59 protein-coding genes and 1 pseudogene (2 of these 60 cut by a window edge) are annotated in these 57,671 nt (G+C 37.6%); 35 read left to right on the top strand and 25 right to left on the bottom strand.

The window, feature by feature from the left end; genetic code table 11:
* The 3 genes and pseudogenes from trmA to putA form a co-directional block, all read right to left on the bottom strand.
* On the bottom strand, positions 1-237 hold the beginning of the coding sequence (gene trmA, locus SOI76_RS10130; RefSeq protein ID WP_104079524.1) for a tRNA (uridine(54)-C5)-methyltransferase TrmA. 849 nt of this gene lie to the left of the window's left edge; only the first 237 of its 1,086 coding nucleotides appear in the window; it begins with the start codon at positions 235-237; its stop codon lies beyond the left edge, outside the window.
* Between the two features lie 113 nt (positions 238-350).
* Positions 351-820: pseudogene (locus SOI76_RS10125) on the bottom strand (GrpB family protein).
* A gap of 104 nt (positions 821-924) precedes the next feature.
* Positions 925-4,677, bottom strand: coding sequence for a trifunctional transcriptional regulator/proline dehydrogenase/L-glutamate gamma-semialdehyde dehydrogenase (putA, locus tag SOI76_RS10120; RefSeq protein ID WP_205668406.1), 3,753 nt, complete (start codon positions 4,675-4,677; stop codon positions 925-927).
* A gap of 124 nt (positions 4,678-4,801) precedes the next feature.
* Between putA and SOI76_RS10115 the strand changes: the two genes are divergently transcribed.
* The gene (locus SOI76_RS10115) at positions 4,802-5,290 is read left to right on the top strand and encodes an Lrp/AsnC ligand binding domain-containing protein (protein ID WP_104079526.1); all 489 of its coding nucleotides are present in this window, start codon (positions 4,802-4,804) and stop codon (positions 5,288-5,290) included.
* A 33-nt stretch (positions 5,291-5,323) separates the two neighbouring features.
* Here SOI76_RS10115 and putP read toward each other — a convergent pair whose 3' ends face one another.
* From putP to SOI76_RS10045, 14 genes are all read right to left on the bottom strand, one after another.
* Positions 5,324-6,814, bottom strand: a complete 1,491-nt coding sequence (gene putP, locus SOI76_RS10110; RefSeq protein WP_032003506.1) for a sodium/proline symporter PutP — start codon at positions 6,812-6,814, stop codon at positions 5,324-5,326.
* A 410-nt stretch (positions 6,815-7,224) separates the two neighbouring features.
* A complete protein-coding gene (npdA, locus tag SOI76_RS10105; protein ID WP_104079527.1) occupies positions 7,225-7,932 on the bottom strand; it encodes an SIR2 family NAD-dependent protein deacylase in 708 nt (235 codons plus the stop codon).
* A gap of 90 nt (positions 7,933-8,022) precedes the next feature.
* Positions 8,023-8,397 (bottom strand): glycine cleavage system protein GcvH, encoded by a 375-nt coding sequence (gcvH, locus tag SOI76_RS10100; RefSeq protein WP_016145072.1) that lies wholly within the window; start codon positions 8,395-8,397, stop codon positions 8,023-8,025.
* Positions 8,398-8,434: 37 nt separating this feature from the next.
* Entirely contained in the window at positions 8,435-9,460 is a 1,026-nt protein-coding gene (locus SOI76_RS10095) for an AraC family transcriptional regulator (protein WP_016141223.1), read from the bottom strand.
* A 108-nt stretch (positions 9,461-9,568) separates the two neighbouring features.
* Positions 9,569-10,009 (bottom strand): MaoC family dehydratase, encoded by a 441-nt coding sequence (locus tag SOI76_RS10090; protein WP_002121358.1) that lies wholly within the window; start codon positions 10,007-10,009, stop codon positions 9,569-9,571.
* Complete coding sequence (locus SOI76_RS10085) at positions 10,009-11,856, bottom strand: ABC transporter ATP-binding protein (protein WP_104079528.1); 1,848 nt, start codon at positions 11,854-11,856, stop codon at positions 10,009-10,011. The genes SOI76_RS10090 and SOI76_RS10085 overlap by 1 nt, the downstream gene beginning before the upstream one ends.
* Positions 11,857-12,214: 358 nt before the next feature.
* On the bottom strand, positions 12,215-12,751 hold the full coding sequence (gene yaiL / locus SOI76_RS10080; RefSeq protein ID WP_016141220.1) for a DUF2058 domain-containing protein: 537 nt from the start codon (positions 12,749-12,751) through the stop codon (positions 12,215-12,217).
* Between the two features lie 3 nt (positions 12,752-12,754).
* Complete coding sequence (locus SOI76_RS10075) at positions 12,755-13,435, bottom strand: YoaK family protein (protein WP_104079529.1); 681 nt, start codon at positions 13,433-13,435, stop codon at positions 12,755-12,757.
* 5 nt (positions 13,436-13,440) lie between these two features.
* Positions 13,441-14,643: a serine/threonine transporter SstT gene (gene sstT / locus SOI76_RS10070; protein WP_017399485.1), complete on the bottom strand. Its 1,203-nt coding sequence runs from the start codon at positions 14,641-14,643 to the stop codon at positions 13,441-13,443.
* A 409-nt stretch (positions 14,644-15,052) separates the two neighbouring features.
* Complete coding sequence (gene arsR / locus SOI76_RS10065; protein WP_002121379.1) at positions 15,053-15,364, bottom strand: ArsR/SmtB family transcription factor; 312 nt, start codon at positions 15,362-15,364, stop codon at positions 15,053-15,055.
* Positions 15,365-15,832: 468 nt separating this feature from the next.
* The gene (locus SOI76_RS10060; RefSeq protein WP_032053780.1) at positions 15,833-16,396 is read right to left on the bottom strand and encodes a TetR/AcrR family transcriptional regulator; all 564 of its coding nucleotides are present in this window, start codon (positions 16,394-16,396) and stop codon (positions 15,833-15,835) included.
* 344 nt (positions 16,397-16,740) lie between these two features.
* Positions 16,741-17,904, bottom strand: coding sequence for a cupin domain-containing protein (locus SOI76_RS10055; RefSeq protein WP_032053781.1), 1,164 nt, complete (start codon positions 17,902-17,904; stop codon positions 16,741-16,743).
* A 30-nt stretch (positions 17,905-17,934) separates the two neighbouring features.
* Positions 17,935-18,528, bottom strand: coding sequence for a Maf family protein (gene maf, locus SOI76_RS10050; RefSeq protein WP_057076122.1), 594 nt, complete (start codon positions 18,526-18,528; stop codon positions 17,935-17,937).
* On the bottom strand, positions 18,528-18,911 hold the full coding sequence (locus SOI76_RS10045; RefSeq protein WP_057076123.1) for a DUF2237 family protein: 384 nt from the start codon (positions 18,909-18,911) through the stop codon (positions 18,528-18,530). Before SOI76_RS10045 ends, maf begins: the two co-directional genes overlap by 1 nt.
* Positions 18,912-19,049: 138 nt before the next feature.
* Here SOI76_RS10045 and pgk point away from each other — a divergent pair, with 138 nt between their 5' ends.
* The 3 genes from pgk (at position 19,050) to fba (ending at position 21,765) form a co-directional block, all read left to right on the top strand.
* Positions 19,050-20,237: a phosphoglycerate kinase gene (pgk, locus tag SOI76_RS10040; RefSeq protein ID WP_032007254.1), complete on the top strand. Its 1,188-nt coding sequence runs from the start codon at positions 19,050-19,052 to the stop codon at positions 20,235-20,237.
* A 123-nt stretch (positions 20,238-20,360) separates the two neighbouring features.
* On the top strand, positions 20,361-20,606 hold the full coding sequence (locus SOI76_RS10035) for a hypothetical protein (protein ID WP_104079530.1): 246 nt from the start codon (positions 20,361-20,363) through the stop codon (positions 20,604-20,606).
* A gap of 121 nt (positions 20,607-20,727) precedes the next feature.
* Positions 20,728-21,765 carry a class II fructose-bisphosphate aldolase gene (gene fba, locus SOI76_RS10030; protein ID WP_002121428.1) on the top strand — a complete coding sequence of 346 codons (1,038 nt, stop codon included), beginning with the start codon at positions 20,728-20,730 and terminating at the stop codon, positions 21,763-21,765.
* Positions 21,766-21,884: 119 nt separating this feature from the next.
* On the opposite strand, the gene surA is transcribed toward fba, so the two are convergent.
* The gene (surA, locus tag SOI76_RS10025; RefSeq protein ID WP_104079531.1) at positions 21,885-23,195 is read right to left on the bottom strand and encodes a peptidylprolyl isomerase; all 1,311 of its coding nucleotides are present in this window, start codon (positions 23,193-23,195) and stop codon (positions 21,885-21,887) included.
* Positions 23,195-25,630 carry an LPS-assembly protein LptD gene (gene ostA, locus SOI76_RS10020; RefSeq protein ID WP_104079532.1) on the bottom strand — a complete coding sequence of 812 codons (2,436 nt, stop codon included), beginning with the start codon at positions 25,628-25,630 and terminating at the stop codon, positions 23,195-23,197. Before ostA ends, surA begins: the two co-directional genes overlap by 1 nt.
* A gap of 120 nt (positions 25,631-25,750) precedes the next feature.
* Here ostA and SOI76_RS10015 point away from each other — a divergent pair, with 120 nt between their 5' ends.
* The 28 genes from SOI76_RS10015 (at position 25,751) to pyrF (ending at position 47,862) form a co-directional block, all read left to right on the top strand.
* Positions 25,751-26,764, top strand: coding sequence for an aminoglycoside phosphotransferase family protein (locus SOI76_RS10015; protein ID WP_104079533.1), 1,014 nt, complete (start codon positions 25,751-25,753; stop codon positions 26,762-26,764).
* A complete protein-coding gene (gene murU / locus SOI76_RS10010; protein WP_104079534.1) occupies positions 26,764-27,453 on the top strand; it encodes an N-acetylmuramate alpha-1-phosphate uridylyltransferase MurU in 690 nt (229 codons plus the stop codon). Before SOI76_RS10015 ends, murU begins: the two co-directional genes overlap by 1 nt.
* An 87-nt stretch (positions 27,454-27,540) precedes the next feature.
* Complete coding sequence (rsmG, locus tag SOI76_RS10005) at positions 27,541-28,173, top strand: 16S rRNA (guanine(527)-N(7))-methyltransferase RsmG (RefSeq protein WP_104079535.1); 633 nt, start codon at positions 27,541-27,543, stop codon at positions 28,171-28,173.
* 21 nt (positions 28,174-28,194) lie between these two features.
* A complete protein-coding gene (gene soj, locus SOI76_RS10000) occupies positions 28,195-28,977 on the top strand; it encodes a ParA family protein (RefSeq protein ID WP_002121458.1) in 783 nt (260 codons plus the stop codon).
* A complete protein-coding gene (gene spoOJ / locus SOI76_RS09995; RefSeq protein ID WP_104079536.1) occupies positions 28,974-29,861 on the top strand; it encodes a ParB/RepB/Spo0J family partition protein in 888 nt (295 codons plus the stop codon). The genes soj and spoOJ overlap by 4 nt, the downstream gene beginning before the upstream one ends.
* A 50-nt stretch (positions 29,862-29,911) precedes the next feature.
* Positions 29,912-30,547: a MotA/TolQ/ExbB proton channel family protein gene (locus SOI76_RS09990; protein ID WP_104079537.1), complete on the top strand. Its 636-nt coding sequence runs from the start codon at positions 29,912-29,914 to the stop codon at positions 30,545-30,547.
* A gap of 15 nt (positions 30,548-30,562) precedes the next feature.
* Positions 30,563-30,991 (top strand): ExbD/TolR family protein, encoded by a 429-nt coding sequence (locus SOI76_RS09985; protein ID WP_031948167.1) that lies wholly within the window; start codon positions 30,563-30,565, stop codon positions 30,989-30,991.
* The gene (gene msbA, locus SOI76_RS09980; RefSeq protein ID WP_104079538.1) at positions 30,988-32,715 is read left to right on the top strand and encodes a lipid A export permease/ATP-binding protein MsbA; all 1,728 of its coding nucleotides are present in this window, start codon (positions 30,988-30,990) and stop codon (positions 32,713-32,715) included. Before SOI76_RS09985 ends, msbA begins: the two co-directional genes overlap by 4 nt.
* Positions 32,716-32,717: 2 nt before the next feature.
* Entirely contained in the window at positions 32,718-33,728 is a 1,011-nt protein-coding gene (gene lpxK, locus SOI76_RS09975) for a tetraacyldisaccharide 4'-kinase (protein ID WP_104079539.1), read from the top strand.
* A gap of 9 nt (positions 33,729-33,737) precedes the next feature.
* Entirely contained in the window at positions 33,738-34,499 is a 762-nt protein-coding gene (kdsB, locus tag SOI76_RS09970; RefSeq protein ID WP_104079540.1) for a 3-deoxy-manno-octulosonate cytidylyltransferase, read from the top strand.
* A gap of 13 nt (positions 34,500-34,512) precedes the next feature.
* Complete coding sequence (gene holB / locus SOI76_RS09965; protein ID WP_104079541.1) at positions 34,513-35,493, top strand: DNA polymerase III subunit delta'; 981 nt, start codon at positions 34,513-34,515, stop codon at positions 35,491-35,493.
* 10 nt (positions 35,494-35,503) lie between these two features.
* Complete coding sequence (pilZ, locus tag SOI76_RS09960; RefSeq protein ID WP_104079542.1) at positions 35,504-35,845, top strand: PilZ domain-containing protein; 342 nt, start codon at positions 35,504-35,506, stop codon at positions 35,843-35,845.
* A 17-nt stretch (positions 35,846-35,862) separates the two neighbouring features.
* Positions 35,863-36,636: a TatD family hydrolase gene (gene ycfH, locus SOI76_RS09955; protein ID WP_104079543.1), complete on the top strand. Its 774-nt coding sequence runs from the start codon at positions 35,863-35,865 to the stop codon at positions 36,634-36,636.
* Positions 36,637-36,672: 36 nt separating this feature from the next.
* A complete protein-coding gene (locus SOI76_RS09950) occupies positions 36,673-37,281 on the top strand; it encodes a TetR/AcrR family transcriptional regulator (protein ID WP_016141197.1) in 609 nt (202 codons plus the stop codon).
* 6 nt (positions 37,282-37,287) lie between these two features.
* On the top strand, positions 37,288-37,839 hold the full coding sequence (locus SOI76_RS09945; protein ID WP_032053797.1) for a type II secretion system protein: 552 nt from the start codon (positions 37,288-37,290) through the stop codon (positions 37,837-37,839).
* Entirely contained in the window at positions 37,829-38,209 is a 381-nt protein-coding gene (gene gspI / locus SOI76_RS09940; protein WP_002121425.1) for a type II secretion system minor pseudopilin GspI, read from the top strand. The genes SOI76_RS09945 and gspI overlap by 11 nt, the downstream gene beginning before the upstream one ends.
* The gene (gene gspJ, locus SOI76_RS09935; RefSeq protein WP_104079544.1) at positions 38,209-38,964 is read left to right on the top strand and encodes a type II secretion system minor pseudopilin GspJ; all 756 of its coding nucleotides are present in this window, start codon (positions 38,209-38,211) and stop codon (positions 38,962-38,964) included. Before gspI ends, gspJ begins: the two co-directional genes overlap by 1 nt.
* Positions 38,965-39,924 (top strand): type II secretion system minor pseudopilin GspK, encoded by a 960-nt coding sequence (gene gspK / locus SOI76_RS09930; protein ID WP_104079545.1) that lies wholly within the window; start codon positions 38,965-38,967, stop codon positions 39,922-39,924. It begins immediately after the preceding gene.
* Between the two features lie 229 nt (positions 39,925-40,153).
* Complete coding sequence (locus SOI76_RS09925) at positions 40,154-40,750, top strand: 6-pyruvoyl trahydropterin synthase family protein (protein WP_104079546.1); 597 nt, start codon at positions 40,154-40,156, stop codon at positions 40,748-40,750.
* Between the two features lie 53 nt (positions 40,751-40,803).
* Positions 40,804-41,517, top strand: coding sequence for a uracil-DNA glycosylase (gene ung / locus SOI76_RS09920; RefSeq protein WP_032053803.1), 714 nt, complete (start codon positions 40,804-40,806; stop codon positions 41,515-41,517).
* Positions 41,514-42,638 (top strand): enoyl-CoA hydratase/isomerase family protein, encoded by a 1,125-nt coding sequence (hibch, locus tag SOI76_RS09915; protein ID WP_104079547.1) that lies wholly within the window; start codon positions 41,514-41,516, stop codon positions 42,636-42,638. The genes ung and hibch overlap by 4 nt, the downstream gene beginning before the upstream one ends.
* Before the next feature lie 5 nt (positions 42,639-42,643).
* Positions 42,644-43,147 (top strand): tRNA adenosine(34) deaminase TadA, encoded by a 504-nt coding sequence (tadA, locus tag SOI76_RS09910; protein WP_104079548.1) that lies wholly within the window; start codon positions 42,644-42,646, stop codon positions 43,145-43,147.
* A gap of 69 nt (positions 43,148-43,216) precedes the next feature.
* On the top strand, positions 43,217-43,657 hold the full coding sequence (locus SOI76_RS09905; RefSeq protein ID WP_032053807.1) for an SRPBCC family protein: 441 nt from the start codon (positions 43,217-43,219) through the stop codon (positions 43,655-43,657).
* A 10-nt stretch (positions 43,658-43,667) separates the two neighbouring features.
* Positions 43,668-44,348 carry a (d)CMP kinase gene (gene cmk, locus SOI76_RS09900; protein WP_104079549.1) on the top strand — a complete coding sequence of 227 codons (681 nt, stop codon included), beginning with the start codon at positions 43,668-43,670 and terminating at the stop codon, positions 44,346-44,348.
* Positions 44,349-44,459: 111 nt separating this feature from the next.
* Positions 44,460-46,133 (top strand): 30S ribosomal protein S1, encoded by a 1,674-nt coding sequence (gene rpsA, locus SOI76_RS09895; RefSeq protein WP_002121348.1) that lies wholly within the window; start codon positions 44,460-44,462, stop codon positions 46,131-46,133.
* A gap of 156 nt (positions 46,134-46,289) precedes the next feature.
* On the top strand, positions 46,290-46,592 hold the full coding sequence (gene himD, locus SOI76_RS09890) for an integration host factor subunit beta (RefSeq protein WP_002121337.1): 303 nt from the start codon (positions 46,290-46,292) through the stop codon (positions 46,590-46,592).
* Positions 46,593-46,617: 25 nt separating this feature from the next.
* Positions 46,618-46,983, top strand: coding sequence for a lipopolysaccharide assembly protein LapA domain-containing protein (locus tag SOI76_RS09885; RefSeq protein ID WP_016141186.1), 366 nt, complete (start codon positions 46,618-46,620; stop codon positions 46,981-46,983).
* Between the two features lie 180 nt (positions 46,984-47,163).
* On the top strand, positions 47,164-47,862 hold the full coding sequence (gene pyrF / locus SOI76_RS09880; RefSeq protein ID WP_086375780.1) for an orotidine-5'-phosphate decarboxylase: 699 nt from the start codon (positions 47,164-47,166) through the stop codon (positions 47,860-47,862).
* On the opposite strand, the gene SOI76_RS09875 is transcribed toward pyrF, so the two are convergent.
* Positions 47,859-48,770, bottom strand: coding sequence for a lysine exporter LysO family protein (locus SOI76_RS09875; protein WP_032053810.1), 912 nt, complete (start codon positions 48,768-48,770; stop codon positions 47,859-47,861). The genes pyrF and SOI76_RS09875 overlap by 4 nt on opposite strands.
* Positions 48,771-48,816: 46 nt before the next feature.
* Positions 48,817-50,364 carry a flavin-containing monooxygenase gene (locus SOI76_RS09870; protein WP_104079550.1) on the bottom strand — a complete coding sequence of 516 codons (1,548 nt, stop codon included), beginning with the start codon at positions 50,362-50,364 and terminating at the stop codon, positions 48,817-48,819.
* Between the two features lie 121 nt (positions 50,365-50,485).
* Between SOI76_RS09870 and SOI76_RS09865 the strand changes: the two genes are divergently transcribed.
* The 3 genes from SOI76_RS09865 (at position 50,486) to glcB (ending at position 55,260) form a co-directional block, all read left to right on the top strand.
* Positions 50,486-51,508 carry an AraC family transcriptional regulator gene (locus SOI76_RS09865; protein WP_205668407.1) on the top strand — a complete coding sequence of 341 codons (1,023 nt, stop codon included), beginning with the start codon at positions 50,486-50,488 and terminating at the stop codon, positions 51,506-51,508.
* Between the two features lie 77 nt (positions 51,509-51,585).
* Positions 51,586-52,728 carry a cell division protein ZapE gene (gene zapE, locus SOI76_RS09860; protein ID WP_104079551.1) on the top strand — a complete coding sequence of 381 codons (1,143 nt, stop codon included), beginning with the start codon at positions 51,586-51,588 and terminating at the stop codon, positions 52,726-52,728.
* Positions 52,729-53,094: 366 nt separating this feature from the next.
* Entirely contained in the window at positions 53,095-55,260 is a 2,166-nt protein-coding gene (gene glcB / locus SOI76_RS09855; protein WP_031948190.1) for a malate synthase G, read from the top strand.
* Between the two features lie 69 nt (positions 55,261-55,329).
* On the opposite strand, the gene SOI76_RS09850 is transcribed toward glcB, so the two are convergent.
* The 4 genes in view from SOI76_RS09850 to SOI76_RS09835 are tightly spaced (at most 40 nt apart) and all read right to left on the bottom strand, a layout consistent with a single transcriptional unit that may run on beyond the window.
* The gene (locus SOI76_RS09850; RefSeq protein WP_104079552.1) at positions 55,330-55,743 is read right to left on the bottom strand and encodes an ExbD/TolR family protein; all 414 of its coding nucleotides are present in this window, start codon (positions 55,741-55,743) and stop codon (positions 55,330-55,332) included.
* A 19-nt stretch (positions 55,744-55,762) separates the two neighbouring features.
* Complete coding sequence (locus tag SOI76_RS09845; RefSeq protein WP_002118000.1) at positions 55,763-56,185, bottom strand: ExbD/TolR family protein; 423 nt, start codon at positions 56,183-56,185, stop codon at positions 55,763-55,765.
* A gap of 15 nt (positions 56,186-56,200) precedes the next feature.
* Positions 56,201-57,082: a MotA/TolQ/ExbB proton channel family protein gene (locus SOI76_RS09840; RefSeq protein ID WP_081312756.1), complete on the bottom strand. Its 882-nt coding sequence runs from the start codon at positions 57,080-57,082 to the stop codon at positions 56,201-56,203.
* A gap of 40 nt (positions 57,083-57,122) precedes the next feature.
* Positions 57,123-57,671, bottom strand: partial view of an energy transducer TonB gene (locus tag SOI76_RS09835; protein WP_104079553.1) — the 3' portion only. Its footprint extends 165 nt past the window's final position; 549 of the gene's 714 nt are visible here — the last part of the coding sequence; its start codon lies beyond the right edge, outside the window; the stop codon is at positions 57,123-57,125.

The raw sequence follows: 57,671 nt of genomic DNA, 5'->3' as shown, positions 1-57,671 counted from the left end.
ATCTGCAATTGGAAACTCATCAATGCGTACAACGGTTTTTTGCTTGTCGTCATCGTTACGCTCAAACATGGCATAGAACATATCATTTTCTGTATGCCAGATACGAAATTCAGCACGCATACGGAAATGTTGTTCAGGTGATTCAAACACTTCTAATGTAGGTGGTGTAAATTCAGAAAATTGAGTAGTAATACGTTCAATTTTAGCTTGAAGTTGTTGACGATAAGAAGAGGTCATAGACAAAGAAAATTTAGACAGAATCAAATAGTGAATGGTATCAAAAAAATTGAACTTACAGGAGCCAATTTTAACCAGATATTCATAAGAGAAAGGAGGTGTCTAAACTACAGCTAATTTAAAACACGATTAATAAAATCTGATTTTATTGTTCTATATTGATCGGGGGTCTAAATGACTACACTGTAATTTTAATTCATTATATTCATTAACCAAGGGTGGGTGAGCTTATAAGCTTATTTTTAAATGTTAAGAAAAATGTAAATATTGAATCCGTGACTACAATTTGAAAAGCTACATCATCATTGTTGAGTGATTCGAGCATACAAAGCTCATGTGTTCTTAATGTGTTTTGTTTTTCGATAAAGTTAAGTGTTTTTAATTGTTCTATTGCGAATTCAAATTGCTCAGGTATAACTTCAATATAAATATCTAAATCACCTTTTGAAATTGCATTCGGTATAGCGGAAGAACCAATATGCTCAATTTTGGCAAATGGTAGAAGGGCGCAAATAGCTTTGTGATATGAATTAAAAAGTTGAGCGCATCTTTGTTGATATTGTTCTGGTTCTAAAAAGATCATTATTAGAATCTCAAATTGATAAAATTTATATAGTTAAGAATAGATTACTTTATTAAATAAAAAAGCCCAAATACTGAGATTTGGGCTTTTTAGAAAGTTATATATTAATCAGTCATTGTCATTAAGCTTGCGTTACCACCAGCTGCAGCTGTATTCACACTAATTGCACGTTCAATCACTAAACGTTCAAGTGGAATATTCTCATTCGGCTCAACATGGGTAATACCGACAATTGCACCAGAACGAGTAGCAATCTCTTGCTGTAATGAGAAGATCTCTTCGCGATTACCATGATGTAAAACTGCATCAAAATCATCTGATGTGATATTTTTAACTGTAGTAATTGCTGCAAGTACATCTTTTGGCAAAGTTTGTTTGTATTTTGCCAATAATGGGCTATTTGGCATTACTGCTGCTTGGCTACCTACTGCAAAAATTGCGAGCAATTGATGCAACTGATTCTGTTCTGTGTCAGCAATAGAAAGAACACGATGACGTGGCAAAATAATATATTGGTTACTTTCCCCAGTAGGGCCTTGTAACTCATAGAATTTACCAACACCAAATGGTTCGATATCACGATTTGCTTGCGGTAAATGCTGTTTCGCCCAATTTTGTAAGCTCTTATAAACCTCACGGTTAAAGCCTTCAAAAGCAGTTTGCTCATTCTTCATAGCAAATGGTGTTGCCAATACTTTGTTTGAACACTGCTGCATCAAGCGATACATGTAAAGCGGACCACCAGCTTTCGGGCCTGTACCAGATAAACCTTCACCACCGAATGGTTGTACACCAACGACAGCACCAACAATATTACGGTTGATATAAAGGTTACCAACTTCAGCATGTTGAATGACTGTTTGGATGGTTTCATCAATACGTGTATGCAGACCCATTGTTAAACCATAACCTTTGGCATTAATACGTGAGATCAACTGCTCAAGCTCGCCATACTTATAGGTAATGATGTGTAATACTGGACCAAAGACTTCGCGCTGCAAATCATCAAGGTTAGGGAGTTCAATTGCTGTTGGTACAACAAAAGTTCCTTTATCCAGTTCATTCTGACTTGTTGCACCAAACATCAACTGATGTACTGGATAGCCTTTCGACTTCATTTTTTGGATATGTTGATCAATCGTCTGTTTTGCTTCGTCATCAATCACAGGACCAATGTCAGTTTTTAAAATCGCAGGGTTACCTACGATCAACTGCTGCATTGCACCTTTAAGCATTTTAATTACGGTTGCAGCACTATCTTCTTGCACACATAAAATACGTAAGGCAGAGCAACGTTGACCCGCGCTATCAAAAGCAGAACTTACAACATCGAGTACGACTTGTTCAGTTAATGCTGATGAGTCCACAATCATTGCATTTTGACCGCCAGTCTCTGCAATAAGAGGAATAGATTGACCATTCTCAGATAAACGTTTCGCAACGGTTTTCTGTAAAATTTTTGCAACTTCAGTCGAACCAGTAAACATGATGCCATCAATACGGCTATCTTGGCTAAGCTGAGCACCTACTGTTTCACCGCGGCCAGGAAGTAGCTGTACAGCACCATGTGGAATACCAGCTTCCCATAAAATCTGAACTGCTTGAGCTGCGATTAATGGGGTTTGTTCAGCAGGTTTAGCAATAACACAGTTACCACTGACTAATGCTGCAGCAATTTGGCCAGAGAAAATTGCAAGAGGGAAGTTCCATGGGCTAATACAAAGTACAGTACCTAAAGGCTGAATATCTGTATGTGCAGGAAGATTCTCAACTTGAGTTGCGTAATAACGTAGGAAATCTACAGCTTCACGAACTTCTGCAATCGCATTGGCATAAGTTTTCCCGCTTTCACGGCAAAGTAAAACCATCAATTCTTGAATGCGACTTTCCATTAGGTCAGCTGCATGTTTTAAGTGTTGAGCACGCTGTTCTTTAGGTGTATTTGACCATTCTGATTGAGCTTGTTCAGCTGCATTAAGCGCAATTTCAACATGCTTAAGATCAGCTTCTTGCACATAACCAACAATTTCATCATTTTGTGCTGGGTTTGTAATTGCAACAGAATGACCTTGCTCTAACGACTCGTTATTTGCCAATAATGGATGGCTTTGCCAAATACGATTACGTAATTCTTGAGCTGTGCTATCTAATGCTGCAAGTGGGGTGTCATTTGCTAAGTCATAACCTTTAGAATTTTTACGAAGCGTTCCGTACATATCTAAAGGTAGAGGAATAGATGGGTGTTTTAAGCCAACTGAACCTTCAAGCTTAGCTGCATGACGAAGATCGTAAATTGGAGACTGGATAAGATCTTCAACTTTAAGCGTTTTATCGGCAATACGGTTAACGAATGAAGTATTCGCGCCATTTTCAAGTAAACGACGAACTAAATAAGCTAACAACGTTTCATGGTTACCAACGGGAGCATAAATACGGCATGGTATGCCTAATTTATTTTGCTCACGTGGACCAACAACTTGTTCATAAAGCGGTTCGCCCATGCCATGTAAGCATTGGAATTCATATTGACCAGCATAATATTTGCTTGGATCAGCTAAATGATAGATCGTTGCCAATGTTTGGGCATTATGAGTGGCAAATTGCGGATAGATGAACTCAGGTGCTGCAAGTAATTTTTTAGCACAAGCGATATAAGATAAATCGGTATGTACTTTACGAGTGAAGACAGGGTAGTCATCCATACCTTCGATTTGCGCTTTTTTAATTTCGCTGTCCCAATATGCGCCTTTTACAAGACGGATCATGAGACGCTTTTGGCTGCGTTTAGCAAGGTCAATAATATAATCAACCACGAAGAAACAGCGTTTTTGATAAGCTTGAATTACGAAACCAATGCCTTTCCAGTTCGCAAGTTCCGGCTCGAAGCAAAGACGTTCAAGTAATTCAAGAGAAATTTCTAAACGCTCTGATTCCTCTGCATCAATATTTAAACCAATATTGTATTTTTTAGCCAAAAGAGCGAGTTCAAATACTTTACCGTAGAGTTCTTTGTGAACACGTTCAATTTGCGCACGTTGATAGCGAGGATGTAAAGCAGAAAGCTTAATTGAAATACCTGGGCCATCATAAACGCCTTTACCATTAGATGCTTTACCAATTGCATGAATGGCTTGTGTGTAATCGTTAAAGTAGCGTTCAGCATCATGTTCGGTTAAAGCTGCTTCACCCAACATGTCATAAGAATAGCGGAACCCTTTGTCTTCGAGTACTTTGGCGTGGTCTACAGCTTCTTCAATGGTTTCACCAGTCACAAACTGTTCACCCATCATACGCATTGCGACGTCAACAGCTTTACGAATAATACCACGACCACTACGTGCTAAAAGACCAGTAAGTACACTTGAAAGACTAGTTTGCTTAGGGGTTTCCATCAGCTTACCAGTTAACATGAGACCCCATGCTGCAGCATTTACAAACATTAAGCTGCTTTGGCCAACGTGTTCTTTCCAGTTACCTTGATTGATTTTATCTCGAATAAGCAAATCACGTGTTGCTGAGTCTGGAATACGAAGTAAAGCTTCGGCAAGACACATGAGCGCCACGCCTTCTTGTGAAGAAAGAGAGAATTCTTGTAATAACCCTTGAACAATACCTGCTTTACCCGAAGAGGTCTTACGTTCACGTAAATTATTGGCAAGATTAAAAGCAAGATCATAAATTTTATGATCTAAATCATCAGATACCGCGGCAGCTTGTAATAGCTCTTCTACAGCTTCTGGTTCAGCACGTCGCCAAGCTGTATTGATGCGTTGTTCAAACTCACTTTTATCGTTGAATTCGGTGATATAGCCTTGGTGAGATTTATCCATTTGATGAAAAGTATCCATTGTGTTCATATCTGTTTCCGCCAACCAGCTCTCGTAAACTCATCTTGAGTAGAGAGGTTTAGATAATTTATCATTACAGAAGAAACACCGAATAACTCACTATATTTAGCCCATTTTTTAGAGGAAAATTCAGATGAATAGCCCAATTTTAAGCCTTGACCGCACTGATTTAAAAATTTTGGATATTCTTCAAACAGATGGGCGAATTTCTAATAGTAAATTGGCGGAACTTGTTAACTTGTCACCAACAGCAGTGATGGCCCGAGTTCAAAAATTAACGAAAGATGAATTCATCTTAGGATATGAAGCTAAATTAAATCCGGTTAAGTTAAACGCAAATTTTTTGGTGTTCGTTGAAGTATTACTAGATAAAACCACACCTAATGTTTTAGATGAGTTTATTGATGCTGTGGTTCACTATCCAGAAATTGTTGAATGTCATATGGTGAGCGGTGGCTTTGATTTTTTAATTAAATTACGAAGTGGCAGTATGGAAGAATTTAGACGTATTGCAGGGCAGGTGCTGTGGCAATTGCCGGGGGTAAAAGAGACTCGTAGTTATCCAGTCATGCAAGTTGTAAAAGATACTTCAAAAATTAAAATTAAAACCAAAAATAAATAAAGGGGCCGAAGCCCCTTGATCTATTTCATTAAATTATACGCTTTCTTTGTAGAGTTCATCTGCTTTTTCGAAGCGTCCAGTTACTGTTGTATTTGGCGCTTTAGTTAAAAGACTCACTACAATGATACTGATAAATGCAAGGATAAAGCCTGGAATAATCTCGTAAACACCTGTGTCTGCGAAAAGGTTTTTCCAGCCAATGACCACAACTGCACCAACGATCATACCCGCTAAAGCACCTTGTAAATTCATACGCTTCCAGAATAGCGACAAGATGATAAGCGGACCAAATGCAGCACCAAAACCAGCCCATGCATAAGCAACAAGACCAAGAACCTTGCTATCAGGGTTGCCTGCAAGAAAAATTGCGAGAAGAGCAATGGCAAGAACCATAACACGCCCAACCCATACAAGTTCTTTCTGAGAAGCGTTTTTACGAATGAAGCCTTTGTATAAATCTTCTGTTAATGCACTCGAACATACCAATAGCTGACAGCTCAATGTACTCATCACAGCAGCTAAAATCGCAGCCAGAATGATACCTACAATCCATGGATTGAATAAGATTTTAGTCAATTCCATAAATACAGTTTCAGGGTTTTTGCTTACAACTGCTGCTAATTCAGGATGTTGCTGGAAGTATGCAATACCGAAGAAACCAGCGCCGACAGCACCAACTAAACACAAGATCATCCAAGTCATGCCGATACGACGAGCAGCAGGAATTGATTTTACAGAGTCAGCAGCCATGAAACGCACAAGAATATGTGGCTGGCCAAAGTAACCTAAGCCCCATGCCATGGAGGAGAGAACCGCCACAACACTTAAATCTGAGATGATGTTAAACGCATGCGGACGAGCAGTTTCAATGAGCGTAACGAAATGAGTCGTATCGCCAATTGCAAGGTAAGTCACAATTGGTGTTAACAACAGAGCAAAAATCATTAAGCCAGCTTGGAACGTATCGGTCCAGCTAATTGCTAAGAATCCACCAATACAAACATAACTGATAGTCGCGATAGCACTGAGCCAAATAGCTGTGTTGTAAGACATCCCGAATAAATTTTCAAATAGACGGGCGCCTGCTACCATGCCAGAAGCACAGTAAATTGCAAAGAAAACCAAGATGATAACGGCAGAAAAAATACGAAGTACTTTTTTCTGATCATCAAAACGGCTTGTAAAATAATCTGGCAAAGTCAGTGCATTATTTTGAACTTCAGTATGAACGCGTAATCGACCAGCAACCAGTAGCCAGTTAAGCCAAGCACCGATAATAAGACCAATTGCAATCCAAGCTTCAGATAAACCAGAAAGATAAATCGCGCCTGGTAAGCCCATGAGTAGCCAGCCACTCATGTCTGATGCGCCTGCGGATAATGCAGTTACGAAACTGCCTAAACTACGACCACCGAGAATATAATCTGAGAAGTCGCTTGTAGCACGGTAGGCAAATAAGCCAATGAGTACCATTGCTACGATGTACACCATAAACATGATGAGGGTGGGATCAAAATAGCTCATAATGGATGTGTGTCCTTATATCCATAATCCGTGATTGTAACCTAATCCAGGTCGCTGTTTTCTTGTACGGCATTCAAGAGGTTGAGATTCAACCACAAAAGATTTTTTTTGCTCTGTTATTTTTTTATTATAGTTTTGTGTATTTGTGTAAGTGATAAATATAGATTCTATGAATTAAAAATTATGATAATAATCAATAAATTATAAACTTATAATGTTTGTTTTTAAATTTTTTTTTGAGAAAAAGTGATATTTTAGAAATTAATTGAACTTATATTGAATTATAAATAAGCAATTGATCGAAATTTTTCTATAGAAACTCAAAATAAAGTGCGTGAAATTGGCAAAAAATTAATCAATTAATAATAATTTTTATTCAAACTAAATTTTTTAAGTATTAAAAATGACACTTATTTGACTAAATTTTCAAAAAGTTCACGCATTCCTTGAGTCGCTGACATCTTTAATAATTCATATTGCTTGGGAACACGCAAATAATCTGCATTTGGGTCTATATAGTAGGCTTTACATTGATTTGAAATTTCATGAACTAAAGCTGCAACTGGATATACGCTTAATGTCGAGCCGATCACAATAAAAATATCTGCACTCTGTACTAATTGAATTGCTTCTTCATAGGCAGGTACAGCTTCACCAAACCAGACAACATGTGGACGCAACGGATAGCCATCTGGGCAAAAGTCTTGTTCTAAATCTAGCTTCCAACCATTAATATGGTAAAACTGTGTTGTAAATTGTGCATTCGGGCCAGAGCTTTTCGCTAAACGAATATTTCCATGCAAATGTAAAACGTTAGAACTTCCAGCCCGTTCATGTAAATCATCAATATTTTGAGTAATCACTTGTACGTCAAAGTAGTCTTGTAGTTTGGCAATATATTGATGCGCTTCGTTAGGTTCAGCCTCTAAAATATTTTTACGTCGCTCATTATAAAAGCGTTGAACTAAAGCAGGGTTCTTTTGCCATGCTTCAGGTGTGGCAACTAGTTGGATGTCGTAATTTTCCCATAAGCCATTGCTGTCACGAAAAGTGCTAATTCCACTTTCAGCACTCATACCTGCGCCTGAAAATACAACAAGTTTTGTCATAGAAGTCACCTATTCATACCACTAATTTTAAATAGATAAAGAAAAACCAGTTTAAGACTAAACTGGTTTTTATCAAATATTGAAAGCAATGCCTATCTTTTATAAGCCAGCTTCATATTCTGAATTTGTTAAAAGTTTTTCAACATCTGCAATGTTGTCTGGTTTAATTTTATAAATCCAGCCTTTACCATATGGATCTTCATTTACAAAGTCTGGATCATCTTCAAGATCAGTATTCACCTCTACTACTGTACCTGATACAGGGGCGTGAATATCAGATGCTGTTTTTACTGACTCTACTACACCAGCTTGTTCACCAGCGGTAACTTGACTCCCAACTTCCGGAGTTTCAACGTATACCAAATCGCCAAGTTCATCTTGTGCATGATCGGTAATCCCTGTAATAACAAGATCACCCTCAATCTTTACCCACTCATGTGTACGTGCATACTTCAGTTCCGAAGGATGATTCATGATAACTCCTTAAGCTTGTGTCCAATAGTTTTTAACATTATAAGTATGGGTCTTTACGCCAGTTGCTCGGACTGCGACCACTCCAGCGTTTAAAAGCACGGCTAAAATTTGCAACGTCCGAATAGCCAAGTTCATCTGCAATTTGTTCAAGACTATAATCTGTACGTGAAAGTAAAGATGTTGCATGTCGATAGCGTACTTCATCAACTAACGTGGAAAATGATGTTCCTTCCGCTGCTAATTGACGTTTGAGTGTCCGATCTGACATATGTAGACATTCAGCTACATTTTCGATGCTTAAATAATGTTGTTCAGAATTACTTAAAATATCACGAACACGCATTGCTAAACGACGGCGTTCACCTAAAGCAGAAAGTTCAGCTTCACATTGATTAATGGCAACTTGACTGGCGATTGGATCTGAATTGATTAACTTAAGTCCTAAGTATTTTTTATCAAAACTTGAGATCAAATGTGGTTGATTAAACCGAATTGTACTGCTTAATTTATTTCTATATTTTTCAAAACCTTCAGGTTCAGGAAAATCTAAATCTACATCGCCGGCTAAGTCTTCAATCCCCGTAATCGCTTTGGCCATGCTCATAATACCAATGGTCAAACCTAAAACGATTTCTGTACGTAAAGGCTCAAGTTCGATATCACATTGCAATTGTAAGGTCGCTTTGGGGCCAAACGTTGAAAAATATAATTGTAAAAAGGGTAAACGTAATTGAATAAAGCGTGCTGCAAGAGCAATTGCTTCTGTAATATCCTTGGCTGTCATAATTGCATAGCCAATGAAGCCATGAATCGAAATACGCATTTGAGTACCAAGATGGTAACCCAACGTAGTTTCACCAGTTAAATTAAGCGCGTGTTTAACCAGTTCATTTGCTACAGGTGTAGAAATACGATAATCAGGATCGGCGAGTTGCTCACTAGTAAGATTAAATGGAGCAAATAATGTTTCATCGTTGTATCCCCAACGCGAAACAACATCTAATAGCAATAAGCCATAGACTCCTGGAATACCTTGATCTTGACGAGCTGAGGTAATTTTCATATGCGTTCCATTGCTCTCATCAATTTGTCATATGCATTTCTTACGCATCTTGTCATGAAATATAATCTGAGTTTATAAAAACTGTTAGACAATCATATCAACCATGTTTTAAACATTCTTTTTAAAGACAACAATTTTTGTTGTTGAAATAAGTAATACGTCACCATTTTGATTTAAGGCTTGCGTAACGTAACTTACAATACCACGATCTAATTTTGTTTTGGATGGTGTGATTGCTGAAATTTCAGCTTCAACATGAATTTTATCACCCGGTCGAGTAGGGCGTGGCCACCGTAAACTTGATTCCGAACCGATTAAGCCACCGTGAATCGGCATACATTCTGTCCATAATCGCATAGTAATTGCAGAAGTATGCCAACCACTAGCAGCGATCCCCTGAAAAATTGGATCGTGCTTAGCTTGTTCTTCATCTATATGGAAGGGTTGAGGGTCATACGAGCTTGCGAATTTTTTGATTTCATCTAAGGTAATTTCATATTCACGGCTAATGAAACGATCACCAATTTTCAAATCTTCTAAATAAAGCATTAATCTTGACCCTGTAATACTTTTTGCTCAATTAAGAAACCACCTGTTTGACGTTTCCATAATTGTGCGTATATACCATCTTGCGCAATTAACTCTTCATGAGTTCCTTGTTCAGCAATTCGACCTTCATCAAGAACGATTAAACGGTCCATTTGTGCAATAGTAGATAAACGGTGAGCAATTGCAATAACGGTTTTATCAACCATCAGGTCATTTAAACTTGCCTGGATCGCTGCTTCAACTTCCGAATCTAATGCACTTGTTGCTTCATCTAAAATAAGAATAGGAGCATCTTTTAAGAATACTCGTGCAATAGCAATACGCTGTCTTTGCCCACCAGAAAGTTTGACACCACGTTCACCTACCTGAGCGTTATAACCACTACGTCCTTTTAAATCAACTAATTGTGGAATAAATTCAGCAGCTTTGGCTTTATTTACAGCATTTTCCATGTCCGCATCAGACGCATCTGGGCGGCCATATTTAATATTTTCTGCAACTGAGCGATGCAATAAAGACGTATCTTGAGTAACTAAAGCAATATTAGCTCTTAGACTATCTTGAGTTACATCTTCGATGTTTTGGCCATCAATTAAAATAGCACCTTGCTTAAGATGGTAAAAATGTAAAAGTAACTGAATCAGCGTCGACTTTCCTGCGCCAGAACGTCCAACAATACCTATTTTTTCGCCTGCTTTAATATGTAAGTTGAAGTGATCAATTACATTTTTATTATTATAAGCAAAGCTTACATCCTTAAATACAATCTCGCCTTTGGTGACGTTCAGTGATTTTGCATCCGGTTTGTCTTGAATATTGATTTTTTTACCTAATGTTTGCATACCATCTTGAATGGTTCCAACATTTTCAAATAAGGCTGACATATGCCACATCATGAATTCAGCCATACTATTAAGTTTTAAAATCATTGCCGTCGTTGCTGCGATTACACCTAAGGCCGCTAAACCTTGAGTCCATAACCAAACAGAGGTACCAATTACACCTACAAACAAAACAGCAGACAACATATTAATGCTGACTTCAAAGAGGGTGCCTAAACGCATTTGAGCATAGACTGTAGTCATAAACTCTTTCATTGATGCTTTTGCGTATTGGCTTTCACGACCAGCGTGAGCAAATAATTTTACAGTTTGAATGTTAGTGTACGCATCTGTTACGCGGCCAGTCATGATCGCTCTAGCATCGGCTTGTTGCTGAGAAACTTTACTTAAGCGGGGGATAAAGAACCATGCGCTTAATAAAAATAGACTTAACCAAACTAAAAGAGGAATAAGCAGGATTGGCGAAATTGCCCCAAGAACAATACTGACCGTAATAAAGTAAATGCTGACGTAGGCCAACATGTCACCCAAAATAATCCAGAACTCACGGATTGCTAATGCTGTTTGCATAACTTTGGCAGAAAGTCGTCCTGCAAAGTCGTTATGGAAAAAGTCTAAGCTTTGCTTCAATAAAAGATTATGGAAGCGCCAGCGCAAACGCATTGGGAAGGTACTATATAAAATCTGATGTTTGATAATAGATTGTATATTTACAAAAAAGATATTAGTAAATAAAACACCAATCAAAATTAGTAAATCATTAGCATGCTGACTTAAAAAGCTTTCAGGATGACTTTTACTTAACCAATCTACGAGTTGTCCAATCTTTGAAAAAAGTAAGGCTTCAAAGCTTGCAGCACCTGCTGTAAAAAGAATAAGTAAAAATAAATAAGGGCGTACGCCTTCTGTAGCTTGCCAAACAAATGGGAAAAAACGAGTCGGTAAAGGTTCATCCAAACCTTTAGTTGGGTAGGGATCTACAAGTTTTTCAAACCACTTCAGCATGAATTACTACCTTTGAGACAAAAGCCACTTAATTAAATCTTGCAATTTAATTTGTAAAAAGTCAGTTAGATCAATATCACTTAGGGTTTCGATCTTGTGAGTATGTGCAAATACACATGAACTGATTATGTTGTACGTCTTTAATTAATAGATGACGCAAAAATTGGAGACCTGAAGAAATCTTCAGAACGTCGCGAGGACTAAAATATTATTCATTATATCGAGATTAATAGATAAAGGGTGAACGAATTTATTCTTTAAGTATTTTTTCTTCGTATTTTGAACATTTATTAAATTATTACAGCTATACATATTAGAAAGGCCTTTAGATTTGTATCATAAAGGCCAAATTATGGTATTACCACATTAAGTCATCTGGAATAACATATGCTGCATATGGATCTTCTTCATCGGTGGCCTGTTCATTTTTCTCAGCATTATTAATTAAAATGAAACCTTGCATTTTTTGATCAATTTTTTCAGCTAACGCTTTTGGAAGATAGGCGTACTGATCTTGATCTTTAGCAATGACTAAACTGCCAGCAACAAGTGCGTTATAAACTTGCTGAGATAAATAAACTTTTTTGATTTTATTTTCATCAATAAACTGATAAGCCACATCACCAGCAAAATCAGTAATTTTATGTTGTTTAATCATCTGAATGATTGATGCTTTAAGTGCTTTTTCTTCAAGCTGTTTCTGTTTTTCTAAATTTAAAGCCTGATCTTTAGCTAATTTTTCTTGTTGAGCTTTTTCAATATTCGCTTTGATTTCAGCCTCATCACTGAGTCCAAGACGTTGTTCGTGATGAGCTTGTTTAGTTAATTTTTTTGCTTTTTTATTATCAACTAAACCAGCTTTGAGTAGCTGTGCTTGTAAGGCATTTTTAACCATGTCTTAATCCTTATGTGAAGTTGAAGTGCTATAAAGATAAACTACCCAGTAAGAGATACTTAAGGCTAAGCTTAAAATTGCCGGCAATAAAAATGATTGTAGTTTCAAATATGGATGTACTACAGCGGAAAGAATTCCACCCAATAGAAAGCCAGCAAAAATAAGTAAATGTAAAACAATACGACGTTTTTCTACAATTAAGCCTCTGGCTTTATATCCAAGCGCTAAACCAATATCTGTCAATACACCAGATAGATGGGTAGTGCGGATGATCGTTCCTTTATAGTGGCTTACCATCGCATTTTGTAAACCCATTGCTGTACATGCCCATAATAATCCATAGCGTGGAAAATAAGGAAGTAATAGCCAGCAAAGAAAAATAAAGAAGGCTACCAGGCTCAAAGGTAAACCGTAACGACGATCTAGTCGAAAATGACTGCTGCCTAAAATAAAACCACTATAAAATGAACCGCAAACATAACAAATAATCACCAGAAGCAAAAAAATAATATGTTCTGGTTGCCACTCTACCAAACTCATCGCTAGCATACTAACGTTGCCAGTCATATGTGAGATCGATTGATGTAAAAGGGTAATTAACCCTAATACATTAATCATTCCAGCATTAAATGCCAGTAAAAAGGCTCCAAGTTGGAACCAGTTTGGTAGGCGCTGAAGTGGCATTTCGTTTATGAAGCTTGCTTAGAGCGGATATCTACAGCTGCGGTAAATAAAACATCTGTAGAAGAGTTAAGGGCTGTTTCTGTAGAGTCTTGCAATACACTGATAATCATACCAACAGCTACAACTTGCATAGCAATTTCTGTTGAAATACCAAATAGACTACAAGCTACTGGAATCAGAAGTAGAGAACCACCTGCAACACCAGAAGCACCACAAGCTGAAACAGTAGCAACAACTGATAAAATAACCATTGTCGCAAAATCAACATGAATGCCAAGCGTATGTACAGTAGCTAATGTAAGTACAGTAATCGTGACTGCTGCACCTGCCATATTTACTGTTGCACCTAAAGGAATAGATACACTAGCTGTAGATGGGTTAACACCTAAACGCTCTGCCAAATCTAAGTTAACTGGAATGTTTGCTGCTGAGCTTCGAGTAAAGAAAGCTGTAATACCACTTTCTTTTAGACACTTAAATACGAGAGGGTATGGATTTCCACGTATAGTAAGGGCAACAAGAATAGGGTTAATAACTAAAGCAACAAAGAACATGGTACCTAACAATACCACTAATAATTGTGCATAGCTTTCAAGTGTTGCAAGACCAGCATCGGCAAAAGTCACAGCAACTAATCCGAAAATACCGACTGGTGCAAAAGCAATTACTTTATGAATAATAGCGCTTACAGCATGTGATACATCCTGCATCACTTGTTTTGTGGTATCTGAGCTATGGCGCATAGCTAAACCTAGGCCAATTGCCCAAGCTAAAATACCAATAAAGTTAGCTTCACTAATTGCTTGAACAGGGTTCGCAATAAAGCTTAAGAGCAAGTTTTTTAATATATCTGCGAGACTACCAGGCGCTTGTAAATCATTATGTGAAACTGTATTGAGGAATAATGTGCTTGGAAAAGAAAGACTGACAATCACAGCTGTGAAAGCTGCAAGCAACATACCTGCCACATATAGAATCATAATTGGGCGTAAATTGGCGCTATGACCTACTTGGAAGTTGGCAATAGAAGAAAGCACCAATACAAAAACTAAAATAGGGGCAACCGACTTTAAGGCTTTAATGAAAAGCTCACCAAATAAACTTAAGTAAGGCGTAACGTTCGGAAATAGTAATGCAACGCCTATCCCTAGAATAATGGCGATAATAATCTTAGTGACTAAGCTTAATCGAGAAAAGAATGCAAGCATATAAAGGCCTTATTAACCTAATCATGGCTAAAGGTTGAACAAGCGGAGTATTTTATACTTAAGTGATGTGAATCTTAAGCTTTTTTATAGCACCTATAAGTATTTATAATTAATGGTAATATTAAATATTTGTTTTTATTGGCCTTAATTTGATAATTTTAATTTTGTAGTTCGTGGTTTTGCTTGTTAATTGCTCATTAAAAAAACTAGGTATATCAAAAAGCTGTGAAAGCATGGAATAGGCTAAAGAAAATAGAGTGGCAAAAAGTTAAATATGGTTGAGCTTTTTAGAAAAGCTACGCGAATTTTCAAAACTTTGTGCTTGGATTGGACTCTAAGCTTTCAAGCTGAAAAATCGCATATTTCAGGAAGTTACTACTATTATTATAAATTTATAATTTAAAAAATATTATTTACTTGCACAGTACAGTTGATGAAGCGTATTTAAAATTGAATGCATATTGTCATCCTTAATTGAATAAAAAATTTGCTTACCATCACGACGGGTTGATACAACATCACTTTTGCGTAGCATCATAAGTTGTTGTGAAAGAGTGGGCTGGGTAATTTGGGTCTTCTCTTCAATCTGAGAAACATTTAACTCCTCATAAGCTAAGTGACATAAAATTAATAAACGATCTGTATTAGCCAAAGATTTAAGAATTCCAACGACTGAATCAGCCGCATTTTTCATTTCTTCAATTTGGAGTCCATCTTTCATACTTTATACCTATATCAATATAGCGGGCATAGTATAGATTGATCTTACGAAAATGAATGTAGCAAAACTAATCAATCCAATTGTTTTTGTTGAAAAGCAATATAAGAGGAATTGATAAATAAGTAGTCTTTCTAATTAAAAACAACTATTTGTAGTTATTTTGTGTCTAAAGTGTTGCTTTGTGTTATAAGTGTAATTGTTAAGTATAAGTGAACCGAAGTCAACCTAAAATAATTCAAATTCAGTTCCAATAAATAGTTAAATCTAATTTATCTTTAAGCAAATCATAAAAAATGTTTGAGTTTTTATTTTTTAAATATATAATCTGTTTTGTACAGACAGGTCTGTATATTTTGGTTTAGTAAGGTCGAAAAAAACGTCTAAATTTGAACCAAAATGACTTTCAGACGCAGCGTGATACACAAGAAGAATCATTAAATATAAGAAGAAGAATATCACGCTTTATTTTTATGCAGCTCTTTCAAAGTCGATTAACTTTTCTACTCGAGTCCAGTAATCATTAATCTTTATTGATCCATGTTCAACTTGAGCTTGTATGGTCATGCCTTCCAAAATATTAACTAATAACAAGGATAGGGGAACTGGTTCTTTTACATCATACTGATTAAGCAAATTTTGCATGAGTTGAGTTAACCAGGCTTTATATAATGTTGCTGGTTGATGTGTTGAAGGGTATTGTTTTAAAACCTCTTCCAAAGCCTTTTGAAACATACAGCCATTAAAATCTTCGCTATTAAACCAGTCGGAATACCATAAAAAAACTGCTTTAATTCTTGCAAGAGGGTCTAACTCATCATGTTTTGATAAGGCTGCGGTAAGAGAGTTTTGTAAAAGCGTATTACGTAGAAGTAGACACTCTTCAATTAATTTTTCTTTTGACGGGAAATGCTTATAAAAAGTCATTTTTGCAACGCCAGATTCATTAATGATGCGATCTACACCTATAGAATTATAGCTATACGAGTTAAAAAGTCTTAATGCGGTGTTAATAATGTCATCTTTTTTCGACATATTTTAGCCTCTCACAAATGAATTGCTATTAGCTTGAATGGTGATCTTTATCAATGAGAATCTAGATGACTTAATTTTACAAGGTATTGTTTGTTATTGATAGAAAAAAGATATTATTTTTTTAAACGCTGAAGTTTTACTTTTTAAGGAAAGAGGAAATAATTTCTAGAATATATTTTTAAATAATTTAGCTTTTAAATTTTCTAAATTATATTTCAAACTTCTTGAAGTTAATTATTTTTACCATAAGTTTATTTAGAATCTTAAAGCAATATTGACTAATAATCTATTTAGAAAAATGGACTTTTCATTTCCATAAAAAGTCCATTTTTCGGTAAAGCTTCCTATTCTGAAGGAGGTAAAAGCATCAAAATAGATTCATTGAGTAAGTAAGCAACATTCTCAAGGATTTCAAGTTCATTAAATTCGCTATCGAAAGCTAGACTTTCCCCATTAGCGATAGCTCTTAATTTTGGTGCGAAAGTTTCAGCTATACATAAAGCTTCGCCGTTTCCCCAGAAGCTTAGAACTCCATTATTTTCTGTGTAGAGTAAGCGAGAGGCTGGCTCTAATAGAACTTCATAACCCTCGTGTAAAATCTCCTTAAGATCATCAGCTTCAATCTCATCAGGTTCTGGAATATTATCAGGATATTTAGGTTCACTCATGTACGATATGATTGCTGCATCAAGTGCCGAAGAATCTTGTAACTGAGCTAAAACTAAATCTTTGAGGTAGCTCAGTTCAGTTGCATTCATTTCGCCAATTTGGCTTATTTGTTTGCGTGCGATATCTATAACAGGGTTTTGCAATAAAGTATTAGCTGAAAATTGATCACTAATACGTTCCATCATTCCTGCAACGTTTGGCATGCGAAAGCCAAATGAGAACGTTAAACAATCATCTTCAGCAACCCCGTAATGTGCCATTCCAGGTGGAACATAGAGTAAATCACCTGGTGCTAAAACTTCATCAAATTGCACATCTATTTCTGGCAAAAGTTTTAATGGTTGATTGGGTACAAATGCAGTATTTACATCGCACATTTGTCCTAGCTGCCAGCGACGGTGTCCATGACCTTGAACTAAAAACACATCATAGAAATCGAAATGTTTCCCAACTGAACCACCCTTAGGTGCATAAGACACCATAATATCGTCGCGGCGCCATTGAGGAATAAAAGGAAATTTTTTCCACAGTTCAGAAAGATCAAAAGAGTAGTGATCTACTGCTTGTACTAAAAGAGTCCATAATTTTGGTAGCTTTTGAAAGTCACCTTTGGTTAAGGGTGAAGACTTTACATGCCATTCATTTGGATTTCTATCTTTTTGGCGAATGAGTCGGGCACTTGCATGTTCTTCTAAAGCAAGTTCTTGCACATCTTGGGGTTCTAAAAGACCTACAATCTCTGGCAATCCGTTACGTACCAACAAAGGTTTTTTCTGCCAATATTCTGCTAAGAATTGTTCGGCAGTAATACCGCCTAAAACTGTTAAAGGTTCTGTCATGGAAATAACCTATTTGTAAAACATTTAAAATTAAGGAATTTGTAGCTCAAGCTGCCTTAAAATATGGCAAAGTTGAATCATAGGAAGACCCATAAGTGTTGTTTGGTCTTGGCCTATCATTTTTTCAAACAAGCTGATCCCTAAACTTTCACACTTAAAGCTACCAGCGCAATGTAGTGGCTGATCTAATAAAACGTATCGTTCAATTTCAGCTTGATTCAGGTTTCGAAATTTAACTTGATAATGTTCAACGAGTGTTTGTTCAAAGTTTCTATCGAGCCATTGCACGCTAAGAGCTGTACTAAAAAAAACAGTTCGACCAGAATTATCTGCTAGTTGTGATTTAGCATTTTCAATAGTCATCGGTTTGCCAATAAAGTCATGCGGGGCATGTTCTCGCCACGCGACTTGATCTGAACCAATAACGATTGCTGATGGATTCTGTTTAGCAATCACTTGGGCTTTTGTGAAGGCGAGTCTTTTCGCAAGTTCATCGGCATGGGTTTCATTGCGAGGGCTCTCATCAATATCAGGACTAACACAGATATAATTAATCCCTAAGCGATCCATTAAGGCTTTACGCGTTTGACTGCTTGATGCCAAAATAATTTGTGGCTGAACCATTACACTGCAAATTCCATTAGTACTTCTAAAGGTACATAGCTTAATACAGCTTGGTGACATGCATGTATTTTAATAGGAGGGGCTTCGCCAGCTTGATAAGCCTCTACCCAACGCGTTACGCAGATACACCAGAAATCACCCGGTTTTAGACCCGGGAAACCTACTTCTGGTAAAGGCGTGATGAGATCATTGCCAATTTTTTGAGAAAAATTTAAGAAATCAGAAGTCATTTGTGCACAGACAGTGTGCTGACCAAGGTCTGTTACTGCTGTGTGGCAGAAACCATTTCTAAAATAGCCTGTAATAGGGTCAAAGCAACAACTTGCTAAAGGTTCCCCTAAAACATTTAAGCGATTGATTTGTGGATCTGGATGAATAGACATAATGGGTGAAATATCAAATAACTACCTCTATCATAATCAAAACTGGGGCTTTCTACAGCTTTTATGCAAAAAAACTAACCTTTTTTGATGTAATCATTTAAAATTGGCGCGTTTTTAAAATCATAAAGAGAGCTTTACATGAATTTTCAGCGTATGACTGACCTTAACTTAACAGGCAAACGTGTCCTTATTCGTGAAGATTTAAACGTTCCTGTCAAAAATGGTGTGATTACTAGCGATGCTCGCTTACGTGCAGCATTACCAACTATTAAAGCTGCTTTAGATAAAGGCGCAGCAGTGATGGTATGTTCACATCTAGGTCGTCCTGTTGAAGGTGAACCAAAGCCAGAACAATCACTTGCACCAGTCGCTGCTTATTTAACAGAAGTATTGGGTCAAGAAGTTAAATTATTAACAGATTATCTAGAAGGCGTTGAAGTTGAAGCTGGTCAAGTTGTATTGCTTGAAAATGTACGCTTTAACCATGGTGAAAAGAAAAATAATCCAGAGCTAGCTCAAAAATATGCTGCATTATGTGACGTATTTGTTATGGATGCATTTGGTACTGCTCATCGTGCAGAAGCATCTACTGAAGGTGTAGCTCGTTTTGCGCCAGTTGCTGCTGCTGGTCCTTTGTTGGCTGCTGAGTTGGATGCTCTAGGCCGTGCAATGCAAACTCCAGAAAAACCAATGGTTGCAATTGTTGCTGGTTCTAAAGTTTCAACTAAACTCGATGTTTTAAACTCACTTTCTAGTATCTGTGATCAACTGATCGTTGGTGGTGGTATTGCAAATACATTCTTAGCAGCTGCTGGTTTCAATGTTGGTAAATCATTATATGAAGCTGACTTGGTTGAAACTGCTAAACAAATTGCCGCTAAAGTAAGTGTTCCACTTCCTACAGATGTTGTGGTTGCTGATGCATCGCAAATTAATTTTGAAGATTTCTTAGGTTCTTTAGCAGCAGCTCAAGCTGTTGTGAAGAAAGTAGAAGATGTGACTGCAAATGACATGATTTTAGATGTTGGTCCTGAAACTGCTAAAGCATTTGCTAATATTTTAACAACATCAAAAACGATTCTTTGGAATGGCCCAGTGGGTGTATTTGAAGTAGATCAATTTGGTGAAGGTACTAAAGCGCTTTCTCTTGCTGTTGCTCAATCTGAAGGGTTCTCTATTGCTGGTGGCGGAGATACATTAGCTGCAATTGATAAATATAATGTAGCTGATCAAATTGGTTATATTTCTACAGGTGGTGGTGCGTTCCTTGAGTTTGTTGAAGGAAAGACATTGCCTGCAGTGGCTGTTTTACTTGAACGTGCTTAATATTGTTGTATAGAAATAAGAAGGGATTGGGTAGCCACTCCCTTTTTCATTGATAAGTCATTAAACTGTCATATATCTGCAATAAAATGTTGAGCATTAAATCACCAACTGTGGACAATAGTGATGAATTTAAAGCTTACATTTGCTGCTGTGTTAATTGTACCGATGATGTTGACTGCTTGTGCGAAGAAAGATGACGCATCTCAAGCTGGACAAGAATCGGCAGCTTCTACTGCTGTTTCTGAAAAAGTAACGCCTGAGCAACAAGCAGCAATTGATGCGATTGATAAGCCAGTTCTAGATGAAAAAAATACAGATGTGGTTGAAGGTAGTGCACCAAGTGAGGCTGCTGCTTCAGAAACACATTAATTTGTTGTTTTTTGTTAAAAAATCCCTGCAAATGCGGGGATTTTTTTTGAAATACTGTGATTTGTTGCTGAATTGAAATAAATGACAGGGTAGAATAAGCCGCACTACCTGGGAGGATATTATGGCACTCATTTCAATGCGCCAGCTCTTGGATCACGCTGCTGAACATAACTACGGCGTACCAGCATTTAACGTAAATAACTTAGAACAAATGCGTGCAATTATGCTTGCCGCGGATGCAACCAATTCACCTGTAATTGTTCAAGCATCAGCTGGAGCTCGCAAATATGCAGGCGCTCCATTCTTACGCCATCTTATTTTGGCTGCAATTGAAGAATGGCCACATATTCCAGTGGTAATGCATCAAGACCATGGAACAAGCCCTGATATCTGTCAGCGTTCAATTCAGCTTGGCTTTAGCTCAGTGATGATGGACGGTTCATTAGGTACAGATGGTAAAACACCTACATCGTACGAATACAACGTTGATGTAACTCGTAATGTTGTTGCTTTAGCACATGCATGTGGTGTTTCTGTCGAAGGTGAAATTGGCTGTTTAGGTAGCCTTGAAACTGGTATGGCTGGTGAAGAAGACGGTGTTGGTGCAGAAGGTGTACTTGATCACTCACAACTTCTTACTTCTGTTGAAGAAGCGACTCAGTTTGTTGCCGATACTAATGTAGATGCATTAGCGATTGCTGTAGGTACTTCACATGGTGCTTACAAATTCACTCGTCCACCTACAGGCGATATCTTGGCGATTGACCGTATTAAAGAAATTCATGCGGCATTACCAAATACTCATCTTGTTATGCATGGTTCAAGTTCTGTACCGCAAGAATGGTTGAAAGTAATCAATGAGTTCGGTGGCGATATTAAAGAGACTTATGGTGTACCTGTTGAACAGCTTGTAGAAGCAATTAAACATGGTGTTCGTAAGATCAATATCGATACAGACTTACGTTTAGCGTCTACTGGTGCAATTCGTCAGTTTATGGCTGAAAACCCTGCTGAGTTCGATCCACGTAAATACTTTGCTAAAACTGTAGATTCAATGAAGCAAATTTGTATTGATCGCTATGAAGCATTTGGTACAGCTGGAAATGCTGACAAGATTCGTCCAATTTCTTTAGAGAAAATGGTTGATCGTTATAAATAATTCCCGTTAGGGTCTAATTTATAGAAACCGGTTATTTATATAACCGGTTTTTTTATTAGGTAAATTCCATTCATAAAAAAACCTGTGATAGACACAGGTTTTAATGACAATAGAAGAACTTACTTTTGTAAGTTCTTTTTGTCTAGACTTGGATCTTTGATTTCTACATATGCATTTGCACGTACTTCACGTAACCAACTATCAATTTCGGTATTAAATTGACGTTCACCTAAAATCTGACGTGCCATACGCTCTTGATATTCATGAGTCATATCTTTTTCGCGTTTGTCTGTCACTTGTAAGATATGCCAACCAAATTGAGTTTGGAATGGTTCACTAATCTGACCTACAGGAATCTCCTGCATTTTTTTATCAAATTCAGGCACCATCATTCCAGGTGTTACCCAGCCTAAACTTCCGCCATCACGAGCGGAACCTGTATCATTTGAATAGGTTGCTGCTAATGTTGCAAAATCCTCACCAGCTTTTAAACGTTTGTAGATGTTATCAATAATTTGCTTGGCATTCTCAAGAGTCACCACTTCAGATGGTTGAATGAGAATGTGGCGGGTTTGAAATTGAGGTACTAAAGCTTTTTGCTCATTTTGTTTACGTTCAATAAGCTTTAAAACATGTACACCATCACGTACCGATACTAAGTCAGTTGTTTGACCATCTTGTAAAGGAGTAATGCGAGCAGCGAGTTCGGCAGGAATATCAGACAGTGGGCGAAAACCCATGTCAGCACCTTCAACTTTTACATTTGCAGTTGAAAGTTTTTTCAATGCATTTATATCGTTACTTTGCGCAAGCTTTGAACGCACTTCTTGAGCTACAGATTGAACTTCCTGTGCATTGTCACCAGAAATGCGCATATGAATTACATGTGCTTGATTACCTAGCGCAGCTTGTCCCTGAGGTGACTTTAAGAAGTTTTCTACATCTTGATCACTGATTTTAATACGAGACATGACTTGTTGTTGACGTAAACGGCTAATCGCTAGATCTTCAGCGATTCGACTACGTAAACTTTCATAAGTGCCTGGAGCCATAGCGTCTAGTTTTTGCTGGAAAGCTTCTAAACTTTTAGACCCAGATTGACTAGCTACTTTGAGTACAGCTTCATTTAAGCTCTTTTCATCAGGTTTGATGCCATATTTTTTAACTTGCTCAAGCTGTGCTTGACGCAAGATTAATTGATCCAATACCTGAAACTGTAAATATTGCTGAGGTGGCACTTCTTTTTTTTGTGCTTGCAGTTCATGAGCTGCTTCAGCCATACCTTGTTGAAGATCGCTTTTTAAAATTACGCTATTGTCCACAATTGCCACAACTTCATCAGCGGGTTGGGCAAAACTATGCATTGATGAAGAGATTAGGGCAGCAAGTGTAGTTGCTTTAAAAAACTGTTTAAGATGCTTTGTCTTCATTAACGTTGTGTCCAAGATTGATTAATTTTGTTAAAACCTAAAACGCGATTTTCAAGTAAAGACGCGAGTTTATTGTTTAAACCACCTAAACCTTTTAGTGTAATTTCGGCCATGATCGCGCGCTTTTCACTAACATCTGAAGTTTTCGGATCGTCTAGATCGTTATAGTACGAGCGACCGTAGACAGAAATACCCCAGCAACATGACTCATAGTTAACTCCTAGTAAGAGTTCGCGGGCAACGTCATTGTCCATGTCATATTGTACGTGCCCCATAATACGCCAATTGTCTTTAATTGGTTGTATAAACGATGCAACAACTTGATCATAGGTATCTTGGCGACCAGGAATATCTTTACGATAGAAATAGCCTAAGTTGTATAGATTTCCTTTATCACCTGTATAGTAAACTTGGAAGTCACGTTGAGCATTGTCGCCATTCGACATCCATGCTGAGTTAGCAGCAATAGTGAAGTTTTGATTAAGTTGGCTAGATAGGCTTATAACAGGGCCAGTGTTACGCTCGGTGTCAAATTCATCTTGACCTTGTTTTAAAGTGACACGACGATCTTCGAAATAATAACTTTGACCAACACTTGCGCGTAAACGCTCTAAACCTACTGTATCGAAGAGGCTATAACTTACACCTAATGATAAAAAGTTGTTGTCTTCAAGGCGGTCATGACCATAGAAACGGTAAGGGTTAAATAATTGATCATAACTTACTGACGCAGTGGTTGAGTCAAAGTTAGGGTAGCCATCCTGATTTTTGTATGGTGCATAGGCGTAGAAAGCACGTGGTGTAAGTGTTTGTAAGTACTTACCATCACGCTCAAAATTCAGTCCGGTATCTAAAGTAAACTGAGGTACAACGACTGATTTATTTTCAGAACCGCCAGGGTTATTTAACTGAGTGTCTTTATCATAAAATGTTTGAATAGAACGTACAGAAACTTCTGGGATCACAAATGCTGCTGGTGTACGGTAGTTATAGCGCGTTGCAAACTGGTTATAGAAACGTGTACCACTACTTTCCTGAGCAGAGTCATCATTAATTGATTTCTTAAAGTATGCAGTATCGTTATTAAATTCGTATTGTAAGCCTAATGGATTACCTGTGACGTAATTCAACAAGAATTGCGGCAAACGTGCATATGGTTTGTCTGCATCCTTAACTTGAGGATCAAGTGTCTGGAAATCTTCGACTTTAAGCTGTGCTTTTAAACCCGGAATACCATGTTGATAGTTAAGTTCCCATGCTCTACGTAAGTTAAGATCGGTTTTAGAGTTAGGGCTACTATCTAAGTCAGAGAAATAATCTTTATCTGATGCATAGTTATATTCAAGGTTGGTAGACCACTGATCGTTAATTTCCCAATTATGTAAAAAATGGAAATCTTTACGATCTTTATCGTCATAACCTTTGTCAGATGGCAAGATGCCACCCCACATTTCACCAGCGCCAAAGCCATCGGTTAAATAACGGAAGTCACCTTTTAACATTGCACCACGATCTGCTAAATAACGTGGAGTAAGTGTCAGATCGTAGTTAGGTGCAAGGTTTAAATAGACCGGAACAGAAAGCTCAACACCGCCATCGTTTGAGAAACCAAACTGTGGATTGAGAATACCGGTAGTACGGCGGTCGTCAATTGGGAAGTTAAAGTAGGGAACAGCTAGAACAGGAACGTCCTTAACATATAGTTTTGTTCCACGAGTTACGCCGCGTCCAGTTTCCTGATTTAACTCAATTTTATTGGCTTGGATTTTCCAACCAGGTTTTTGGCCTGGTGGGCAAGTCGTATAGGTGGCATCATTAAGAACCATAACATTTGGTGAGGTTCTTTCGATTTTTCCTGCGTGTCCATGGGCATGTTGCTGTTCAGAAATATAGAAACTATTGTCTAAATTCCCGGTTTGGGTTTTTAGGTTGTAATTAATTTCATCACTCTGTGAAAGTAACCCGCCTTGAGCTAACTGTACTCGACCTTGTGCATGTGCAAAGGTTTGGGTTTTATCAATCGTTACTTTGTCAGCTCGAACTGTGCGTCCTTCCTGATCAATAACGACGTCACCTTCTAAAACAGAATCACCCGCTGGATTGTAATGTCCGTAGTTAGCCGTAACGACAGAAGTCGCTTTATCGGCATCTAAAGCTTTTGTCTCAGGGTTAATCGGTGTAACCCATGTACCTTGGCAAAATGCCGAGCTTAAATATTTATTGTCACGAAGCTGAGCTTCAGGTGCAGATTTATCAACATAGTATTGCTGAAAAAATTCTTGGCCTGGGTAAGCTTCCTTGATGCTCGCTTTAAGTTGATTATTGTCTATATTGGAGACAACATCAGTTGACTCAGCATAACTTGATTGTATGGAGCCACATAAGAGCGTAAAAATAGCTGTCGCTAAAGGATTAAATTTAAACTGATGCTTCATTGTCTCATTAACCAAGTATGCTAATTCACAATTAATTATTGTCGCATCATAGAGAAAAAGTTTATAAGTGGCTACACTTAACCCTTCAAAAATCTCAGCTTGTTTTAGATTTTATTGCAAATGAATACACAACGTGAACAATTGATATATACATGGCTTACATCTGTTCTTGAAAATGATCAATTTAAGATCGCTTTTTTGGCAGGTGATGCAAGCTTCCGCCGTTATGCGCGTATCGAGTTACAAAATAAAACGTATATGCTCATGGATGCCCCTCCAGAAAAAGAAGACTGTGTTCCGTTTGTGACCATTGACGAGTTTTTTGCGAGCCATGGCGTACGTGTGCCTCAGATTATCGCAAAAGATCTGACTCAAGGTTTTCTGTTATTGGAAGACTTTGGTGATGTACTTTTATCGACATTATTAACTGATGAGACAGTTGATAAATACTACGAGCAAAGTTTTAAGCAGCTTATTCACTTGCAGTCTATTGGCGGGACCAATCAGTTCCCAGCTTATTCTTACGAAAAATTAATGTCGGAAATGCAGCTACTCACAGACTGGATGTTGCCATCGCTTTCTATTCAGCCGACTGCTGAACAGAAAAAAATGATTGATAATGCATTTGACTTCTTGGCTCGTACTGCATTAGCCCAACCGCAAGTTATTGTACATCGAGATTTTCATAGCCGTAATTTAATGAAAATTACCGATGAGCAAGAGTTAGGGGTAATCGACTTCCAAGATGCCGTTATTGGCGCTGATACATATGACCTAATTTCGATTACTCGTGATGCATATGTTCAATGGAACGCTGATCGTGTTTATCAATGGTTTAAAGTTTTTTATGACCTGTTGCCAGCGTCGACAAAACAAAACCGTAGTTTTGATCAATTTAAACGTGATGCAGATTTAATGGCGATCCAACGCCATATTAAAATTTTAGGCATTTTTGTTCGCTTGTTTGAACGTGATGGTAAGTCTGGTTATTTGAAGGATTTACCACGTGTCATGTGGTATTTACTCGAAGAAAGCCGTGGTTACGCTGAGCTTGAAGAGTTTATGGCATTTATAAATAACATCGTGATGCCTAAATTTATCGAGAAATATGGTAGCTATGAGGTAGCAGCATAATGAAAGCAATGATTCTTGCTGCTGGCTTGGGCAATCGTATGCGTCCACTTACGCTATATACACCAAAGCCTTTACTCGAGGTAGGCGGTAAGCCCCTAATTGTGTGGCATATTGAAAAACTTAAGAAAATTGGTGTGACTGAAATAGTCATCAATTCTGCATGGTTGGCAGATAAACTCATCAGTAGCTTAGGCGATGGTTCTCAATTCGGTGTTGATATCCGTTGGACACGAGAGGATGAAGGACTAGAAACAGCTGGTGGAATTATTAATGCTTTGCCACTGCTTGGAACAGATCCGTTTATTCTGGTGAATGGAGATGTATGGACCACAATGGATTTTGAAGCTCTCCGCCATATTAAGTTAAATGATGATTTAGCCCATCTTGTATTAGTTGATAACCCTAAACAGCATCCTGAAGGCGACTTTACATTATTGGATGGTCGCGCTTTTACATTTGATCAAGATGTGACGGGTGAGAACCTCACTTTTAGTGGTGTATCTGTTATCCATCCTAAGCTTTTTGATGGATTGGAAGCGGGTAAACGTCCTTTAGCCCCACTGTTGAAGCAAGCGATGCACAATCAAAAAATATCTGGTGAAAAGCTTAAAGGTGCATGGGTAGATGTGGGAACGCCTGAGCGTTTAATGGAGCTAGATTTGCAAATTCGTGAAGGCTTCTACGATTAAGTGTGTAATCCCTAATCGTTAACTAGTGTTCCACGATGCATAAATCGGTATACTTTGTTTTAAATTTTACTTAGATGTTATCTGTTTATGCATCCGTTTTTTCAAGAGTTACAACAGGGTAGTCAAAAATTAGGTTTATCGCTTAGCGATGAAGCTTTGACATTATTGTTGAAGTATCAAGATGCTTTGGTACTTTGGAACAAAGCTTATAATCTAACAGCGATTCGTGATCCGAAAGAAATGTTAGTGAAGCATTTGTTGGATAGTCTAAGTATTTTGAAAGATTTGCCAGCAGGTCGTTTGCTCGATGTGGGTACAGGTGGTGGTATGCCGGGCATGATCATTGCTTTATGTCAGCCGGAACGCTCATGTGTATTGCTTGATTCAAATGGTAAAAAAATTCGTTTTTTGAAACAGTTTATTGCTGATCTTAAGCTTAAAAACGTAATGGCCGTGCAAACACGCGTTGAAAATCAAGATACAATTGATGAGCTTGGTCAATTTGATGTGATTACAAGTCGCGCTTTTGCTTCTTTAACGGATTTTGTAGATGCAGCTCAGCCATATTTACATCAGAGCAGTATAATTGCAGCAATGAAAGGTGTTGTGCCAGTTGAGGAAATTGAGCAACTTAAGCAGGACTTTTCATGTAAAGTGATTGAGCTTAATGTACCAAGACTTGATGAACAACGTCATTTACTTTTACTTCAACGTATTTAAATAAAAAGTATTAGGGTTACCATGGCTCAAATTATTGCGATTGCAAACCAAAAGGGTGGTGTTGGTAAAACAACGACTGCAGTAAATCTTGCAGCGTCTCTAGCTGTATTAAAGAAACGTGTATTACTTGTGGATATGGATTCACAAGGTAATGCTACGATGGGGTCCGGTATTCAAAAGAACGATCTTTTGTATTCCATTACGGATGTTCTACTTGGCGAAGTACCAATTGAAACAGCTATTCAAAAAGCAGAAGTCGGATATAAAGTTTTAGGTTCTAATCGTGAACTTTCTGGTGTTGAACTCGCTATTGCAGAGCAAGAGGGTCGTGAATTCATTCTAAAAAATGCTTTGAATGAAATTAGAAACTCATTTGATTTTATCATTGTGGATTGTGCGCCAAGCTTGAGCTTGATTACTGTTAATGCTTTGGCAGCTGTAGATAGTGTAATCATTCCAATGCAATGCGAGTATTATGCGCTAGAGGGTTTGGCTGATTTAACGCAGACTATTGATCGTATTCAAAAAGCATTAAATCCTGATTTAGAAATTATTGGTGTATTACGTACAATGTACGATGCACGAAATGCTTTAACACGTGATGTATCTGCGGAGCTAGAGCAGTATTTCGGTAAAAAACTTTATGATACCGTTGTTCCACGTAATGTCCGCTTAGCAGAAGCACCAGCGCATGGTTTACCTGTGATCTATTTTGAGAAAAGTTCTAAAGGTGCAGTTGCATACTTAAATCTTGCAGCTGAGATGTTAAAGAAAAGTAAAGTGAAGAAAGGAAGTAAAGTATGAGCATCAAAAAACGCGGATTGGCTAAAGGACGTGGTTTAGATGCATTACTTGGTTCAATTCAAAAAGAAAAATTACAACTTGAAGCACAGGCGCTTGACCACGGACAGTTAAAGCAAATTGATGTAAATTTATTAAAACGTGGTGAATATCAACCACGTCGTTTTATTCATGAGCATGATTTACAAGAGTTAGCTTCTTCTATTGAAAAACATGGGGTAATGCAACCTATTGTAATTCGTCCAGTTGATGATGAAGCGCACCCATATGAAATCATTGCGGGTGAGCGTCGCTGGCGTGCAGCACAACTTGCGGGTTTAACTGAAATTCCTGCAATTGTTCGTGATTTAAATGATCAGGTTGCTATCGCTTTAGCGCTCATTGAGAATATTCAACGCCAAGATTTAAATCCGATTGATCAAGCAATAGCTTTACAGCGTTTTCATGATGAATTCGGTTTGAGCCATCAAGAAATTGCTGACACAGTAGGGAAAGCACGTACTACAGTAAGTAATTTACTTCGTTTGTTGAGTTTGGCGGAAGAAATTAAAGATTTCATGCAACAAGGTCAGCTTGATATGGGACATGCTCGAGCTATCTTGACGTTAAAGGGTAAAGATCAATTAGACATTGCTAAAATTGTAATTGAAAAAGGATTATCTGTTCGTCAAACAGAGCAATTGGTGCGTGATAGAAGTGAGCCTAAGCAGGAGAAGGAAAAAGCACCTGTAGCACCAGATATTGAACAATTGACACAAAAATTATCAGAGCGTTTTGGCGCTAATGTGAAAATTGATCATAATCAAAAAGGTAAGGGTAAGCTTGTTATTCATTACCATACCTTAGATGAGTTAGATGGCATTTTAAATATTTGTTTGCCTGATTAATTTACATTTGGGTCATATATTTCTAATTTTATATTCTTGGGGAAGAAGATATGTGGGAACTTGTGAGAGCGGGTGGATGGTTGATGCTGCCTTTAATTCTATGCTCAATTTTAACTGTTGCGATCAGCATTGAACGTTTTGTTCGGTTAAGACGTTCACAAGTTCTACCCAAAGCATTAATTGATGATAGTTCTTTAAGAACTGAAGATATTGTGGAAAATATAGAACAAAATGTAGAAGTCCAGAACAGCGCATTGGCCCACATTTTAAAAGCAGGTTTTGATTATCGTGAGCATGGTGAGCAATTTGCACGTGCGCAAATGGAAGTGGCAGCTTCTCAAGAAATTTCTTATTTAGAAAAAAATATTAATTTCTTAGGAACTTTGAGTGCGGTGGCACCTTTATTAGGGCTGCTTGGTACAGTAGTCGGGATTATTGAATCATTTCTTGTGATTGATTTTGGATCGGCTGGTAGCCCAAGTTTAATGATTCCAGGTATCTCTAAAGCGCTTATTACCACAGCTGTTGGAATGTTAATTGCGATTCCAGCTCTAATCGCATATCGCTATTTCCAAAGAGTGGTGCAAGATTATGTTGCGGAGTTAGAACAGCAATCTACACTCTTTCATGCATCGTTGTTTTACAAACGTTCTTCAGCTGTGCAAGAACATCGCCGTGTTGGTTGATGGGTAGGGAACAATATGAAGTTTAAACGTTCTCAGGTCGAAGATATTCATATCAATCTAACGCCTATGATTGATTGTTTACTGTTCATTCTAGTGTTTTTATTGTTATCTACCACTTTTAATCAGCCAAGTCGCATCAATTTAACTTTACCAGATGCCCAAGGTGTTCCACCAAAACAGTACGATCACAAAATTGAAGTCGTGGTAGACTCTGCTGGTCATTATGCTGTAAATGGTCAGGCACTTTCGTCTAAAGAGGTTGCTGATCTGAGTACTGCGATTAAGCAAGTTGCTCAAGAGCGCCGTGATTTTATGTTCATCATTGCTGCGGATGCCAAAGCGTCTCATCAGGATGTAATTCGCGTTATGGATGTAGCAGGACAACTCGGTTTTGTTAACATCAATATTAGTACCAAAGTTCCTTCTAGAGGTTTTTCTGAGTGAATCAAGATTTTAAGGTTTATTTGCGTCTCATAGCCTATTTAAAACCTTATTGGGGCGTGGCCTTATTAGTACTTATCGGGTTCGGTATTAACTCAGCAACAGAAGTCTCCGTTGCTAAATTGATTAAATTTATTATTGATGCAATCCAAAATAGCAGTAGAGGTGATTTGGATTGGTTCCCATTATTAATCATTTTATTGGTTTTTTTCCGTGGTTTAGGCCTATTTATGGGCGGTTACTATACTGCGGTGATTTCACGTAGTTTAGTTTTTAGTATTCGCCAAGAAGTTTATGCCAAACTTTTAAGACTACCAGCACAATATTACCTTGATAATTCATCTGGCCATATTACTGCCAAGATTATGTATAACGTTGAGCAGCTAACGGCAGCTTCTTCGGAATCATTAAGAACCATCGTTAGGGATGGGATGATTACATTGGGATTATTGGGTTATCTGTTTTATACCAATTGGCGCCTGACTCTATGTATATTTGTATTTTTACCAGTCATTGGTGTATTGGTACGTAAAGCTTCAAAACGAATGCGAAAGCTTTCTTTACAAGTCCAAGATACGATGGGTGATGTGAATCATGTTGTTCAAGAAAGTATTAACGGTAATGCGGTAGTAAAAAGTTTTGCAGGTGAGGAGTCTGAACAAGCACGATTCTATAAGTCATCGGAAGAAAACTTAAAACGTGGTCTGAAAATGGTAATTGTGCAAAACCTGAATAGCCCCGTGGTTCAAGTGGTGATGGCTTGTGCTATGGCCCTTATTGTATGGTTAGCTTTGCGACCACAGATTTTAGGTAATACAAGTGCTGGTGAGTTCGTGGCTTATATTACAGCTGCTGGTTTATTAGCAAAACCGGTAAAAAACCTGACTGATGTTAATGAAAAGTTACAACGCGGTTTAGCTGCAGCTCACTCTGTTTTTGAACTATTAGATTTGCCTGAAGAGCAAAATAATGGCCATTTGAAACCTAAATTAAATGGTGCGATTCGTTTTGATCATGTAGCATTAAATTATGCTGATGGTGTACAAGCGATTAAAGACTTCTCTCTAGATATTCTTCCAGGTCAAACTGTAGCATTAGTTGGACGTTCAGGTGCTGGTAAAAGCTCATTAGTTAATATGTTGGTACGTTTCCAAGAAGTATCAAGTGGGCAAATTTATTTAGATAATGTGCCAATTAATGATATTGATCTTTCTTGTCTGCGTACACAAATCGCAATGGTAAATCAACAAGTTGTATTGTTTAACCGTACTGTTCGCGAAAATATTGCTTATGGTCAGTTGCAGGGTGCCTCAGATGAGGAAATTCATGCGGCTGCAAGAGCTGCATATGCACATGACTTTATTATGAATTTACCAAATGGTTATGATACTGTCTTAGGTGCACAAGGTCTCAACTTATCAGGTGGACAACGTCAGCGAATTGCTATTGCTCGAGCAATTCTAAAAAATGCTCCAATTTTAATTTTAGATGAAGCTACAAGTGCTCTAGATAATGAATCTGAACATTTTATTCAGCAAGCATTTGATGAAGCGATGCAAGATCGTACAACTATTGTTATTGCTCATCGTTTATCAACAATTGAAAATGCTGATCGTATTGTAGTAATGGATCAAGGGCAAATTGTTGAACAAGGTACCCACCAAGAACTTCTTGCAAAACATGGTGCTTATTATCAATTACATCAGCGTAATTTCGAGGATAACTAAGCATGTCATTAGCCCAGCTGATCCAAAATGCATGGAATAAGCAATCGAGTTGGTTGATTGCTTTACGTCCATTGTCTTGCTTGTATCGCGCTGGGTTCCTATTCAATCGTAATCTTTATAATTCGGGTTTTAAGCAAGTTTATAAAGCACCCGTGCCTGTGATGGTTATAGGGAATATCACAGTAGGTGGAAGTGGAAAAACTCCCTTACTAATACAACTGGTGAATTATCTACAACAGCATAATGTAAAAGTAGGGGTAATTAGTCGGGGATATGGGGGTAATGGTCCTTTTCCAATGTTGGTTACTTCGGGTGCTCAAGCAAATCAGGTTGGAGATGAGCCTGCATTAATTGTTCAATCAACAAGTGTAGCAATGGCAGTGGGTCCTAATAGACAGGCTGCAATTGAACTTTTATTAGCATCAACATCAGTAGATTTAATTATTAGTGATGATGGGTTGCAGCATTGGGCACTGGGACGACAAATCGAGTGGATTGTACTGGATCAAAATCGAGGTTTAGGGAATAAAAAATTATTACCTGAAGGCTATCTGCGAGAGCCTGTTGAACGTTTAGAAACTGGAACAGTGATTGAGCATACTCATAAACCTGCTACAGAATTAAACATGCATCTCGAGACAGGACAGCCATATTTACTCAATCCTTTGTCTAGTTCTAAACCCAATTTTAATCCTGAGAATAGTTATCACGCTGTAGTCGGGATTGGCTTTCCTCAGCGCTTTTATCAAACACTTAAAGATCTGGGTTTAAAACAATTTCAAGAGCATGCATTTCGTGATCATCATGATTACACAATCAATGATTTAATTTTTAATGACGAGCTGCCACTTATTACAACTGAAAAAGATGCAGTTAAACTATTGCCATTACTTGAAAAGCATCCTGAATTTAAACAGTCTATTTGGGTGGTTCCTGTTAAAGCCGTCCTGTCTCCACAGTGTTATGAGGTTTTAAAACAGCAATTGCAAAAACTTGATATTCAATTATCTTAGGTAGAAAAAATGAAACACATCGTCATTCCAGCACGCTTCTCAAGTTCGCGTTTGCCAGGTAAACCATTGTTGCTTATTCATAACCGTCCTATGATTTTACGTGTAGTGGATCAGGCAAAAAAAGTCGAAGGTTTTGATGATCTGTGTGTGGCAACAGATGACGAGCGTATTGCTGAGATTTGCCGTGCAAATGGAGTTGATGTAGTTCTTACCAGCGCTGATCATCCCTCAGGTACAGACCGTTTAAGTGAAGTTGCTCGTATTAAAGGCTGGGATGCAGACGATATTATTGTAAATGTTCAAGGTGATGAACCTTTGTTGCCAGCTCAACTTGTTCAACAAGTTGCAAAACTTTTGGTAGATAAACCAAATTGTTCAATGTCTACGTTGTGTGAGCCGATTCATACCTTAGATGAGTTCCAGCGGGACAGTATTGTAAAAGTAGTCATGTCTAAGCAAAATGAAGCATTATATTTTAGCCGGGCTACCATTCCTTATGATCGAGATGGGGCTAAGCATGATGAACCGACTTTACATTCACAAGCATTTCGTCATTTAGGTTTATATGCTTATCGAGTGAACTTATTACAAGAATATGTAACATGGGATATGGGTAAGCTTGAAAAGCTTGAGAGTCTTGAACAATTACGTGTTTTAGAAAATGGTCATCGAATTGCAATCGCTGTAGCCGAAGCAAATTTACCACCCGGTGTGGACACTCAAGCTGATCTTGATCGCTTAAATAATATGCCTGTTGAATCTTTTGAATAAGCGTTAATTTTTAATGAATCCGAATGTAACTTCAAAGGTTTATCCTTGGCAGCAAACAACATGGGATACCTTGACTACAAGGTTTCCCAATATTGGCCATGGTCTCTTATTTTACGGCAAGCAAGGGTGCGGGAAACATGCTTTTGCTAAGCATTTTTTAGCATGGGTGCTTTGTTTAAATAAGCAGCCACAAGGCCCTTGTGGTGAATGTAGTAGTTGCCAATGGTTAAAATCAGACACTCATCCCAATTATGTTCATATCACAACGGATGAAGAAAATAAAAAACAGAATGCAAAGATTAAAATAGAAAAGATTCGTGACTTACTACCTTTCGTACAACAAACGGGAGAAGGTTGGCGCGTTATTGTGATTGAGCCTGCTGAAGCACTTAATTTGGCATCTTCAAATGCTTTACTAAAGACTTTAGAAGAACCAGGCGAGCGTGTTGTTTTAATTTTGCTGGCTGATCACTACCTTAAATTACCAGCCACTATTCGTAGCCGTTTACAGCATTTTGCTTTGGATCGTATCTCCTACGAGCAAGCTACATCATATTTGAATGAGCATTTAACTGAACTTGCAGAAGTGCAGCCTGATTTACTGCTTGGCTTATCTAATGATATGCCTTTACAAGCAATAGAAATTGCTCAAAGTGACTGGTTTGCGAAAAGACAAATTTTCTTAAATGATTGGCTTAAAATCGTTGCTCAAAAAAATATGCCTTTATTTTTCTCAGGCAAATGGCAAAAAGAATTAAGTTTTAGTGATTTTATAATGCTTTTTGAATACTTGTTGGGTGATTTAATTTGTGTCAAGCTAAATCAGCCACAAAAAAATACTGATTTAAATTTTGATCAGTTAAGCTCATATTATGATTTAGAAAGCTTATTTAATATTTATAATGAATTACAACAAGCAAAAAAGCTTGTTGAGCAAAATGTACAAACTCAACTAATTATAGATCAGTTGTTTATAATATTAATGAATATTTAAGGGGAAGATGATGCAGCCGCAAATGGGGGGAATTATTCAGGTAAATATTCCTGATAAAGCTACTTTACAAGCAAGCTATATGGGATATGTGCAAGGTGGAGGTCTATTCGTACCATCAAAACAAAAGGTAAAGATGGGACAAGAAATTTTCATTTTGGCAACTTTGCCTGAGCAGTCTCAAAAAATTCCTCTAACAGGTAAGGTAATCTGGATCTCCCATAAGCAAAGTGGATTTAAACCTCAAGGTTTTGCTATTCAATTAAGTGGAGATAAGGGAATTTACTATAAAAACGAGGCAGAACGAGTTTTGGCTGGTAGTATGTCTCTAGACCGCCCAAGTTATGCCATGTAATTAAATAGGAAAGAAAAGTGTTTGTTGATACGCATTGCCATTTAACGATGTTAGATTTAACGCCTTATAGCGGTGATCTGGACCTTGCGCTTGCAGCAGCGCGAGCAGAAGGAGTGTCTAAGTTTATGGCAATTTCCGTAGATCTAGATGACCATATTGCACTAGCAGAAATTGCAAAAAAACATGAAGACGTTGGTTATACGGTCGGCGTACATCCTTGTGAGGATGTGGACACTATGGAACGCGCAACAACTGAATATTTAATTGACTTAGCTCAATCAGAAAAGGTGTGGGCTTTAGGTGAAACTGGACTGGATTATTATCACAGTACAGATTTCATTGAGGAGCAAAAGGCATGTTTTGCAAGACATATCCAAGCTTCAAAAATTGTAAAAAAACCAGTTGTCGTTCATACCCGTTCAGCAAAGCATGATACGGTAGATATTATTCGTGCTGAACACTCAACACATGGAATTCTGCATTGTTTTACTGAAGATTGGGAAACGGCTAAAGCTGTGCTGGATTGTGGTTATTACATTTCTTTTTCCGGTATTGTGTCATTTAAGAACGCGCAAGATCTAAGAGATGTAGCTAAACAGGTCCCTCTAGACCGTCTTTTAATTGAAACAGATAGTCCATATTTAGCCCCTGTTCCATATCGTGGTAAAACAAATGAGCCAAAATATGTGCCTTATGTAGCCAAAGCGCTCAGTGATGTATATGATAAATCGGTTGAGGAAATTGCAATGATCACCTCACAAAATTTTGAGAACTTGCTAAAAGCGATTTAGGTCATTGAAACTATATAAGAGAGTAATTGCGTGAAGATGGATCGTCAGGCTCAGTTCCGAGCAAGAGAAGTATTAATATTTCAGGTTGCGGAACAATTATTGCTAGAAAATGGCGAAGCTGGAATGACACTTGATGTCCTAGCTGCTGAGCTTGATTTAGCAAAAGGAACTTTGTACAAACACTTTCAAAGTAAAGATGAGTTGTACATGCTGTTGATTATTCGTAATGAGCGTATGTTACTTGAAATGGTTCAAGATACTGAAAAGGCCTTTCCAGAACATTTAGCTTTTTTCATGTTGCATCATTTACATCATCCTGAGCGAACAGTTTTATTTCACCAAATTGAAGAAAAACTCTCAATCACTGCTCAAGGTGTACATCATCTTTTTCATGAGCTTTATCAGGTTCGTAAACAGCGATTGCGAATTATCATTCGCATGACAGATCATTATTTAGAATCTATTCAAAGTAATATGACGACTCGTGATTATTTGGCTTCTATTTGGTCATTAACACATGGTGCAGCAGCTATTCTCAATTCAAGTTTTTACCAACGGTATTTAGGTTCAAGAGACACTTTGAGAGTGGCTTATATTGATCAGGCATTAGCCTTACCTAAACAAGCTGTTGAGCAATATGCTTAGGTCGATATGAAATCTCAATCACCTAAATCCCAAAAAGGTTTTACACTTATTGAAGTGATGGTGGTGATTGTTATTATGACCATTATGACTTCACTCGTCGTACTTAACATTGGTGGGGTTGACCAAAAGAAAGCAATGCAAGCAAGAGAGCTATTTTTGCTTGATATACATAAAATTGGTAAAGAGTCGCTTGATCAATCTCGTGTTCTAGCTTTATCTACTCTTAGTGAAACCGACGTTTCACCATTTTCTTATGAATTATATGAATATCACGACCAGAGTAAATTACAGGTTCAGGATATAAAAAATCGCTGGCAAAAATATTCAGAATTTACTACGCGGCAACTGCCTAAACACGTATCGTTTACAGTACAAACTTTAGATGAGCAAAACTATTCAAAAGCTACGAATACCGATTTAATTGGAGGGCAAGCTCCTCAGTTAATCTGGTTTGGCAATGGTGAAGCTAAAACTGTTAAAATCCAGTTCTACTTTGAGCAAAAACCAATTGGTTCAGAAATACAAATTGATCATTTGGGTAAAATAAATGAAATCTAAAGGCTTTACTCTATTAGAAGTGATGGTTGCTTTAGCAATTTTTGCAGTGGCAGCTGTCGCGCTAACTAAAGTAGCCATGCAATATACTCAATCTACCTCAAATGCAATTCTTAGAACAAAAGCACAGTTTGTCGCAATGAATGAAATTGCTTTAATGGAGATAAATCAGGAATGGCTTGAAGGTACTCAAAGTAAGCAAGTTACTTCTCAAGGCGAAACATGGCAGATTGACAAATCTGCACAATCTACAATTAGCCCGAATGTTCAGAAAGTTGATTTACAAATTAGCTTGTATGATTCTGATAAGGGTAAAGTTCAAAATGGTATTACTCACTTGGTATTTTTTAATTATCCAATGAAAGCAAAATAATGATAAAGAATAAATATTCTCGTTCTCCAAGCACTGCTTCACGTCTTGCGGTACGATCGGAGCAGATGATGAGGGGTTACTCCGAGCAAAGCTCTTCATCTTGCGCTCAGACAAAGCTTCGCTTTGTTAATCCTTGCTCAGGATTTACTTTAGTTGAGCTTTTAGTTTCAATTGCAATTTTTGCTATTTTATCTTTGTTGGGTTGGAAGGTTTTTGACTATTTATTAAAAGTTCGCGATCGTAATACTCAACATGAAGTGCAGCTATTTGAATTACAAGATGCTTATCAACAAGTTTTGCGTGATACATTGCAAATTATACCTTTATCAGCCAATCAAGGCGGGCAATTACGTCCAGCTTTAGAGATTGATAATCAAGTTCTCCGCTTTAGTAAGGCGGGTGTTACTGATCCATTAAAGCAAGGATTATCACCTTTTGAGCGTATCGAATATCGATATGATCCTGATCAAAAAAAGCTTTATCGCCTTAAATATAGTAACTTAAATACTTCAAATAGAGAGCAACCCTTATCAAGTACGCTGTTGAGCCAAGTTGAACAATTTCAAATTATGGTTTTGACACCTCAAGAAGTAACAAAGTGGCCTGAAGTTAATATTGACCCTACAAAACCTGATGAATTTAGGAAGTTGCCAAAAGGAATAAAAATGCAACTCACGGTTGCAGGTGTAAGTTATGAGTGGATTTATAGCTTAAACCAAGGTGACTTATCGCTCTCCAAACAGGGAGGTCAATAAATGTTACTCTATAAAAAAAATCAGCAAGGTGTAGCATTACTCACAATTTTGATAATGGTTGCTTTGGCTACAATTTTAGCTGCCTCTATCGCAAAGCATCAAACTAATACGATGGAAAACACGGGTTATTTGATGCGTCAAAATCAGTCATTACTCTATGCAAAAAGTGCAGAAGCTTTTTTTTCTGAATTATTAATTCAAGATGCAAATAATGCTGGTGGTATCGATCATTTAAAGGAAAGCTGGGCTCAGCCAATGCCACCTTTTCCAATAGAAGATGGAGCCGTATCGGGGCGCTTACTAGATGAGTCAGGAAAATTTAACCTAAACAATTTAACGACCAATGAAGGTAAGGTAAACGAAGCTGCTAAAAATTGGTTTGAGCGATTGCTTGTGCGTGTAGGGTTGCCAGCAGAGTTAAGTCAAGCAGTTATTGATTGGCAAGATCCAGATGACGAACCATCTGGACCTATGGGGGCAGAAAGTAATTATTATGAAGGCCTTGATCCTGGTTATTTAGCTTCAAATGCTAAATTTCATCGTATAGAGGAGTTGAAGTTGGTAAGAGGTTTTGAAGGCAAGAAATATGATTTAATCGCACCATACATTTCTGCATTACCTGAAAATACAAAAGTGAATATTAATACCGCATCGCCATTAGTATTAGCGAGTATTGATCAAAAATTGGATTTAGTGACTATAGAAAAAGAACTTCAATTACGCCAACAGAATTTAAAGTTCTTTCAAAATATTGATGAATTATGGCAATTGAATGCTTTTTCAACAGTTGATCCACAAAAGAAAACTGAAGTTAGTAGCCTTTTAGATGTAAAGTCGAACTTTTTTCAAGCACAAATTGAGGTTGTGTTGAATAATAGAAAAAGACAGTTTACAAGTGCCTTAATGCGTAGTGATAAGCAGGTTTATGTATATTCTAGAAATATAGCGCCTTTTAACTAATTGAAAATTTATGATTTATTTATTTTTGGTAGACTGTCGTGGTTTGTAATTATTAATTTTTTATCGAGTACATATTTAAATAAATATAATTTTTCTATATATGTATCTCCAATGTTTCTTCATAAGTCTTATCATACTTTTTGCTAATTGTTTCTAATTGAAAAGTGGTGCGAAATTTTCATCTTTTGCTTTATAATAATGTTCTTAGAAGGAATGATCGATTTGGCACATGTTAATTCGTAAGTTATTTAAGTTTGAAAATGCACATGTTGTACGTAACTGTACATCGGATCGTTGTAAGCGATCAATTCATGGACATAGCTATAAAGTTGAGTTATTGCTTAAAGCTTCGAAATTAGATCATGGGCAAATGGTTTATGATTTTGGACTCCTAAAGGGAGTAATAAAAGATCTTTTCGATAGCTTTGACCATGCAATCTGTTTTTGGGAAAAAGATGATCCTCAGTATATTGAGGCATGTCAGACTTTTAGTGCTCGTTGGATTTCTTTACCTGTTTCACCGTCGGCTGAACAGTTTTCACGTATTTTCTTTTATCTAGCTCAGCAAGTTTTACAATCAACAGTCACTCAAAATGGGGAAGGTGATGTTGAAGTATATTCTGTTATTGTTCATGAGACTGATACTGGATATGCTCAAAGCTTTATTGAAGATATTCAAAACGAACAAATGGGTATTTTAAGACTTGATGGAATTGTCTTTTCAGAACAAATTCAGTTAGAGTGGGCAAATCCACACATGTATGAAGACTTGAAAAAAGGGATTAGATTTAATAATCCTCAAGTTGATTTGCAAGTCGAAGTATAAATCGAATTACTTATTTTATTTGTAGAATTGAAAATTGATCTAGGATGACATTAATGCAATTAACTGAGCAACAGCAAGATAAACTCAGTAAAGTTCAATTAGAAGAAAGTTGGAAAAGATCTTTAGCACCTTTTCTATTAAGTCCTCAGATGGATAACTTGCGCGATTTCTTATTTCAACAGAAACAAGCTCAAAAAATAATATATCCACCAAGTAAGCAAATCTTTAATGCTTTAAATACCACACCATTGGCTGATGTGAAAGTTGTGATTTTAGGGCAAGATCCATACCATGGCCCAAATCAAGCTAATGGCTTAAGTTTCTCTGTTCAAAAAGGTGTTGCATTACCACCATCTTTACGCAATATTTTTCATGAATTACATACAGATTTAGGTATTCCAGCTCCTCGCCATGGTGACTTAACAAAGTGGGCTAAACAAGGCGTGCTTTTACTCAATAGTGTGCTTACGGTTGAGGCTGGACAGCCGACTTCACATCAAAAGCAGGGTTGGGAAGCCTTTACTGATGAAGTTATTGATGTTCTAAATGAACAGAGACAACATATAGTATTTATTTTGTGGGGTGCTTATGCACAGCGCAAAGGACAACGTATAAATAGAGATAAACACTTGGTTTTAACAGCCGCACATCCATCACCTCTTGCTGCAAATAGAGGGGGATTTTTTGGATGCAAAGTGTTTTCAAAAACAAATCAATATTTGAAACAACATGGCATTGAGCCCATAGACTGGCAATTGGACGCATGATGAACTCTCCCAATGTAAATAACTATCACCCGGACTTGGTGGTTGAAGAAGCAAAAAACGGCTGGCGTATAGTACGTTTGAATCGTCCTAAATCGTTGCATGCTTTAGACGAATCAATCGTAACGGCATTATTGCGTGTATTTGAAGATTTCCGTGACGATGAACAGGTTAAAGCAATTTGGTTAGACTCAACTACACCAAAAGCTTTTTGTGCAGGTGGTGATGTTAGAAAATTACGCCAACTTGTTATAAATCAAGAAGTCGATACCGCAAATAAGTTCTTCCAGCAGGAATATGCTTTAGATCTACTTTTACATAATTATGCTAAACCGGTTGTGGTTTGGGGAGAAGGTTATGTAATGGGCGGTGGTTTAGGCTTGTTTATGGCTGCACCATTTCGTCTAGTGACGCCATATTCACGTTTAGCAATGCCTGAAATTAATATTGGTTTATATCCTGACGTTGGTGCGAGCCGTTTCTTGGCAGATCGTGGTCCAATAGGTTTGTTTACGGGTTTAACCGGTTCAATCATGACTGCTGCTGGAGCATATAGCATCGGTTGGGCAACACATATTTGTGAAGCACAGCGTGATAATGTTTTGCAAAAAGTTTTAAATATTAATTGGGCTCATTATCCTGCAGGGGATTTCCGAGCAATTGATGATACTTTAAATAGTTTGCACCGTCCTGTTGCGGCAGGTCCATTGCAAAACTCACTTGATGTAATTCATAGCGTTTGCCGTGGTTTCAATTTTGAACAAGACTATCAAGCGATTGTTAGCTTGCGTGATGCGAGCAGTGATTGGTTACGTCAAGCGAGTGAGAATTTGCAAAAAGGATCTCCTAGTACCGCGGCAATTACTTGGTTACTGTGGCAATGGGGCAAACAAATTCACTCATGGGATGAAGTGTTTGATCTAGAGGCTCAGATTTCTGAGTGGAAAATCCGTCATCCTGACTTTGTTGAAGGTGTACGCGCACGCTTGGTAGATAAAGACTTATCACCAGAATGGAAGCAATGTGATGATCTCAGCTTAAGAGGTATTTTGGCTGATTGTCCACCAGTCACTTCAATAGATAGCTGGAATGCCTTACTTAGACAACACGGTGTGCTCACCTAAAATAAATGACTGAATATAATGATGAATACTGGATGCAGCTTGCTTACGAGCAAGCTGAATTAGCTGCTCAGCAGGGTGAGATCCCCGTTGGAGCAGTTTTGGTGAGCCAAAATCGAGTAATTGGATCGGGGTATAATGCTCCAATTACTTTATTAGATCCGACTGCACATGCAGAAATTCAAGCTATCCGTGCAGCATGTTCCTCTTTAGAAAATTATCGATTACCCGAAGATACAACTTTATATGTCACTCTTGAGCCATGTACTATGTGTGTAGGTGCGCTCGTACATGCAAGAATTAAACATGTAGTTTTTGGTACGCCAGAACCTAAAGCAGGTTCTTTGGTAAGTGCACGTCAGTTATTACAGCAAGGTTATTATAATCATAGGTTTACATTTCAGAATGGTTGTCTACAAGAAAAATGTGCTCAACAGCTTAGCTATTTTTTTAAACAAAGACGTGAGCAAAAGAAACAAGAGAAACAACAAAAAACGTCTTTAAATGATTAAAAATTAACACGCTCTTATGGCAAACTAACGCGGTTTTAATGCCATGATTCTATTTAATAGGACGATCTAATGCGTAATGTAATTACCGTAAAAAAAGAATTTAATGCTCCTCTTACCGATGTATTTAACTTGCTCTCTAAGCACTCAACTTACAATACTGCCTTTGCACCTTTACAAGTTGTGCGTATTAAAGACTCCGCAGATTCTAAAAGACCTGATGGTTTGGGCTCAGTTCGACGTATGGGATTTGGTCCAATCAAGCCACTTAAAGAAGAAATTACATTGTTGGAAGAAAATAAAAGTATTGAGTACAAATTGATAGACAATCCTTTGATTAAACACCATTTGGGTAGAATCGAGTTTTCTGAGATTACCCCATACATTACTTTAGTTACATACCGCATCGAGTTAACGGCAAAGGCGCCAGTGGTAAGTAAATTAATCCTTGCACAGCTAAAACTAGCCATTACACTAGGCTTTTCGAGATTAGCTAAAGCAGTTGCTTCTTAGTGAGAGTTCAATGACAGTTCAAATTATTACTATTGATGGTCCGAGTGGTTCGGGTAAAGGAACATTGGCTGCAAAACTTGCAGCACATTATCAATATCATTTACTTGATTCGGGTGCCTTATATCGTTTGTTAGGGTTGTCATTACATAAACACGATTTATTAGAGAAATTAGATAGTCAGCTTGATGAATGTATTCAATATGCACGTCAACTGGATATTAAATTTGAGACTTCTGCATCAGGGATTTTGGTTTTCTTGGATGGAGAAGATGTGTCTCAAACAATTCGTACAGAACGAGTTGGTGAATACGCATCGAAAGTTGCAGTGATTCCAGAGCTTAGACAGGCGTTATTCGAAAGACAAAGAGCTTTTGCGCAAAATCCTGGTTTAGTTGCAGATGGCCGTGATATGGCAACATCTATCTTTCCTGAAGCAAATGCTAAAATTTATCTGACAGCTTCGGCTGAATCGCGTGCTGAGCGTAGAGTAAAACAGTTGCAGGGTATGGGGCTAGATGCTAAAATAAACGACATTTTAGCTAATATACAGGCACGAGACAAAAGAGATATGGAGCGAGAAGTTGCTCCGCTCAAGCCAGCCAAAGATGCTTATATCATTGATAGTTCGGAATTAACGATCGATCAGGTATTTAAGTTAATGGTTGATTATGTCGATAGCCGTACTATTTAGTAAATAGAATTATCAGTTGAAGCATAGCTTGATCAGTCTATAAAGACTATGTTGATACTTAACTAAACCGGCCTTGTCTGATCCAAGACCGCTGAATTTATCAGGTATATCATGACCGAATCTTTTGCAGCCCTCTTTGAAGAAAGTGAATTAAACCTCAACGTTGAAAAGGGTGCAGTCATCCAAGGTGTTGTTGTAAACATCGATAGCGACTGGGTAACTGTTGACACTGGCCTAAAGTCTGAAGGCATTGTTGACCGTGCTGAATTTTTAAATGAACAACGTGAACTTGAAGTTCAGGTTGGTGATACTGTTGACGTAGTTGTTGAAGCTCTTGACAACGGTATGGGTCAAACAGTTTTATCACGTGAAAAAGCTAAGCGTGCTGAAACTTGGACTAAACTTGAAAAAATCTTTGAAGATGGCGAAATCGTTACTGGTGTTATCTCTGGTAAAGTTAAAGGCGGTTTCACTGTTGACATCGGTCCTGTTCGTGCATTCTTACCAGGTTCATTAGTTGACACTCGTCCTATCCGTGACACTACTCACCTTGAAGGTAAAGAGTTAGAGTTCAAAGTAATTAAACTTGATGCTAAACGTAATAACGTTGTTGTATCTCGTCGTGCTGTTATGGAAGCTGAATCTTCTGCTGACCGTGAAGCATTACTTGCTCAACTTGAAGAAGGTCAAACAGTTACAGGTACAATCAAAAACCTTACTGATTACGGTGCATTCGTTGATCTTGGCGGTATTGATGGTCTTCTACATATCACAGATATGGCTTGGAAGCGTATCAAGCACCCTTCAGAAGTTGTTGAAGTTGGTCAAGAAGTTACTGTTAAAGTACTTAAATTTGACCGTGAACGTAACCGCGTATCTTTAGGCCTTAAACAATTAGGCGAAGATCCATGGTTAGCGATCATGAGCCGTTACCCAAAAGGTTCTATCGTTAAAGCTCGCGTAACTAACTTAACTGACTACGGTTGTTTCGCTGAAATCGCTGAAGGCGTTGAAGGTTTAGTTCACGTTTCTGAAATGGACCACACTAACAAAAACATCCACCCATCTAAAGTTGTTCAGATTGGTGATGAAGTTGATGTTATGGTTCTTGAAGTTGATGAAGAACGTCGTCGTATCAGCCTTGGTATCAAACAAACTCGTGCTAACCCATGGGAAGAGTTTGCTAAAGCTCATGAGAAAGGCGAAAAAGTATCTGGTACTATCAAGTCTATCACTGACTTTGGTATCTTCATTGGCTTGAACGGCGGTATCGACGGTTTAGTACACTTGTCTGATATTTCTTGGAACGAGCAAGGTGAAGAAGCTATTCGTCGTTACAAGAAAGGTGACACTGTTGAAGCTGTTATCTTGTCTGTAGACGCTGAAGGTAACCGTATCAGCCTTGGTATCAAGCAATTGAACAGCGATCCGTTCAATGACTTCTTAGCTGCTAACGAACGTGGTGCTTTAGTTAAAGGTACTGTAACTGCAGTTGATGCTCGTGGTGCAACTGTTAAGTTGGCTGACGAAGTTGAAGCAACTCTTAAAGCTTCTGAAATCAACCGTGACCGCGTAGAAGATGCGACTAAATTCTTAGAAGTTGGTCAAGAAGTTGAAGCGAAGATCATCAACGTTGATCGTAAATCTCGCTCTATCAACTTGTCTATCAAAGCGAAAGACGAAGCTGAAGAGAAAGAAGCAGTTGCTAGCTTGCGTACAGCGACTACAAGTCAAGACAATGGTCCTAAGACTATTGGTGACTTGATCAAAGCACAAATGAAGTAATAAGTTAACAAAGTACAGTTTCATGTAACGGAATTGTACTTTTTATACAAATTACTGTAAACGGTAGCCTAGTATTCAACATACTGCGCTACCGTTTTGTATTTAAACAGGTTATTATCGAACGACATAGAGTAGCAATAAATAACGAGGTCGTAGATGACTACTGAAGCTCTTAATAAGTCTGATTTGATTGAACGCATTGCGCTAAAAAACCCACACTTAGCTGAACCTTTGGTGGAAGAGGCGGTTAAAATTATGATTGATCAAATGATAGAAGCACTATCAACTGATAATCGAATTGAAATCCGTGGTTTTGGTAGCTTTGCTTTACACCACCGTGATCCAAGAGTTGGTCGTAATCCTAAAACAGGAAAATCAGTTGAAGTTGCAGCTAAAGCTGTTCCACATTTCAAACCCGGAAAAGCCCTTCGTGATGCTGTAAACGAATCTGGGAAATAAATAAAATTTATAAGTCGGGGTGCCTATGCGTTATATTTTAATTGCATTGCTTATTGTTGTATTTGGCTATTCTTTAGCACTTGTTTTGCAAAATCCAACAGAGCTTTCTGTTGATTTGTTATTTACTCAAGTTCCTGCTATGCGTTTAGGCTTATTATTGCTACTCACATTAGTACTAGGAACAGTGGTCGGTCTTTTACTAGGTGTACAGGTTTTCAGAGTATTCCAAAAAGGTTGGGAAATTAAACGCCTGCGTAAAGATATTGAACATTTAAGAAAAGAACAAATCCAAAGTGCTCAATTAGCAGCAGCAGAAGCAGCTGCAAATGTAAGACATGAAAAAACCGTTGTAGATATTTATCCTCAAGATAAAAATTCTACTCCGCTATAATCCCCGTACTACTCTTTATTGATGAGTAAAGAGTAGTATCTCCCTAATTTAATCTGTTCTTCTTTTATTCTTCTAAATATAAACTCTTTTAGTCTTATCGCTTTTAAATTTGAAAAGCGAGCCTCTACATTCCTTTATTCCTTCATGATTTGTCTATTATAATAACGCTGATTTTATATGATGGAAGAAAGTCTCTTGAGTATCATTGTTGCGTTAGATGCAAAAAGCCAATATGACGCTTTAAAAATTGTTGAACAGCTTGACCCTGCTTTATGCCGCGTAAAAGTAGGTAAAGAGCTTTTTACTCATGAAGGCCCATCTATTGTAAAAAAACTGCAAGAACAAAATTTTGAAGTTTTCCTTGACCTTAAATTTCACGATATTCCTAATACTACAGCTCAAGCTGTTTGTGCGGCAGCTGATTTAGGCGTATGGATGGTAAATGTTCACGCTTCAGGTGGTCGTAAAATGATGGAAACCTGTGTTGAACGTTTAAAAGCAGGTAACTATCAAACTCAACTTATTGCTGTGACAGTACTCACATCAATGGGCCGTGAAGATTTAAAAGATATTGGTTTAGATATTGAACCTGTAGAGCATGTGAAGCGTCTAGCTAAATTAACTAAAGAAAGTGGCTTGGATGGGGTGGTTTGTTCTGCTCAAGAAGCTAAGATTCTTCGTGAATTGATCGGGCAAGACTTCTCTCTGGTAACACCAGGAATTCGCCCAGAGGGTTCTAATGCAGACGACCAAAAACGTATTGTGACTCCAAAGCAAGCTATGCTTGATGGTTCTACACATCTGGTTATTGGTCGACCGATTACTAAAGCAGAAAACCCAACAGAAATGTTGAAATCTATTCTGGCTTCAATTGCCTAAAAATTTAGAAATAAGCTAATTAATAACGGCGCGAGTAGGCTTAATAATAAGCCACTCATCATGGCATGTGGTACATAATGTGTACCACATGACTGTTTTACCATGGCTAAGGTAACGTCCATTGAGGTTGCTCCAGCACTTGAGATAGCAGGGCGTGGAAAACGCCATCCCATCGTATACATTAGAAAAATAGCAACGATTTCCCTAAATAAGTCAGTTAATAAGGCAATTCCACCTAGTTCTGCCGAATGTAATTGCGTAAATAAAATCCCTGACATTGAATACCAGCCATAACCTTGTGCTAAAGCTAAAGTTTCATTAAGTGTAAAATGTTTGTGAAGTAAGTAGTAATTCAAAAAGCCCGCTATACATGACCCTATAAAAGCAGCTAACGGTACAATTAAAATCTTCCAGCTTAACCAAGTGCGGTTAAAGTGGGTAAAGGCAAGTTCAATACCAATTAAGAAAATAAAAAGTAATAATAAATACCAGCTATTAAATGCGATATGTGAGGTGAATTGAGTAATGATAGCGCCGAATAAAACACCGACACCTAGTGCAAAAAAAGCCTTCGCAATGTTCTTTAAAGCATTTACAAAAAGTTGTAGGGAGATTTTTCCTTTGACGCTTTGTTTATCAAAAATTGTATAAGCAAATAAACACGTAAAGAACGAACCAAAAGACGTGGTAAGAGCAATGATAATCGCTGGTGGGAGTATGGCAGAAGGATTCTCGATTTGATCAAGGGCCAATGTTAATTCTAAAGCTACACTCGCTAAGAGAATATAAGAAAAATAGGGAAGTATTTTAAATATAAAGTGTCGGATATTTAGAGATAGTTTTGGAGCTAAAAAATAACCGGAAGCAAGTGCTAAAAATATTTGAATAATGAGATAAAGAGATTGCATATAATAGATAGATTGTTATCAACCTACCTATTATGTCTTGAACATTTTAAGCTGCATAGCTCTGTGAGCTTTTATTTAAAAGTAAGTAATCTTTGGACTTAACTTTACGTGTTTCTAACCAATACTTCCATGTGTAAGTTGGCCATAGAGAAAAGTTCTTTCCATCGGCAGATTGATACCAGCTACTACAGCCACCAGCTTGCCATACAGTTCCTTGAAGCTGCTTTTGAACACGTTTATTAAAAGCATCTTGAACTTCCGGTTTGATCTCGATTGCTTTTTGACCAGATTTTTCTACAAGTTGAATAAGCTGTAAAATATAATTTACTTGAGATTCAATCATAAAAATAATCGAATTATGTCCTAAAACAGTATTTGGCCCGACGAGTTGGAATAGGTTAGGAAAATTCTTGGTCATTATTCCATAATAACTTTCTGCACCATCTTTCCAAGCTTGTTTTAGCTCGATTTGATTGCGTCCAATACAGGTAAAATGTTTTAAATAAATACGTGGGTCAGTAATAAAACCTGTACCGTAAATTAAACAATCAATAGGACGTTCTTTACCATCTTTAGTGATAATACTGTTTTCTTTAATCTCTTGAATGCCATCAGTGACTAACTCAACATTTTTTCGATTAAAGGTAGGAAAGTATTTATTTGAGATAAGAATACGTTTACAGCCCATAACGAAGTCAGGTGTGAGTTTTTTTGCTAACTCTTTATCTTTAACTTGAAAACGGATGAATGCTTCTGCCAATTTTTGGCCATACTTCATGATTTGAGGTTGGACAATGGGTACAACGCGAGATTCATTACTCCAGTAAAGGCGACTACGATGAATTTGGCGATAAATATTTGAAGATTTGAATAATGCTTTACTTAAACTTGAATATTTGCGCTCATCTCGTGGTATGACCCATGCGGCCGTTCTTTGAAATACATAGAGCTGTTTAACATCTTTAGCTATTTCAGGAATATATTGGATTGCACTGCCGCCCGTACCAATAGATGCGACTGACTTTCCGTTTAAGTCATAGTCATGTTCCCATTTTGAGGAATGAAATACTTTTCCTTTGAATTTTTCAATCCCTTTGATAGGAGGAATTTGTGGGATGTGTAGGGGGCCTGAGGCAAAAACTACAAATTGAGCTTCTATAGAAGGTTGGTCCTTAAAATCTAGAGTCCAGACATGACGTGTTTCATCATATTGGACATGAGTTACGTCGTGCTTAAATTTACAGTAATTTTTAATTTTATATTTTTCTGTAATACTCTGAATATATTCAAAAATTTCTGGCCCTTCAGCATAGCGTTTTGTCCAATCTGTTTTTGGTGCAAAAGATAATGAATACATATGAGATTGAACATCACATGCTGCACCTGGATAACGATTTTCTCGCCAAGTTCCACCGACATCGTTTGATTTTTCTAAAACAACAAAGTCGTGCTGTTGATTTTGTAGTAAACGGATTGCCATAGCTAGGCCACCAAAGCCAGCACCAATAATAGCGATTTTAGTTTTTTGAATAGCATCTTGCTTTGTGTTTAGCATTGGAAACCCTGCATAAGCTGAAAAGAGGATTGCACGCAAGACTAACGTTTTTTAATCAGTTTAAACATGATTGTATCGACGTGAAAATTGATAGATTAGGCAATTAATTTTCTTGCTTCTTTATAGTAAAACATTTCAGTCTAAGGAAATTGATAGAAGAATGAAACGGTCGATACTTGGTTTAATCTATTTAATTCAAGGAATGCGCAATGCTGGCATTGATGTCGACTCACGTTTGGCCGATATAGGTATTAAAGTCGATGCTTTAGACCCGAGTTCCACAATTCATGATCGCCTTGAATGGGACATTCAACAAATAATTAGTAAAAATGTAGAGCCTGAAAAGGGTTTATTTATTGGACAGCATTATGCTTTAGCGGGTTACGGCCCATTGCTTATGCTGCTTGTCACAAGTCATGATATTCAAACTGCTTTAAATAAAGGTATAAAATATCAAAAGCTTACGCACTTATTTGGTAGCTTAGCTTTATACGAAACTGATGAGCGCACCATTCTAAATTATTTGCCTGTTGATTTGAAAACTGAAATTGGTCAGTTACGGGCACAATGCGAAGTCTCGGGGACTTATAAGTTTATTCAAGATATTTATACGATGATGGGATTACAAATGCCTACGATGCGTATAGAACTTCCATTCGAAAAACCTACTGATTTAGATACTTTGTCACGCTATTTTGCATATTATGGCGAAGATGTGCATTTTAATAGTAAATATGCGGCGTTTAGCCTAAGTAAGGATGTACTTGAAATCAAGATTCCTTCTGCCGATATCATTACACATCGTATTTATGAATCAAAATGTATTGCAGAAATAACAAGATTAAATCAACAAGATCATCAAACTCCACATATCATACAATGTGTACAAGATTATCTTGAGTTGCAACAAGGAATTATCCCGAGCATGGCAGAAACGGCTTTTGCATTGAAAATGCCTGAAAGGACATTAAGGCATCAACTGCAACAGCTAAATACGAGTTATAAGCAAATTCGTGAACAAATTATCAAGAATAAGGCATTGAAGCTTATGGAATATAGGGAATACTCAATAGAGGTTGTTGCCGAATTACTCGGCTATTCTGAACCAGCGGCATTTAATCATGCTTTTAAACGATGGTTTGGGCAGAGTCCTCGACAATATGCAAAAGAGTCATCGTCGTAACTCTTGATGCTAAAAGCTAATGTGGTTGAACAAAATGTTCGCTATACTCTCATCAGTTAAAATTGAAATAAAACGATATGTTAAATTTAAAATCTTCTCATAGTACTGCATTCACTCCTTCTTCCCCAGCAGAACGCTATGCTGAGGCTTTAGCTTCAGGCCAATTTATGGCAGATGAAGCGCAAGCACAGGCAGTGCAAGAATTAGATCGCGTATGGAAGGAGCTTTTAAACCGTTATAAAGCCTCTAAAAAAGCTTTCCGTCGTTTTCGTCGCCAAACTTCACCTAAGGGTGTATATATGTGGGGCGGAGTAGGCCGTGGAAAAACTTGGCTGATGGATCAATTTTACGAGTCTGTACCATTTCGCCGTAAAACACGTATGCATTTTCATCATTTCATGCAACATGTTCATAAAGAGCTAAATAAGCTTTCAGGCCAACGTAATCCGCTTGAAATTGTAGCTGACCAAATTTATAAAGATGCTGTTGTTATCTGTTTTGATGAATTCTTTGTCTCAAACGTAACAGATGCAATGATCCTGAGTGATTTATTCCAAAAATTATTTGTCCGCGGTGTGACGTTAATTGCAACATCAAACATTGCACCAGATGGCTTATATAAAAACGGTATTCATCGTGATCGCTTCTTACCAACAATTGAAATGGTTAAAAAGAACTGTGCTGTTTTAAATGTAGATGCGGGTGTGGACTATCGTTTGCGTGTACTAAAACAGGCTCAATTATTTAAATCACCATTAAGTAATGAAGCACAAAATTGGATGTCAGAGCGCTTTAATGCATTAACTCACACCCAAGCTCATTCTAAAGAGCCGATTGTGATTAATAATCGTGTGGTTGAGACGCTCGGACATACAGAAGATGTGTTGTGGTGTGAATTCTCTGAACTCTGCTTTAAACCACGTAGCCCAGCAGATTTTATTGAAATTGCGAATATTTATAATACGGTTCTAGTGAGTAATGTTCCTCATTTGACAGATTTCTTATCAGAAGGTACTCGACGTTTTATTTATCTAGTTGATGAATTCTATGATCGAGGTGTGAAATTACTTTTAACTTCTCAAGATAGTATTATTGATATTTATCAAGGTGAAAAATTAGCATTTGAAATTGAACGTACGCGTTCGCGTTTACTCGAAATGCAATCTGACGAATATTTACATTCCGAACATCGTCATATTGATGATACTAAAAACGCATAAAAAAATAGATATGAAAAGCGCTCTAAATAGAGCGCTTTTTTTACAACAAAAATTGATAAATTTAGTTAAATAGTGCTTTTTCACACTGTAAAGTTTGATATAACTAAATACGCTTTAGAAAAACAAGATAGTGAAATTTTTGTCTGTTAACAAAAAGTCTAGTTTCAGTATCTTTAAATATTGAATAAATTGATGGGAATCCTAGTTAGAATTTTAATATTTCCTTTATAGAAAAATTTATCTTTGTCAATAGTTTTGCAAGGGAAAATGCTTACTATTTAGGAATGTGATATTAGTATTCAGCTTAATTTAAATCGGTATACTAGGATTCTCTTGGTATAAAAAGTAGCAACTTCAGGAAAGACAATGACTGCACGTATTCAAAAAGGCAAGTTAGCAATTGCTAAAGAACTTTACGATTTTATCGAAAATGAAGCTTTACCAGGTTCTGGTTTAGATAGTGAAACTTACTGGAAGAACTTTGAGCAAGTTGTTGTCGATCTTAGCCCAAAAAATAAAGCATTATTGGCTAAGCGTGATGAATTACAAGCAAAAATTGATGAATGGCACCGTAACAACAAATTTGAATTAGGTGCTTATAAAGCGTTCTTAACTGAAATTGGTTATTTATTACCAGAAGTTGAAGATTTTCAAATTACTACTGAAAATGTAGATGAAGAAATTGCGTTATTGGCAGGACCACAGTTAGTTGTACCTGTACGTAATGCACGTTATTGCTTAAATGCAGCAAATGCCCGTTGGGGTTCTTTATATGATGCACTTTACGGCTTCGATGTAATTTCTGAAGAAGGCGGAGCTGAAAAGGGTAAAGGATATAATCCTGTTCGTGGTGCAAAAGTTATTGAGTTCGCTAAAAATTTCTTAAATGAAGTTTTCCCGCTTGCTCAAGGTTCACATGCAGATGCAACAAAATATGCTATTGAGCAAAATAAACTCGTTGTAACTTTGAAAGATGGTTCAAAAACAGGTTTAGCTCATGAAGCTCAGTTTGTTGGTTTCAATGGTGAAGAAGCAAATCCTTCAGAAGTGGTATTATTAAGTAATGGTCTTCATGTCATTATTGAAATCGACCCATCTAGTCCAATTGGACAAACTGATTCTGCAGGGGTTAAAGATTTAACATTTGAAGCGGCAGTAACCACAATTCAAGATTTGGAAGACTCTGTTGCGGCTGTGGATGCAGAAGAAAAAGTTGAAGGTTACCGTAACTGGTTAGGTTTAATGAAGGGTACACTTCAAGAATCTATCGAAAAGAACGGTAAAACGATTGTTCGTGATTTGAATAAAGATCGCGAAATTAAAAACTTAATTGGTGGTACAACAAAACTTCATGGTCGTTCACTTATGTTACTTCGTAACGTAGGTCACTTAATGACTAACCCAGCTATTTTGGTAGACGGCGAAGAAATTTTTGAAGGTATTATGGATGCATTGGTAACTCCATTGTTATCAATTGCTGATATCCGTAGTACAAACGAAAATAAAAACTCTCGTAAAGGGTCTATGTATATTGTTAAGCCAAAAATGCATGGTCCTGAAGAAGTTGCGTTTGCTGTAGAGTTATTTGAACGTGCTGAACAGGCGATTGGATTACCACCTAAATCGTTAAAAATCGGTATTATGGATGAAGAGCGCCGTACATCTGTAAACTTGAAAAACTGTATCGCTGCTGCTAAAGACCGTACGATCTTTATTAATACTGGCTTTATGGACCGTACGGGTGACGAAATCCATACTTCTATGGAAGCTGCGCCAGTAGTTCGTAAAGAAGCTGTTAAAACACAAAAATGGATTGCTGCTTACGAAAACCGTAACGTTGCAATTGGCTTGAAATGTGGTTTACAAGGTAAAGCACAGATTGGTAAAGGCATGTGGCCAAAACCAGATAGCATGAAAGATATGTTAGCGACTAAAGCTGCACATCCAAATGCTGGTGCTTCATGTGCTTGGGTTCCATCTCCAACTGGCGCTGTACTTCACGCGATGCATTACCATCAAGTGAATGTAAAAGCACGTCAAGATCAGTTAAAAGCTGAAGAAATGTTGTCATTAGATGACTTGTTAACCCCTCCATTTGCACCAGAAACAAACTGGTCAGCGGAAGAGATTAATAATGAGCTTGAAAATAACTGCCAAGGTATCTTAGGTTATGTTGTTCGTTGGGTTGACTTAGGTGTAGGTTGTTCGAAAGTTCCTGATATTAACAACGTGGGTTTAATGGAAGACCGTGCAACTTTACGTATTTCTTCTCAACACGTTGCGAACTGGTTACGTCACGGTATTGTGACTCGTGAACAAGTTGAAGAAGTGCTTAAACGCATGGCAAAAATTGTTGATGAGCAAAATGCAAATGACCCATTGTATAAACCAATGGCGGCTAACTTTGAAACAAATATTGCTTTCCAAGCAGCTTCTGATCTTATCTTCAAAGGTTGTGAACAGCCTTCTGGTTACACTGAGCCGTTACTTCATGCTGCTCGTTTGAAGTTAAAAGGTTATACAGGTGATTAATTTCATCCTGTTTTGAAAAAAGCCTCTTCGGAGGCTTTTTTATTTGAAAGAATAAATTAAATATATGACTTAATTGTTACTTACAATTCCAATTTTAGTTACACCTAAACGCTGTGCTGTAGCCATGACCATCGCTACATTTTTATATTCAGCCATCTGGTCTGGTTTGAGTTTGATCTGGTCTTGATCTTTTTTAGCAACAACACCTTGAAATAAAGTCTCCAGTGCCTTTCGGTCAGAAACCTCTTGGTTATTCCAAAATACTTTGCCTGCTGCGTCAATTCTTACATCAATCACTTCAGGTGGCTTTTCATTTGTTGGAGGCGGTGTGCCGTTTGGCAAATTAATATTAATCGCGTTGTTTGGTGCAGGGATGGTAATAATGAACATAATAATAAGTACCAACATGACATCAATAAGAGGCGTCATGTTAACTTCCAACATCACATCGTCATCATTATTTGAACCGACATTCATACCCATAAAATTCTCCTTAAGTTAATTACGGGGAAGCTGGAGGGGTAGTAACAAAAGCAATTTTGCCAATACCAGCTTCTTTGGTCGTACTAATGACCTGATCTATCGCTTCAAAATGGGTAAGTTGATCACCCCGAATATGAACTTCTGGCTGAGGCCTTTTTTGTGCAACTGCTTGAAGTTTTGCTAACAATATTTCTTTACTAGGCACATAACTTTCGTTCCAGAAAATATCGCCTTTTTTATTTACTGAGAGTTGAATATTTTCAGGCGTGGTTGCGTACGGCGTATTTTTTTCTTCTGGTAGTTTCACTGGAACCGTATGTGTGACTACCGGAATAGTAATAAGAAAAATAATAAGTAAAACCAACATGACATCAACCAAAGGCGTCGTGTTAATTGTGCCAATCATTTCGTCATCATCTTCAGAACCAACACTCATACCCATAATGTTTGCTCCCGATTATTTAATACTGCGATTAACTGAATTATTGGTATTAATTTCTCCACTTAATAAAACCGCGTGTAAATCTGAACCAAATGAACGGACATTTTCCATAACTGCTTTATTACGGCGTGTAAGCCAGTTATAACCAAGTACAGCAGGTACTGCGACTGCAAGACCAATCGCTGTCATAATCAGAGCTTCACCAACGGGGCCTGCAACTTTATCGATAGATGCTTGACCTGAGATACCAATGGCTGTTAATGCGTGATAAATTCCCCAAACCGTACCAAAAAGTCCAACAAATGGCGCAGTAGAGCCTACTGTTGCTAAAAAGGCTAAACCACCACCTAAATGATTTTGTATTTTCTCAATTGCGCGTTGAATTGAAATGCTCACCCATGTATTAAAATCGATTCGTTCAAGTAAAGAACCGCCATGTGATTTAGTTGAATTAATGCCTTTTTCTGCAATAAAGCGATAAGCACTACTTTGTTCTAAACCTTCTGCAGCATTATCAAGGGAAGTTGCCTCCCAGAAATGTTTTTCAGCTTCTTTACCTTGGCGTTTGACTTTACCTTGTTGTAATAATTTAGAGATGATGATGTACCAAGTACCAATCGACATGAGTACTAAAATAAATAAGGTAGACTTAGCGACTAAGTCGCCTTCACGCCAAAGGGCTTCTAGACCGTATGGATTTTTAACAGTTTCGCTCGTTGCGGGTTTTGGTGGTGGAGTTGGAGTATTTGTATTTGAATTAGCTTCAGTAGTTGCTGTGGCTACAGGAGTGTTGCTTGTTTCTTCTGCGAAAACTGAGCTTAATGGAAGTAACGAGCAAGCTGCGATTAGACTTGCAGAAGCGAAACGAACTAAAGGTTGAGTTGATTTTTTCATCATATATCTCCAATATTTTTTAATTTCTTGCTAATTCAATTGTTTATTCAATTACAAATGGATATTCAATTTCATACCAATCTTGCTGAGGTACACCATCTTTCATTGCTGGTTTGAACGTACATAAGCTGTAAGCTTTAGTTGCCGCTTTATCTAAAATTTTGCTGCCACTCGATTTTTTTACTTTGGCATCAATAACCTTGCCCGAAGTATCAACTAAAACACGTATGCGCACTGTCCCTTGTTCTTCATTCATAAGTGCTTCACGTGGATATTCTGGTTTTTCACAGCCAGCTGAACCCTCTGAAACACCACGACTCACACCAGCTGGTTTTGGTGCCGGCGCAGCAGCCACTGGAGCAGGTGCAGCAACAGGGCTTGGTGATGGGGTACTAGGTGCAGCAGGAGCCGGGGTAGCCACTTTCGTTGGTTGAGTCACCGGCGTCGTTTTTTGTACCGGTGTTGCTACTTTCTCTACTTGTTTAGGCGGCTCAGGAACCTTGGCAACTTTTTCTACCATTTTTGGTGGCTCAGGCGGTTTTTCCTTTGGTTTCGGCTCTTCCGGCTTTAGTGGAGGAGGCGGCTTAATATC

The sequence above is a fragment of the Acinetobacter pittii genome (assembly GCF_034064985.1).
GTDB classification, from domain to species: domain Bacteria; phylum Pseudomonadota; class Gammaproteobacteria; order Pseudomonadales; family Moraxellaceae; genus Acinetobacter; species Acinetobacter pittii_H.
The sequence above is the reverse complement of the archived record's forward strand: the minus strand, read 5'-3'. Positions and strand labels throughout refer to the sequence as shown.

What these genes read in the sequence shown, in the direction of transcription:
- SOI76_RS10115 (WP_104079526.1), top strand. Translation starts at nt 4,802, where the DNA reads ATGAATAGCCCAATTTTAAGCCTTGACCGCACTGATTTAAAAATTTTG.
- SOI76_RS09990 (WP_104079537.1), top strand. Translation starts at nt 29,912, where the DNA reads ATGTGGGAACTTGTGAGAGCGGGTGGATGGTTGATGCTGCCTTTAATT.
- cmk (WP_104079549.1), top strand. Translation starts at nt 43,668, where the DNA reads ATGACAGTTCAAATTATTACTATTGATGGTCCGAGTGGTTCGGGTAAA.
- SOI76_RS09885 (WP_016141186.1), top strand. Translation starts at nt 46,618, where the DNA reads ATGCGTTATATTTTAATTGCATTGCTTATTGTTGTATTTGGCTATTCT.
- lpxK (WP_104079539.1), top strand. Translation starts at nt 32,718, where the DNA reads ATGTCATTAGCCCAGCTGATCCAAAATGCATGGAATAAGCAATCGAGT.
- hibch (WP_104079547.1), top strand. Translation starts at nt 41,514, where the DNA reads ATGATGAACTCTCCCAATGTAAATAACTATCACCCGGACTTGGTGGTT.
- SOI76_RS09850 (WP_104079552.1), bottom strand. Translation starts at nt 55,743, where the DNA reads ATGGGTATGAATGTCGGTTCAAATAATGATGACGATGTGATGTTGGAA.
- SOI76_RS10045 (WP_057076123.1), bottom strand. Translation starts at nt 18,911, where the DNA reads ATGTCTATTCATCCAGATCCACAAATCAATCGCTTAAATGTTTTAGGG.
- SOI76_RS10015 (WP_104079533.1), top strand. Translation starts at nt 25,751, where the DNA reads ATGAATACACAACGTGAACAATTGATATATACATGGCTTACATCTGTT.
- SOI76_RS10075 (WP_104079529.1), bottom strand. Translation starts at nt 13,435, where the DNA reads ATGCCACTTCAGCGCCTACCAAACTGGTTCCAACTTGGAGCCTTTTTA.
- SOI76_RS10095 (WP_016141223.1), bottom strand. Translation starts at nt 9,460, where the DNA reads ATGAAAATTACCTCAGCTCGTCAAGATCAAGGTATTCCAGGAGTCTAT.
- pgk (WP_032007254.1), top strand. Translation starts at nt 19,050, where the DNA reads ATGAATTTTCAGCGTATGACTGACCTTAACTTAACAGGCAAACGTGTC.
- SOI76_RS10090 (WP_002121358.1), bottom strand. Translation starts at nt 10,009, where the DNA reads ATGCTTTATTTAGAAGATTTGAAAATTGGTGATCGTTTCATTAGCCGT.
- rpsA (WP_002121348.1), top strand. Translation starts at nt 44,460, where the DNA reads ATGACCGAATCTTTTGCAGCCCTCTTTGAAGAAAGTGAATTAAACCTC.
- kdsB (WP_104079540.1), top strand. Translation starts at nt 33,738, where the DNA reads ATGAAACACATCGTCATTCCAGCACGCTTCTCAAGTTCGCGTTTGCCA.
- SOI76_RS09840 (WP_081312756.1), bottom strand. Translation starts at nt 57,082, where the DNA reads ATGATGAAAAAATCAACTCAACCTTTAGTTCGTTTCGCTTCTGCAAGT.
- SOI76_RS09845 (WP_002118000.1), bottom strand. Translation starts at nt 56,185, where the DNA reads ATGGGTATGAGTGTTGGTTCTGAAGATGATGACGAAATGATTGGCACA.
- pyrF (WP_086375780.1), top strand. Translation starts at nt 47,164, where the DNA reads ATGGAAGAAAGTCTCTTGAGTATCATTGTTGCGTTAGATGCAAAAAGC.
- SOI76_RS09905 (WP_032053807.1), top strand. Translation starts at nt 43,217, where the DNA reads ATGCGTAATGTAATTACCGTAAAAAAAGAATTTAATGCTCCTCTTACC.
- himD (WP_002121337.1), top strand. Translation starts at nt 46,290, where the DNA reads ATGACTACTGAAGCTCTTAATAAGTCTGATTTGATTGAACGCATTGCG.
- fba (WP_002121428.1), top strand. Translation starts at nt 20,728, where the DNA reads ATGGCACTCATTTCAATGCGCCAGCTCTTGGATCACGCTGCTGAACAT.
- SOI76_RS09875 (WP_032053810.1), bottom strand. Translation starts at nt 48,770, where the DNA reads ATGCAATCTCTTTATCTCATTATTCAAATATTTTTAGCACTTGCTTCC.
- SOI76_RS09945 (WP_032053797.1), top strand. Translation starts at nt 37,288, where the DNA reads ATGAAATCTCAATCACCTAAATCCCAAAAAGGTTTTACACTTATTGAA.
- ung (WP_032053803.1), top strand. Translation starts at nt 40,804, where the DNA reads ATGCAATTAACTGAGCAACAGCAAGATAAACTCAGTAAAGTTCAATTA.
- arsR (WP_002121379.1), bottom strand. Translation starts at nt 15,364, where the DNA reads ATGAAAGATGGACTCCAAATTGAAGAAATGAAAAATGCGGCTGATTCA.
- yaiL (WP_016141220.1), bottom strand. Translation starts at nt 12,751, where the DNA reads ATGGTTAAAAATGCCTTACAAGCACAGCTACTCAAAGCTGGTTTAGTT.
- tadA (WP_104079548.1), top strand. Translation starts at nt 42,644, where the DNA reads ATGACTGAATATAATGATGAATACTGGATGCAGCTTGCTTACGAGCAA.
- murU (WP_104079534.1), top strand. Translation starts at nt 26,764, where the DNA reads ATGAAAGCAATGATTCTTGCTGCTGGCTTGGGCAATCGTATGCGTCCA.
- maf (WP_057076122.1), bottom strand. Translation starts at nt 18,528, where the DNA reads ATGGTTCAGCCACAAATTATTTTGGCATCAAGCAGTCAAACGCGTAAA.
- sstT (WP_017399485.1), bottom strand. Translation starts at nt 14,643, where the DNA reads ATGCTTGCATTCTTTTCTCGATTAAGCTTAGTCACTAAGATTATTATC.
- SOI76_RS09985 (WP_031948167.1), top strand. Translation starts at nt 30,563, where the DNA reads ATGAAGTTTAAACGTTCTCAGGTCGAAGATATTCATATCAATCTAACG.
- gspJ (WP_104079544.1), top strand. Translation starts at nt 38,209, where the DNA reads ATGATAAAGAATAAATATTCTCGTTCTCCAAGCACTGCTTCACGTCTT.
- SOI76_RS10085 (WP_104079528.1), bottom strand. Translation starts at nt 11,856, where the DNA reads ATGCTGAAGTGGTTTGAAAAACTTGTAGATCCCTACCCAACTAAAGGT.
- pilZ (WP_104079542.1), top strand. Translation starts at nt 35,504, where the DNA reads ATGCAGCCGCAAATGGGGGGAATTATTCAGGTAAATATTCCTGATAAA.
- soj (WP_002121458.1), top strand. Translation starts at nt 28,195, where the DNA reads ATGGCTCAAATTATTGCGATTGCAAACCAAAAGGGTGGTGTTGGTAAA.
- SOI76_RS10060 (WP_032053780.1), bottom strand. Translation starts at nt 16,396, where the DNA reads ATGTCGAAAAAAGATGACATTATTAACACCGCATTAAGACTTTTTAAC.
- putA (WP_205668406.1), bottom strand. Translation starts at nt 4,677, where the DNA reads ATGAACACAATGGATACTTTTCATCAAATGGATAAATCTCACCAAGGC.
- holB (WP_104079541.1), top strand. Translation starts at nt 34,513, where the DNA reads ATGAATCCGAATGTAACTTCAAAGGTTTATCCTTGGCAGCAAACAACA.
- zapE (WP_104079551.1), top strand. Translation starts at nt 51,586, where the DNA reads ATGTTAAATTTAAAATCTTCTCATAGTACTGCATTCACTCCTTCTTCC.
- SOI76_RS10035 (WP_104079530.1), top strand. Translation starts at nt 20,361, where the DNA reads ATGAATTTAAAGCTTACATTTGCTGCTGTGTTAATTGTACCGATGATG.
- glcB (WP_031948190.1), top strand. Translation starts at nt 53,095, where the DNA reads ATGACTGCACGTATTCAAAAAGGCAAGTTAGCAATTGCTAAAGAACTT.
- ostA (WP_104079532.1), bottom strand. Translation starts at nt 25,630, where the DNA reads ATGAAGCATCAGTTTAAATTTAATCCTTTAGCGACAGCTATTTTTACG.
- putP (WP_032003506.1), bottom strand. Translation starts at nt 6,814, where the DNA reads ATGAGCTATTTTGATCCCACCCTCATCATGTTTATGGTGTACATCGTA.
- gspK (WP_104079545.1), top strand. Translation starts at nt 38,965, where the DNA reads ATGTTACTCTATAAAAAAAATCAGCAAGGTGTAGCATTACTCACAATT.
- SOI76_RS09865 (WP_205668407.1), top strand. Translation starts at nt 50,486, where the DNA reads ATGAAACGGTCGATACTTGGTTTAATCTATTTAATTCAAGGAATGCGC.
- SOI76_RS10055 (WP_032053781.1), bottom strand. Translation starts at nt 17,904, where the DNA reads ATGACAGAACCTTTAACAGTTTTAGGCGGTATTACTGCCGAACAATTC.
- spoOJ (WP_104079536.1), top strand. Translation starts at nt 28,974, where the DNA reads ATGAGCATCAAAAAACGCGGATTGGCTAAAGGACGTGGTTTAGATGCA.
- gspI (WP_002121425.1), top strand. Translation starts at nt 37,829, where the DNA reads ATGAAATCTAAAGGCTTTACTCTATTAGAAGTGATGGTTGCTTTAGCA.
- rsmG (WP_104079535.1), top strand. Translation starts at nt 27,541, where the DNA reads ATGCATCCGTTTTTTCAAGAGTTACAACAGGGTAGTCAAAAATTAGGT.
- SOI76_RS09925 (WP_104079546.1), top strand. Translation starts at nt 40,154, where the DNA reads ATGTTAATTCGTAAGTTATTTAAGTTTGAAAATGCACATGTTGTACGT.
- surA (WP_104079531.1), bottom strand. Translation starts at nt 23,195, where the DNA reads ATGAAGACAAAGCATCTTAAACAGTTTTTTAAAGCAACTACACTTGCT.
- gcvH (WP_016145072.1), bottom strand. Translation starts at nt 8,397, where the DNA reads ATGAATCATCCTTCGGAACTGAAGTATGCACGTACACATGAGTGGGTA.
- SOI76_RS09950 (WP_016141197.1), top strand. Translation starts at nt 36,673, where the DNA reads ATGGATCGTCAGGCTCAGTTCCGAGCAAGAGAAGTATTAATATTTCAG.